The sequence below is a fragment of the Serratia sp. UGAL515B_01 genome, from assembly GCF_033095805.1.
Lineage (GTDB): Bacteria > Pseudomonadota > Gammaproteobacteria > Enterobacterales > Enterobacteriaceae > Chania.
The window spans coordinates 1,207,201-1,264,871 of the sequence record NZ_CP109901.1 but is presented as its reverse complement, the minus strand read 5'-3'; the positions used below and the strand labels follow the sequence as shown (position 1 = coordinate 1,264,871).

Here is a 57,671-nt window from a genome sequence, read left to right as displayed (position 1 = left end):
TGGCCGTCGTGCCGGTGCGCCATTTGGCCCAGGTGCCAACCCAATGCATGGTCGTGACCAGAAGGGTGCGGTAGCATCACTGACCTCCGTCGCCAAACTCCCCTTTGCCTATGCAAAAGACGGTATCTCTTACACCTTCTCCATCGTACCTAACGCGTTAGGTAAAGATGACGATGTACGTAAAGCTAACTTGGCTGGTCTGATGGATGGTTACTTCCATCATGAAGCATCGATCGAAGGCGGTCAGCACCTGAACGTTAACGTGATGAACCGTGAAATGCTGCTGGATGCGATGGATCATCCTGAGAAATATCCTCAGTTGACTATTCGTGTATCCGGTTATGCAGTGCGTTTTAATGCGTTGACTAAAGAGCAGCAACAAGACGTGATTACTCGTACTTTCACTCAGTCGATCTAATCTTCTAATGCACTGAGAGTATTAATGCCAAGGCCGGATATTCCGGCCTTTTTATTAACCAGACCTGGCTTTTACCCTGAGTCTGTTTTGCCAGGTATCACTGCTCACCGCATGTGAGCGTAAAGGTAACAATGATGCTTGCAAGTTGAAAGGTATATACTGCAGTGATATCCGTCAAAACAGTTTTCCGGCGTCATATCCAGCCAACAGGAATCGTTCAACCCGGTGCTGAGCCTGCCAGCTGCTGCATCGCTGATTTCTGTCTGTCGGTTATAAGCCTATTTTAGACTGCGTTGACAGTCAGTATTGGAGAATACCCCGCAATGTCTGTAAAAGGTCGCATTCATTCTTTCGAATCCTGTGGCACCGTTGATGGCCCTGGTATTCGCTTTATTGTTTTCTTCCAGGGCTGCCTGATGCGTTGCCTGTATTGCCATAATCGAGATACCTGGGATACACATGGTGGTAAAGAAGTCACTGTCGAAGAACTGATGACTGACGCCGTTGCTTACCGCCACTTTATGAATGCTTCCGGTGGCGGTGTAACCGCGTCAGGGGGGGAAGCGATCCTTCAGGCAGAGTTCGTGCGCGACTGGTTCCGCGCCTGTCACGCAGAAGGTATCCACACCTGTCTCGATACCAATGGTTTTGTGCGCCGTTACGATCCCGTTATCGACGAACTGTTGGATACCACCGATTTGGTCATGCTAGACCTGAAACAGATGAATGATGGCATTCACCAGAATCTGGTCGGTGTTTCCAACCACCGGACGCTAGAATTTGCACGCTATCTGGCAAAGCGCAATCAACGCACTTGGATCCGCTATGTTGTGGTTCCGGGTTGGTCAGATGATGATCAATCAGCACATATGCTCGGTGAATTCACCAAAGACATGACAAATATCGAGAAGATCGAGCTACTGCCTTATCATGAGTTGGGTAAGCATAAATGGGTAGCAATGGGAGAAGAGTACAAACTGGATGGCGTGCATCCTCCCAAAACCGACACGATGGATCGCGTTAAAGGGATCCTTGAGAGTTACGGTCACAAAGTTATCTATTAAGATACTCAGCAAACCCGGCGAAACACCACTGCCGGGTTTATATAACTCAGGCAGCGGCCAAAGGCGTGTGATAGCGATCGGAGTTTCTTAATAACATCACCAGATAGACCAGCGCCACCCCCGCAATCACCACAAACAGAAGACGATCGGAATAGTTTTGCATCAACAGCGACGTCATCGACGGCCCCAACAGACTACCGATAGTGTAACTCATCAATAATGTCTGATTCATGGCAACCAACTCATGCGGTAACACCTTTTCACAAGCCCAAGACATCGCTACCGGATATAGAGTAAAACCCGCACAGCCAAGAATGAACAACGCAGAAGCCATCGCGTAGTTACCCATCATGGCAATGCTGGCAAGGATAAGCACAGAAACCTGGATACGCAGCACCAACAAGCGACCATAGCGATCTGCCACACGCCCTACCGGCCACTGGCCAGCAATGCCCGAACTGACCAATAATGCCATCCAATATCCGATTTTAGCATCGCTCATCCCTTGGTGGGCTAGATAAAGCGGCATCAGCCCATACAGCGAACCAAGTATAATACCCGATATGATACAACCGTTGATCCCCAACCTTGCACAACGGCGTTTGAGCATCAACCAAACCGTGGCTTTCTGAGATTCATCTTCTTGATGGTTCACTCGCACAAACAGCATCGGCAACATGGCGGCCATCACAATAGCCGCAACCCAGGGCAACACATGCAACAATTCGGTGGAAACCATGCCTAACAGCAGTTGGCCTGCGACGGTCCCCAGATAGTAGACCATCATATACGCCGCCAACAGTTGACCACGGTTGTTCCGATTGCCGCTGCGCAGCAGGGCACTTTCGACGATCACCCAAATCCAAGCACACCCGACCCCAGCAAAGAAGCGCCAGCCTATCCAACTCCAGAAATCCAAGGAAAGCCCCATGCCAATAGTGGCCAGAGCAAAAAGCAAACACGCCAGGTGGTAGCTGCGGGTAAAACCAATACGGTTGATCAACTTACCCGCTACGACTGTACCCACCAGATTCCCGCTAAAGTAGGAAGAGCTGACGACTCCCACTTGCCAGGTAAGTAATTGAGCATGGGTTAACCATAAAGGGACTAACGTGTTCAGTACGGCAATGGAAACCGTAAGAAACAACAAACCGCAGAGCAATAAAAGCACTGGGCGCGAATATGGGGACATAATGAAATGGAACCGAACGTACGAAGAAAGTGCGCGCATCATGCCACTGGCGATAAAAAAGTCAATTGCTGGTCGATGAACGATCGCACAATATGTATAACAATCTGCGTTAGATAAGAAAGAGCATTGCATATGCTATAAATATCCATCTGCCGGACATCTGCATATACTTAACATATACACAAAAGGCCGTTCGGCAAGGAGAAATGCATGAGAACCGTATCGATTTTTAAAAACGGTAATAACCGCACCATACGTCTGCCCCGCGATCTGGATTTTGAGGGAGTGAGCTGGAGATCTTCCGGGAAGGGGACAGCATCATCCTGCGTCCCGTCCGCCCGACCTGGGGCTCATTCACGCAGCTTGAAAAGGCCGTTCAGGACTTTATGGCGGAGCGTGAGGACGTTGTCAGCAACGAAGGACGATTTGACCTGTGAACAATACCTATATGCTGGACACTAACAGGGGGGAGGGTTCTTTGAGCTAATAAGGGCAGTCCATTTTTTGCACTGCCCTTATTAGCTCAAAGCCCTGACCGTAAGGCCAGGACTTTGTCAGCAGTATGAAGCGCACGTAGGCGCTTTCAATAAAGCTTTTGTTGCGAGCTAACCAATGTACTCTAGACCACCCATATAAGCACGCAACACTTCCGGTACCTGAACGCGGCCATCGGCCTGCTGGTAGTTCTCCAACACTGCAACCAGTGTACGGCCAACGGCCAAACCAGAACCATTCAACGTATGAACCAAACGTGGCTTTTTCTCGGTCTTGCTGCGGCAACGCGCCTGCATGCGACGAGCCTGGAAATCCCACATGTTGGAGCATGAAGAAATTTCACGGTAGGTATTCTGCGCTGGCAACCAAACTTCCAAATCGTAGGTTTTGCATGCACCAAACCCCATATCACCGGTGCACAACAGCACTTTACGATAAGGTAGATTGAGCAACTGCAATACCTTCTCAGCGTGACCGGTCAGTTCTTCCAAAGCATTCATAGAGTCTTCCGGACGAACAATCTGCACCATCTCAACTTTATCAAACTGGTGCATCCGGATAAGGCCACGAGTGTCCCGCCCATAAGAACCAGCTTCAGAACGGAAGCATGGTGTATGCGCAGTCATGCGCAACGGCAAATCGTCTTCATCCAGGATCTCATCCCGCACCAGGTTGGTGACAGGCACTTCAGCAGTTGGGATCAGCGCATAGTTGCTGCTTTCCGATTCCTCTTCCAACGGTTTGGTGTGGAACAAATCTTCACCAAACTTCGGCAACTGGCCAGTACCATACAGTGTTGCATGGTTTACCAGGTACGGGACATAGGTTTCCAGATAACCATGTTTCTCGGTGTGCAGATCCAGCATAAATTGGGACAATGCGCGATGCATACGAGCGATCTGCCCTTTCATAACGACAAAACGCGCACCAGTCAGCTTCACTGCAGCAGCAAAATCGAGACCACCGGCCATTTCACCCAGTTCAACATGGTCACGCACCGGGAAGTCGTAGTGACGCGGTTCACCCCAACGGCTAACTTCCAGATTTTCACTGTCATCTTTACCATCAGGAACCGCATCATCCGGTAGGTTTGGCAGGGCCAAGGCATAATCGCGGATTTCGTTCTGCAGATGTTCCAGCGCAGCTTTGGCAACATCCAGCTTTTCACCCAGTTCGTTCACTTCGCGACGCAGTGGCTCGATATCTTCGCCGCGCGCTTTCGCTGCGCCGATGGATTTTGATCGGGAGTTACGCTCTGCCTGCAATGTCTCAGTTTCTACCTGCAGAACCTTGCGACGTTCTTCTTGTGAACGCAGCAGTTCCAGATCGAGTTTAAAGCCTCTGCGAGCCAGTTTTACGGCGACTGCGTCTAGCTCATTACGCAGCAGATTGGGATCGAGCATGCTAATCCTGTGCTTGTTGTTATTGAAAGAGAAATTATTGTTCTACACGGCAAAATTTAAAACCGCATAAAAGAAGTGTAATACTCGGTAACCTTACCGCAACGGCAACGCTAGCGGTAGCGTTTTGTCTGGCTATTTTGATCCTGCTCAGCGAGCCATGCCAACTTTTCACCGATTTTACCTTCCAGCCCACGCGAGGTTGGATGATAGTAGCGTGTCGCGGCCATTTCAGGCGGGAAATAACTTTCTCCGGCCGCGTAGCCATTGGGTTCATCATGGGCATAACGGTATTCGTCCCCCAACCCCATTTCTTTCATCAGTTTAGTTGGAGCATTGCGCAAGTGCTCAGGTACGTCGTAATCCGCCATTTCTTTAGCATCCCGCATTGCAGCTTTAAAAGCGGTATAAACGGCATTACTCTTTGGCGCACAAGCCAAATAGACGATCGCCTGGGCAATAGCACGTTCTCCTTCAGCAGGCCCGACCCGGGTGAAGCAATCCCAGGCGGCGATAGCAACTTGCATAGCCCGTGGATCGGCATTACCGACATCTTCGGATGCAATAGCCAACAAACGGCGTGCGACGTACAAGGGATCGCCACCCGCAGTAATGATACGCGCATACCAATAAAGCGCAGCATCTGGGGCCGAACCACGCACCGATTTATGCAGTGCGGAAATCAAGTCGTAATAGCGATCCCCTTTGTTGTCAAAACGCGCGCTACGCTCACCGGAGACCTCTTTCAGCAATTCTGTAGTAAGTACACGCATTCCCTTACTATCGATTTCAGCCATATCGGCCATCATCTCAAGGCTGTTCAACGCCCGGCGCGCATCGCCGCCCACCAGCTCAGCCAACATACGTCGGGTTTCTGGCGGCAAGGCTATATTCTGACTACCAAAGCCACGCTCAACGTCTTGCATTGCCTGGTCAACTACCAGAGCAATATCTTCTGCCGTGAGTGCTTTTAACAGATAAACTCTGGCCCGCGAAAGCAATGCCGAGTTCAACTCAAAGGAAGGGTTTTCTGTCGTTGCGCCAATAAAGGTAATAGTGCCATCTTCAATGTGCGGCAGAAAGGCATCCTGTTGACTTTTGTTGAAACGGTGTACTTCATCAACAAACAGAATGGTGCGGCGGCCAGCATCACGGTTTTGCCGTGCGCGCTCAATCGCTTCGCGGATCTCCTTGATGCCTGAAGTTACCGCTGAGATCCTTTCAACATCAGCCTGACCATAACGGCCAATCAGCTCCGCCAGCGTCGTTTTCCCCGTTCCCGGTGGCCCCCACAAGATCATCGAATGCAATTGTCCGGCTTCGATGGCACGTGGCAGAGGCTTACCGGGTGCCAGCAAGTGCTGCTGGCCGACATATTGTGCCAGCGTTGTTGGCCGCATACGCGCGGCTAACGGCTGGAATTCATTACGGGAAAAATCGAGCGACATGTTACTCACAAAAACCTCACTGGCGCTGGTCGTCCAGCGTTACCCCCTTCGGCGGGGTGAATTTGAATTTAGCCGCGTCGATACTGGCATTTTGCTGGCTTTTCAACTGATAGTCACTACGTTGGCCGTCCTGTTCAACCGCAGTAAAACTCTTTATTGTGCCGCTATTGGTGACAGTTATCGCGAACTGTTTGAGATTACCGCTGCTTGCTTTTGGCGTCAGTTCAAAGTCATCGCCTTTCTGCTTGACGTGGTACTGTTTCCAGTCATTGGAATTATTACGCGTGATCAGCATGAAAGGCGTATTACCGGTGGCATTCTTCAGCCAAGTTGCTGTAACCTGTTCAACAAACGGATTAAAGAACCATAGGGTTTCACCATCGGAAACCAGCACACTCTCATCTGGAGAAGTCATGTGCCAGTTGAACAGGTTAGGTCTTTTTACCCACAATTCGCCTTCCCCTTGCTGCACCGCTGCGCCATCACTGCCGGTAACAGATTGGGAGAAACTGGCATGGAAACTGTTTACTTTCGCCAAGCGACTTTGCAAATCTTGAGCGGCATCCGCCAGCACTGCGGTAGACGCGAATCCCGAAAGCAGACAACAGGCAACTAACAGTTTTTTCATTATTCCAGGCACCTTATGAAATACATTTGCCGCAAAGCGATACCTTACGGCCTCATTTTACCTTTAACTTACGGCACTTTACATGAAGCAATAAGCCAACAGCTAGAGCAATATTCTGATAAAAGCAAGGGTTTACGCTTCTTTGCATAAGGGCCGCAAAGCGGCCCTTATTTCTATAAATGCTCAATAATGGGTCAATCGGTGCGTGGTGGCGCAAGTACTTCACGGTTGCCGTTATGCCCCTGTTCACTGACAATACCTTGCGCTTCCATCTGCTCGATAATACGGGCCGCACGGTTATAACCGATACGGAACTGGCGCTGTACGCCGGAGATCGAGGCTCGGCGTTTATCCACCACAAACTCGACTGCTTGATCGAACAACGGATCCAGCTCTTCATCGCCATCAAAGCCACCACTACCGCCTTCCCCCTCTTCAGTTGCACTGAGGATGCCGTCTTTATATTGTGGCCGCTCACGCGCTTTCCAATCTTTAACTACCGCATGAACTTCCTGATCGCGAACAAAAGCGCCGTGCACCCGCACAGGAATAGAGGAATTCGGTGCCAAATACAGCATATCCCCCATACCCAACAGCGACTCGGCACCACCTTGATCGAGAATAGTTCGAGAGTCAATTTTACTGGATACGGTAAAAGCTATCCGCGTTGGTATATTCGCCTTGATCAAACCGGTAATGACATCCACTGATGGACGCTGGGTGGCCAATACCAGATGGATCCCTGCGGCACGCGCCTTCTGTGCCAGACGAGCGATCAGCTCTTCAACCTTTTTGCCCACCGTCATGATCAAATCGGCAAACTCATCGACCATCACCACGATGTAGGGTTCTTTCTCCAACACGGGAGGCGTGATGTTCATGCTGTCAGTCGGCTTCCAGAACGGATCTGGGATCGGCCGCCCCATCGCATCAGCCTGGTCAACTCGTTCGTTATAGCCTGCCAGATTACGTACCCCTAACGCAGACATCAGCTTATAACGGCGCTCCATCTCGGCCACACACCACCGCAAAGCGTTAGCTGCGTCTTTCATGTCGGTAACCACATCAGTCAACAGATGCGGGATACCTTCATAAACCGACAGCTCCAGCATTTTCGGGTCGATCATGATAAAGCGCACTTCTTTCGGCGTAGCTTTATACAAAATACTCAGGATCATCGCGTTGACACCAACCGACTTACCCGACCCCGTAGTACCAGCGACCAACAGATGCGGCATTTTAGCCAGATCGGCGACAACAGGTTGGCCAGAAATATCTTTGCCCAACACAATTGCCAGCGGCGAAGTATTATCACGGAACGCCGGACAATCCAGGACTTCGCGTAAATACACCGTTTGGCGTTTGGTATTCGGCAATTCCAACCCTACGTAAGGCTTTCCGGGGATAACTTCCACTACGCGAACAGCTGATGTTGATAATGAACGAGCCAGATCGCGCGACAGGTTGGAAATGCGCGCAGCCTTAACGCCAGGCGCCAAGTCAAGTTCAAAACGGGTAATTACTGGGCCAGGCAGAATATCAATCACATCAGCCTTAACTCGATAGTCTGCCAGACTGGCTTCTACCAATCGTGCTTTTTGCTCCAGCGCAAACATATCGACAGGTTCAATTTCTTTTGGAGCCTCACTCAACAGGTCCAATGTAGGCAACGGTGTAGTCGGTTTCTGCAAAGGCAAATCGTTACGCATCAGAAATGGATGGATCAAACTGTCCATCACTGGTGCGGTGGGTTTATCTTGCACCAGCTGCTGATAAGGTTGCTGTTGCGGTGTGTAAACAGACGCTTGCTGAACTTGGGGACGAGGTGCCTGGTAAGCGGACACTTCAGGTTCCAAATGGCCGAACGGTACATCATCCTCCCGCTCGCTTTCCTGCTCAATACTATCTTCAAGCTGCTGGGAGAGCGTGAACAAAGGTTCTTTGGGACCATCGTCAACCAAATCTGCCATTGGTGATAAACTGAAGACCTTTTCCGTATCGACAGAATGGGAAGGCGATGTCTTCTCAAGTTTAGCATCTTCCCCATACCGAGCTTGCTGTTGTTCGGCAAACTCCCGTTCAAGCGCAGCTACCTGGAGACTATCTTCATCATCCTGAAGATAATCTTCACCATAGCGCTCGCTTTGTTGCTCAGCAAAGGCATGGGACAATGCTGCTTCCTGGAGAGCTTTATCATCCAATGAATGGTCAACAGCCTCTGGATGAAACCCATCACAGCGATTACGTAGTTTTTGTTCGACATTACGCTGAGAAGGTAACTTGATGCCATAGGATGCTAGCTCACGGCGAGTAGGAATACGCACAGGATTTGGGCGTGGCAATTCCGGGCCAATGCCTTGTTTGATCTGAGAATGACTATCGCTGATCGCTGTAAACGCAGGCATGAAGGCATTGCTCACCGTACCAGCAGCAGAAGAAGCTGAGGGGGGCTTTACAGCCTCAAAGGTAGAAACCGTATCGCTGGCAGTTAAGCCCTTGAAAGGGCTTGCATCGTCGTTATCACGCTCGGCAGAAGAAAAATCAAACGATGCACGTTCTCGTGGCAAAGCAGGTGTATCTTGCCAATCCCCCAAACCTGGTTCAGCTTCATTGACGTAAGTATCCACCTGACGAGGTGTGTTTGATACTGGCGTTTCTTCAGGGATTTCAAAAGAGTACAGCGGTAGCGAACGATGCTCTGAAACAGAGGGCAATGGGTGCTGGTTGACAGAAGCGGGTGTAACAGACTCAACGTTTACTGACTCCGGAGCAGATACCTTGTTGAACACCTTTGTGCTATCAGCGGAAGCTGGTGCGTATTTAACAATAGGAGACTCATCGTTACTGGCACGTAAACCGCTTAGCTGTGGGTCTGCTGTATCTTGCACAGCTTCGCTTGCCGTTTCAGAGACGGAAGGTGCAGAAAACAGGACGTCATCATCAGCGACATCAACCGCAGATAGATCAAAAACTGCCTCTTTGCCCTTTATTTCGGGTTCATCAATCAGCGTGTCGTCGTCATCACGATAACGTTCATCGTGACGTGAGCGATTAGTCATAAAGGTAACTACACCCAGCACGACACCACCGATTTTTTCCGCAATCACTAGCCATGACCAACCGGTAAACAACGTAACTCCGGCACCCCAAACGCAAAGCAATGCCAAAGTAGCCCCTGTACCATTGAACCATGGCAGCATAGCGTTACTGAGTAAGCTGCCGATCACTCCACCAGAAGCAAAATAATACAGATCATCAACGTTCAATGCCGCAAGTCCGCAGGAAGTGAGAACCAGTGCAAATGTCCCTATCAGGCGCAATGCAAGCGCAAAATAATCAATATAATCGCTCTTTTCACGCTGACGATAACTCGTCCAGCAAAGAATCAGTATGATCGGAGGTATAGCGTACGCCAGAACACCAAAGGTGAAAAACAGTGTGTCGGCCAGCCAGGCTCCCAGCGTACCTCCCCAGTTATGGATAGGCTCATGCCAGGCAGTTTGCGACCAACCAGGGTCAGAGGGATCAAAACTGACGAGTGCAATGATCAGGTAAATAGCAAAAATGGAGATCACGATCAACACAGCTTCGAGCAAACGGCGCCCACTACTGAGTTTCTTCAGGGTTACTTCTTTATCTTCTGTATATTCCTGGCTCAAAAAAGGCACTCCAGGTTTCAGTTAGCTGATATGGTGACAGCGCCGAGGTTCTGCCCCGGCGCTGAGACTGTATGAATGAACAGGAGTGTAACGGATTTATTCGGGTTTTGCACCATACCTTACCGTGTTTTAATTACCAAACGGTTACTCTGTTTCACTTCTTCCATTACGACGTAAGTCCGTGTGTCGTTAACCCCCGGCAAACGCAGCAAAGTCTCACCTAACAATTTACGGTAGGCAGACATATCAGGTACGCGGGTTTTCAACAAGTAGTCGAAATCGCCGGAAACCAGATGACATTCTTGAATCTCTTCAAGTTTCTGCACTGCCGAGTTGAATTGCTCAAATACATCTGGTGCACCACGGTTGAGCGTAATTTCCACGAAAACCAGTAAAGAAGCATCAAGATAATGTGGGTTGAGCAATGCGGTATAACCATGAATAAAGCCTTGGCGCTCCAGACGGCGAACACGCTCTAAGCATGGAGTTGGAGATAAACCTACTCGCTTTGAAAGCTCGACGTTCGATATTCGTCCATCCTTTTGCAACTCATTGAGGATGTTACGATCAATACGATCGAGGTCTTTACCCGGGCGTTTTTTAGTGTCTATCATTATATTGCCTCTCTTATGTTCTTCCCTGCACTTGCACACCCCAGCCAAAGTCAATGTGCAAAGGATTGTTCCAAGCGAAGACGCGATATCAATATTATTAGGCGACCATCTACGCGGTGTGATGTCAGCCGCCCTAGTCCTTGTTCACTACCATTATCCACCGTTGTCTCGTCTGTCTCATACCCGTGGTCTTTCAAGATTCAGCAATGTTCAAACCTGCTCCAAGCAGATTTTTGAATTACGTGACGCCGATAAGCTCATCGTAATCCCTTTCATTCGCCGCCTGTCTGCTTCTTGAAATAGCTTGGGTATATCCTCCTTGTCCAACGAATTCAAGTGATGTTTTTGTTAAGAAATAAATTAACCGCTGCCAATCACTAACCACGTATTCACCTTATAGTTTGAGACTATCTTCAACCTCGTCGTTGTAAATACATTCAATTGGCTTGTTACTGACATAGGTATAATTTCTTCTTCACATGATGTTTTCGCAAATGCACAGCGGATTGTCAAAGTAAAAGAAGTAAAATCAGTAGAACGTACCGTCAAAAAATATTAGTGCCTGTTTTTTATCCAGAAATCTGCATAATAAAAAATATCCATTAGCTGCATAATCTACGTTAATCTATGTCAATTAAGTGCCTATGATGGTGAAGTAGATCCAAAAATCCATCATTAAACTGGCGGGTATTTCCACCGGGCGGTTGAAATCATTGAGTATTGCTGCGTTATTCGCCGTTTACTGGTGCCACTCAATCTCACGCTTTGCCTTGCACTCAAATGGCCATCAGTAGCGTTCGTGTGCTGCGAGAAAGGCACTGACTAAACAACTCTCTAGTCTAAGCCCACTTGTTTCTCGCATTTGTTATTGCCAAAGAGTAAGAAATTAATAGGCGGCAATTATCAAACAAATCGTTTACAACGCTCTCAGATACTTTTTTTACTACTGCATTTTCCCTACAATCGTCGACATTGTCCGCCATTCTGGAAAAAGAGGCTATTCATGGGCACGGTTAAACATAGCAAGTTATTGATTCTGGGTTCTGGCCCAGCGGGCTACACTGCGGCAGTTTACGCAGCACGCGCCAACCTCAATCCGGTGTTGATCACCGGTATGGAACAAGGTGGTCAGTTGACCACAACTACCGACGTCGAAAATTGGCCGGGGGACGCTGAAGGTTTGACAGGCCCGGCATTGATGGAACGTATGCGTGAGCACGCAGAAAAATTTAACACCGAGATCGTTTTTGATCATATCAACAGTGCCGACTTGCAAAATCGTCCATTTCGCCTGTTTGGTGATAGCGGCGAATACAGCTGTGATGCACTGATTATTGCAACCGGTGCGTCAGCACGTTATTTAGGTTTGCCATCTGAAGAGGCGTTCAAAGGCAAAGGAGTTTCAGCCTGCGCAACCTGTGACGGTTTCTTCTATCGCAACCAGAAGGTCGCTGTGGTCGGTGGCGGTAATACTGCTGTGGAAGAAGCACTCTACCTGTCCAACATTGCCTCTGAAGTCCACCTAATCCACCGCCGTGATAGTTTCCGTTCGGAAAAAATTCTCATCAATCGTCTCATGGAAAAAGTGAAGAACGGTAACATTGTTCTACACACCGACAACACGTTGGATGAAGTTTTGGGTGACCAGATGGGTGTAACAGGTGTTCGTGTGCGCAGCACCAAAGATGAGAACAAAACTGAAGAGTTGGCTGTTGCTGGTGTATTCATTGCTATCGGGCACAGTCCAAACACATCCATCTTCGGCAATCAGCTTGAACTGGAAAACGGCTATATTAGGGTTAATTCCGGCATCCAAGGTAACGCGACACAAACCAGCATCCCGGGAGTGTTCGCTGCTGGCGATGTTATGGACCACATTTATCGTCAGGCCATTACCTCTGCCGGCTCAGGTTGTATGGCTGCACTGGATGCTGAGCGCTATCTTGACGGCATCGCACAAACAACGGCTCAATAAACCCTTAGTAAAATCTCAACAAGGCGGCTCTATTCAGCCGCCTTGTTGTCGCTTTATTGCTCGCAGATAGAGGCCACTAACGACCAATTGAGAACATTCGCACGGTCAATACCTGAGCGATAACGAACTAGCCCACTGAATTATCTACGGTAAATTGGCCGCAAACAGTGCATGATTGCACCGGTCGTACAGGATATTTATTTTAAGTCTATAGAGTGTCGGGGTAACATTAGCGTTCACTTGTCTTGCTTCGGGATGAAGCAAACGTTATTTAACAGTACGTTAACCTAGCTTGTTTTGACAAGCATCGGCGACGCAGACTACCTGATGAAAAAAACCAGACAGCACCAGTTAACCCGTTGGCTCAAAACACAGAGCACGTTAGCGCACCGTTGGCTGCGCTTATCCATGCTGTTAGGCCTGGCAAGCGGTATTTCAATCATCGTACAAGCATGGCTGCTAGCCTTCTTACTCCATGCACTGATTATTGAACATCAACCTCGTGATGCGCTTATCCCATCGTTTATTTGGCTCGCAGCCACCTTTGCATTACGCGCATTGCTAAGCTGGTTACGCGAACACGTTGGCTTCATTTGCGGACAAGTCATACGCCAACGCATGCGAGAACAGATATTGGATAAACTACAGCAGTTAGGTCCTGCATGGGTTCGAGGAAAACCCGCGGGCAGTTGGGCAAGTATCATTATTGAACAGATTGAAGATATGCAGGATTATTATTCGCGCTATCTTCCACAAATGTACTTGGCCGTTTTTATTCCAGTGCTGATACTGATCACTCTATTCCCAATTAACTGGGCCGCCGGGTTTATTCTACTGGCTACCGCGCCATTGATCCCTCTGTTCATGGCTTTGGTTGGTATGGGCGCAGCGGACGCCAATCGACGTAATTTTGTTGCACTGGCGCGCCTCAGTGGCAATTTTCTTGATCGTTTACGCGGGCTGGAAACATTGCGCCTGTTCAACCGAGGGGAAACAGAAACCCAACACATTGCCAAATCTTCAGAGGACTTCCGTCAGCGCACTATGGAAGTCCTGCGTATGGCTTTTCTCTCCTCCGCTGTACTGGAATTCTTCGCTTCCATTTCCATTGCCGTTGTCGCGGTCTATTTTGGTTTCTCCTATCTTGGTGAACTGAATTTTGGTAGTTACGGTACCGGCATAACGCTGTTCTCTGGTTTTCTGGTACTGATCCTGGCGCCGGAATTCTTCCAACCATTACGCGATTTGGGTGCTTTTTATCACGCTAAAGCGCAGGCCATTGGGGCTGCCGAAGCGCTGGAAACATTTTTAACGGCTGAAGGAGAATGCGTTGGGAATGGCACGCAATCACTGGATATCGAAGCGCCGCTAACCATACGGGCACAAGGCTTAGAAATCCTCTCACCCAACGGGGCCGTACTTGCAGGGCCGCTTGATTTTACTTTACCAGCCAATCAGCGGATTGCTCTGGTCGGGCTTAGCGGAGCTGGAAAAAGTTCACTGTTGAACCTGTTGCTCGGTTTTCTGCCCTACCGTGGTTCGTTGCAGATTAATGGAACGGAACTACGTGACCTAGCCGCTCCTGGCTGGCGTGAGCAACTGGGTTGGGTAGGACAAAACCCGCATCTGCCTGCACAAACATTGCGGGACAATATCCTGCTCGGCTACCCAAATGCTAGTGAGGTTCAATTAAAACAAGCGCTTGAACAGGCTTACGTCACGGAATTTCTGCCATATTTGCCAGACGGGTTGGATACCGATTTGGGTGACGGTGCCGCACGGCTTTCCGTAGGGCAGGCACAGCGGGTGGCGGTAGCACGAGCTTTGCTCAGCCCTCGCCGATTACTGTTATTGGATGAACCCGCTGCAAGTCTAGATGCACACAGTGAACAACTGGTGATGCAGGCGTTAAATGCAGCATCTCATCAGCAGACCACATTGTTGGTTACGCACCAGTTGGAAGATACGGAAGACTATGACCAGATTTGGGTGATGAATAGAGGAAAGCTCGTCCAGCAAGGCAATTATGCCACGCTTAGCACACAACCCGGTCTGTTTGCCAATCTGCTAGCACACCGCAGAGAGGAGCTATAATCATGCACGTTTTGCTACCATTTCTGGCGTTATACCGCCGCCACTCTTTTTTGATCCTGTTGGGTATCACCCTGGCGATCATCACATTGCTGGCCAGTATCGGTTTGCTGGCCTTATCGGGTTGGTTTCTTGCCGCTTCCTCATTGGCAGGGCTAGCAGGCTTAGCAACCTTTAACTACATGCTGCCAGCTGCAGGCGTTCGTGGCGCAGCAATTTTCCGTACTGCCGGTCGTTACGCCGAGCGTGTCGTCAGCCATGATGCTACGTTCCGTATACTGTCGCATCTGCGCGTTTTTACCTTCCAGAAGATTCTGCCATTAACGCCGGGCGGTATTGCGCGTTTTCGTCAAGCTGAATTACTGAACCGCCTGGTTGCCGATGTCGATACGCTCGATCATCTCTATTTACGCGTTATCTCGCCAATGGCCAGCGCTGCTGTGGTGATTATGGTTGTCACCTTTGGTTTGAGCTTTCTGGATGGTCCGCTGGCGCTAACGCTGGGCGGTATTCTATTGCTGTTGCTGTTAGTGATACCCCCTGCTTTTTATCGCGCAGGTAAGCCGATAGGGGAAGAACTCACCCTGCTACGTAGTCGATACCGCACGGAACTCACTTCCTGGCTGCAAGGACAAGCAGAATTGGTTGTTTTTGGTGCACTGGGTGATTTCCGCCAGAAACTCAACGCTGCCGAACGATACTGGCAACGCCGTCAATGGCAGCAAGCGTCATTGAGTGGGATCGCCTTAGCATTGATGATCACTGCTAGCGGTCTCACCGTAACGCTACTGCTATGGCTTGCTGCAGCAGCTATTGGGGGCAATACTCAACCCGGTGCGCTTATCGCCTTGTTCGCATTTGCTGCCCTTGCTTCTTTTGAAGCCATGATGCCTGTTGCAGGGGCTTTTCAACATCTAGGTCAGGTGATCGCTTCCGCAAAGAGAGTCAAACAGATCATTGAGCAGCAACCAGAGGTGGCTTTCCCAACTACCGGGCCAGCGGCACAACAAAGTGCATCATTGCAGATAAGTGAAGTCACCTTTACCTATCCAGAGCAAGCACTGCCAGTATTACAAAAGGTTGTGCTGGATATCGCCGCTGGTGAGCATATCGCCCTCTTGGGCCGTACGGGATGTGGTAAGTCGACCCTGTTGCAGCTATTAACCCGTGCATGGGATCCAGACAGTGGCGAAATTCGGCTTAATGGCAAAGCATTGAACGCTTATGATGAATCAACGTTGCGAGCCATGACTACCGTAGTCAGCCAGCGAGTGCATATCTTCAGCACTACGCTACGTGAGAATCTGCGTATCGCCAGCCCCAAAGCTACCGATGAAAAACTAAACAGTGTCCTACAGCAGGTAGGGCTGGATAAGCTATTGGAAAACGAGGGATTGAACGCTTGGTTAGGTGAAGGTGGCCGTCAACTGTCCGGCGGTGAACAACGCCGTTTGGGCATCGCTCGAGCTTTATTGCACTCAGCTCCGTTAGTATTACTCGATGAACCCACAGAAGGGCTTGATGCCGAAACAGAACAGCAGATCCTGACGCTATTGCGTAGTCATTGCCGTGACAAAACATTGATTCTGATCACCCACCGCTTATATGGGCTGGAGAATTTTGACCGCATCTGCGTTATGGACGGTGGTAATGTCGTCGAACAAGGAAGCCACGCCAAACTGATGGTTCAGCAAGGCCGCTATGCGCATTTCCGCCAGCGTGTTGGCCATGTCAAACCAGCATCGCTCAGATAACCCGCAACATTAGAAGATCACAGCCTGTATCGTGAAATAACGTGTGTATGGGTGCAAAACAGCTTGTAAGCTACGTTAAGGGGTTTTATGCACATTGTTAGGCTGTCTCCAACATCTGTCACCTTTCCCTCACCAGAAGCCGCCCTGAGCGATCCTAATGGCTTACTAGCGATAGGGGGAGATCTGACACCTTCACGTTTGTTGACCGCATATGCCTGCGGGATCTTCCCATGGTACTCCCCTGGGGAAGAAATTTTGTGGTGGTCACCGGATCCGCGTGCGGTGCTTGTTCCACACGAATATCATGCTAGCCGCAGCCTTAAGCGTTTCCTGCGTGGAGCCCCTTTTCGGATCACTCTCAATCATGATTTTGCAGCAGTGATAAACGCTTGCGCACAGCGTCCCGATGAAGGCACCTGGATCGGTGAAGACATACAGCATGCCTATTTACAGCTGCATCGTATGGGGTACGCACATTCCGTTGAAGTATGGCGAGGGGAAGAACTTGTTGGCGGTTTATATGGGATTATTCAGGGTGCGCTGTTCTGTGGCGAGTCTATGTTCAGCCGCACCACCAATGCATCAAAATGTGCCTTGATGGCCTTTTGTCACCATTTTGCTAGTTATGGCGGGGAATTGATTGACTGTCAGGTGCTTAACGCTCACACTGCCCGGCTTGGAGCAAGGGAAATTCCCCGTAGCCAATTTTTGCAGCGACTGAGCAACCTTCAGCGCAAAACTTTAGCGCAGGAGTGCTGGTTGCCGCAAGTTATACCCCCACAGCAGGTTGAACCACCCTCCCCAACAAACTAATTTTGTGGAAACGGTGCATTGTTCACCGACACTTCTTTACATAATGTGGGTTTTTCGGCATTATCTTGCCGGTTAAAAACTAAGGTAGTTACACCTAGAGGATTCGATGGCCAAAGAAGACAATATTGAAATGCAGGGCACCGTTCTTGATACGTTGCCAAACACCATGTTCCGCGTTGAATTGGAAAACGGGCACGTGGTAACCGCTCATATCTCCGGTAAAATGCGTAAAAACTATATCCGCATCCTGACGGGTGACAAAGTCACTGTAGAGCTGACCCCGTACGACCTGAGCAAAGGCCGCATTGTCTTCCGTAGTCGCTAATAGGCTCACCCGTTGCCAACTATTGGCAACATCGAGGATGTGATCCCTCAAGAGCCCTTTCCGTTTACCGCCGCCGCAGCGTTCAACATTGAGTTTTTTGGCGCGGGTAAACCGAGAGGGCTCGAATATTTGCTCTCTACAATACAATTTACCCCATAAAAAAAGCGATGCTTCTGCATCGCTTTTTTGTCAGTGGGTTACCACTTAGTGAACGGCTCCCTCATCAGCTTTACGCTTCTGAGCGCTAAGGAAGTGGTAAGTCAACTGTTTGGTTTCTTTATCAAGCTCGACTTTCACCGAACCGCCATCAACCAAGGAACCGAATAGCAATTCGTTGGCTAGTGGTTTTTTCAAACTCTCTTGCATGACACGAGCCATTGGGCGTGCCCCCATCGCACGGTCATAGCCTTTAACGGACAGCCAATCACGCGCTTCATGGCTAACTTCCAGAGATACCCCTTTCGCATCCAACTGAGCCTGCAGTTCAACGATAAATTTATCGACAACTTGCTGGATCACCGCAGTAGAGAGTGGTTTAAACCAGATAATGTTGTCCAGACGGTTACGGAATTCTGGCGTAAACACTTTCTTGATCTCTTCCATCGCATCAATACTGTTGTCCTGTTCAATCAGGCCAATCGATTTACGTTCAGTTTCACGAACCCCTGCGTTAGTCGTCATCACCAGGATAATGTTACGGAAATCTGCTTTACGGCCATTATTGTCAGTCAGTGTCCCATTGTCCATAACCTGCAACAGCAGGTTGAACACATCAGGATGCGCTTTCTCAATCTCATCCAACAGTACCACGGCATGGGGATGTTTAATCACCGCATCAGTCAGCAATCCCCCTTGATCGTAACCAACGTAACCCGGAGGGGCACCTATCAAACGGCTAACAGTATGGCGCTCCATATATTCAGACATATCAAACCGCAACAGCTGGATATCCAGCGCCTTCGCCAATTGAACCGTTACTTCAGTTTTCCCAACCCCTGTTGGTCCAGCAAACAGGAAAGACCCTACAGGCTTGCGATCTTGGCCAAGGCCTGCACGACTCATTTTGATCGCTTCCGTCAGCGCTTCTATCGCCGGATCTTGGCCGAATACCAGCATTTTCAGACGATCGCCCAGACTTCTTAACACATCGCGATCGCTGGCAGAGACTGTTTTTTCCGGGATACGTGCAATACGTGCAACCACAGATTCGATGTCTGACACATTGACCGTCTTCTTGCGCTTGTTCAGTGGCAACAAACGGCTGCGGGCACCAGCTTCATCGATCACATCTATCGCCTTGTCCGGCAGATGGCGGTCATTGATATATTTTACCGAAAGCTCCACCGCAGCACGGATTGCTTTCGCAGTATAGCGAACATCGTGATGCGCCTCGTATTTAGTTTTCAGACCATTAATGATCTGGATGGTCTCTTCCGGCGTTGGTTCGATAATGTCTATTTTCTGGAAACGGCGTGCTAATGCACGATCCTTTTCGAAAATACTGCTGAACTCCTGATAGGTGGTAGAACCGATCACACGGATCTTGCCGCTGGACAACAACGGCTTAATCAGGTTAGCAGCATCGACTTGACCACCAGAAGCCGCTCCAGCACCGATAATAGTGTGGATTTCGTCAATAAACAGAATGCTGTTGTGATCCTGCTCCAGCTGTTTCAGCAATGCCTTGAAACGCTTCTCAAAATCGCCGCGATATTTAGTACCGGCCAGCAGAGAACCTATATCCAGAGAGTAGATTGTACAATCTGACATTACCTCTGGCACATCGCCTTGCACAATACGCCAAGCTAACCCTTCGGCAATCGCGGTTTTACCTACGCCAGACTCACCTACCAATAACGGGTTGTTTTTACGGCGACGGCATAGCACTTGAATAGTACGCTCAAGTTCACGGTCACGGCCAATCAGTGGGTCGATACCCCCCACGCGAGCAAGTTGATTCAGGTTGGTGGTGAAGTTTTCCATACGGTCTTCCCCTCCAGATTGCTCTTCGTTTACCGGGTTTTCCGTATTTTGCGCCTGTCCCGGCTCATCTTTACGTGTACCATGTGAAATGAAGTTCACCACATCAAGGCGGCTTACGTCGTGTTTGCGTAACAAATAAGCCGCTTGCGACTCCTGTTCGCTGAAGATCGCGACCAACACATTGGCACCGCTGACTTCGTTACGGCCCGATGATTGCACATGGAACACCGCACGCTGCAATACACGCTGGAAGCTAAGCGTAGGCTGAGTGTCACGCTCATCCTCACTCGCAGGCAGCATAGGCGTAGTCTGTTCAATAAAGGCTTCCAGTTCCTGACGTAACGCCGCCAGATCCACCGTACATGCCTCAAGCGCTTCTCGCGCGGCAGGGTTGCTGAGTAATGCCAGCAACAGGTGCTCCACGGTCATAAACTCATGTCTGTGCTCACGCGCCCTGGCGAAAGCCATGTTGAGACTGAGTTCCAGTTCTTGATTGAGCATAGGCACCTCCCCAATAGATTACCTTTTTCAGGCTTTTTCTAGCGTACAGAGCAACGGATGCTCATTCTCCCTTGCGTAGCGATTCACGTAGACTACCTTGGTTTCTGCCACCTCGGCAGTGAAAACACCACAGATAGCTTTGCCTTTATAGTGGACCGTGAGCATCAGTTGCGTTGCACGTTCAACATCATAAGAAAAGAACTTTTGTAGGACGTCAATCACAAATTCCATCGGTGTATAATCGTCGTTATTAAGTATAACTTTATACATTGATGGCGGTTTTACCTCATCGATTTGCTTTTCTTTAACCAAGTGCTCAACATTTAGCCAATCATTAGTCTTGCCCATCGCTGCTCATCTTCTCTGCAATGCCCCGTACATGGGGTCACATTCAGGTTATACAATGCGGATTACCACGATCATTTTATCATCTTCTCATCCAGTTAGCCGCAGTGTAAATCGAATATCCATCATTCAATCTGCCATAATTTGTTACCAAATAATCTCAATAGCGTTAACTGCTTCAAACTTTAGTTAACTGATCGGTACTGTGAAAAGCAGATCCCTTGACGTGATGATCAATTGCTCTACAGTGTAATTTTGTAGGCTGCTGGTCTTTTAACCAGCCTACTCTTCAGAATCAGTTATTCATCTCATCTAAAAATGGCGCTGCGAGGGATCTAGAAGCATGGAGACGGGTACTGTTAAATGGTTTAATAACGCAAAAGGTTTCGGTTTTATTTGCCCTGAAGCTGGCGGCGAAGATATCTTCGCCCATTATTCGACAATCAAGATGGATGGTTACAGAACGTTGAAAGCGGGTCAACAAGTCAGGTTTGACGTGCATCAAGGACCGAAAGGCAACCATGCAAGTCTTATTCTGCCGCTGGAAAGCGAGGTGTTAGCCTAGACGCTGCGAAAGGCCATTATCTATATCCGGGTCACGTCAAGTGTGTAGGTGGAGGACTGAACGAGCAGCAATAGCTTGAAGGACAACGGGTATCAATCCATGTTAAAAATGCCTGCCGTATAACGGCCGGCATTTTATTTGTCTGTGCGCCATTATCAGTATCCCATTTTACTTTGAGTTACGTTAGGAACGTATCGTTTTACTCACGAGCCAAAGCGTCGATAGGATTCAACCGTGCGGCATTTCGCGCTGGTAGATAACCAAATACCACACCAATACCTGTTGAACATAAGAACGCACTCAACAATGCGGCAGGCGGAAATTTGATTTGCCAACCGGGCAACACAAGCTCTGCCAGTAAGCCAATAACAAACGACAGGGTAATTCCAACCGCTCCCCCAACCAGGCAAACCAGTATTGCCTCTATCAGGAACTGCTGTAGAACATCGCTAGAACGGGCTCCTACCGCCATCCGAATGCCAATTTCACGTGTTCGTTCCGTTACCGAGACCAGCATGATATTCATCACCCCAATCCCTCCTACCACCAGCGAAATCACAGCGACCAAGGTCAGGAAAAGTTGCAAAGTGCGAGTAGTTTTCTCCGCGGTCTGTACTAGGCTATCCATGTTATAGGTGAAGAAATCTTTCTTACCGTGAAGCAACGTCAGTAAACGCGTTAATTGTTGTTCCGCTTCCTGACTGCTGTATCCATCACGAATACGCACGGTAATAGAATCAAAATAGTCGTGCCCCACCAACCGGTTGGCCATGGTAGTATAGGGCACCCACACGTTAAGCGTATTGCTACTGCCAAACATCGACGGCTTGATTTGCGCTACACCAACCACTGTCGCGGGCATGTTGCCAACCAAGATCACTTTACCAACCACATCTCTCTGATGCGGGAATAACCGGCGTTGCGTATTGGCATCAATCACCGCAATCTGCGCTTGCGATTGCACTTGCCTGGTATCAATACCTCTTCCTTGGGAAAATGTCATGCCATAAACCCGGAAATACTCTGCGTTGACACCAGATACATTAGCCGCCACATCAATGCTGCCAAAACGTAGGCGCATGCTGCTACCAATGTTTGGTGAAAGCGCGTTGACATAAGGCTGTTCACTCAGCGCACTCAGATCGCCGTATTTCAACGACTGACGAAGGGTAGGATCATCGTCACCAAAATCTTTACCAGGAAAAACATCCACGGTATTGGTACCAATAGACTTAATATCGGCAAGAACCATCTGTTTGGCCGCATCACCAATAACCAGAATAGAGACTACAGAAGCAATACCAATAACGATCCCCAACATGGTCAATGCAGTACGCATTTTGTTGGCTGCCATTGCTCGCCACGCCATAATCAACGACTCGCGAAAACGCCCAGAAACCTGTCGCCAAGATGGCGATGGAACTGTCAGTATCAATTTTTTTGACTGGGGATTTGTTTGTATAGGCGGACGTGAATCGGCAACAATTTCCCCATCACGAATTTCGATAATTCTTTCAGCCTGACGTGCTACTGCAGCATCATGGGTCACAATAATAACGGTATGCCCTTGCTCTCGCAGTTGCTTGAGGATATTCATCACCTCCCCACCAGAATGGCTGTCGAGTGCGCCTGTGGGTTCATCTGCCAGGATCACTTGACCACCGTTCATCAACGCTCGTGCAATGCTTACACGCTGCTGTTGCCCACCGGAAAGCTGATTTGGTCGATACGCGGTTCGTTCCCCTAACCCGAGACGCTGTAGCAGTGCAACTGCCCTTTCACGCCGAGCCACCTTACTTAGCCCCGCGTAAACAGCAGGCACCTCAACATTATGGGCCGCACTAAGATGTGGGAGCAGATGATAACGCTGAAAAATAAAACCAAAATGCTCACGTCTGAGCTGAGCTAACGCATTACTATCAAGCGCCGCAACATCCTGCCCAGCAACGCGATATATCCCAGTACTGGGTTTATCCAGACAACCGAGAATATTCATCAACGTGGATTTACCCGACCCCGAAGCCCCCATGATTGCCACCATTTCACCGGCATCAATGCGCAAACTGACATTTTTCAACACATCCACTGTCTGTTCGCCAGAGAGATAACAGCGTCCTATCCCACTCAATTCCAGCAAGGCCGCCATCAGTTGTTCTCCACGCCGCCACGGCTGATAATCACTTCTTCTCCATCAGACAATCCGCTGAGAATCTGTACATCAATATTGTTACGAATGCCAATATTGACTTCTCGTTTCTCTTCTTTGCCCTGCTTCAACACTGAAACATGATAGCGAGCGTCGGCAATCTGATCGCCTAAGGCAACCAACGGGATGACTAAGGCATCTCTGACAGCGGAAAGTTGAATATGCACTTGAGCAGTCATTTGCAAGCGAAGTAAACCTTCAGGATTAGGCACCTCAAAACGCGCGTAGTAAAAAATGGCATTGTTGATTTTCACTGGCGTTGGTTGGATGTCTTTCAGCACACCATCAAAACGTTTATCCGGGTCCCCCAGTACGGTAAACCAGGCTTTCTGACCTGGTTTAAGATTGATAACATCAGCTTCAGAAACCTCGGCTTTCACCAGCATCGTATGCATATCTGCTAATGTCAGAATGTTAGGCGCTTGCTGCGCGGCGATCACAGTCTGGCCTTGCAAAGTGGTGATCTGAACGACATCACCATCCATGGGTGCTTCTATTCGGGTATAGGTGAGATTGAGCCTGGCAGTATCCAGGCTGGCCTGGTTTTTGGCGATTTGAGCCTTGATGGTATCCACTTGGGCTTGTTTCACCGTCAGTTCTGTCGCGTATTTATCCAGATCCTGACGCGCTAGCGCCTGTAAATGGGCCAGCTCACGATTGCGTTGTAACGTTACTGCTGCCAACTGCCGTTCCGCATTGGCCTGCTGCAACCGTGCCTGCAATTCCTGCAATGTCGCTTCGCTTTCACGAATGCTGTTTAGCGCCTGTTGAGGATCGATAACGCCAAGCAGTTGGCCTTTTTTCACTTTATCGCCAATTTCAACGTTCAAGCTCTCCAGTTGCCCACTAACCTGAGCCCCAACGTCTACTTTGCGCAATGCATCCAACTGGCCTGTCGCCAACACGCTTTGTTGCAACTCACGCTTTGTGACCTTGATCGTCTTGAATTCAACCGGTGCGGGATGACTAAAGTGCCAATAAAACAGAATGAAGAGCGTGAGCAGAACCACTCCTCCTATCACCCAGCGTTTTTTCCGTCCCTTTAACCACATCAAAATACTCCTACCTCTTTATTTATGCCTTCCCTGACTACTAAATGTAGTAAGGCGGACAGATTACTACTCTGAGTTATCAATAACTAAACCTAAGCTCAACGTACCATAGGAGGAGGGTTTTAAAAAATCCACATTGAACTCCTGTTTAGCGAAACCTTGTTGAAATAGCATAATTAAACACAGACAAGGGTTTATCATGTCTCAGCTCAGCTATCCGCTCGCAACTGCCAAACTAGCCAGCTCCGGGCAATTGATGAGCGCACTGCTCAACGGCGAAAAGCTCCCCAGTAAATGTTGGGAGAAAACCTCGTTCCGTCTTAAATTTCTCTGCCGTTCACTGCTTTGCTGGCCGACGACTCGTGCTCTGCTCAACACGTTGGTTGCAAATCCTTTACTGGATGAAATTTTAAGCGCACAGCCCGACCTGCCATGCAAACTGCATCGCCCCTATCTGGCCGCAAATATGAATCGTATGGAGAGTCTGTTTGCGCTGCGCGACCATTACGATCTTATTGCTCAGCGTATGCCGATAAAAGTGTGCTTGGGTTATCTCAGCAATTCGTTCACTTTAGGCTGCGCTGAAGACAAAAATGGCGGACAGATTCACCTCCAATTAACCTCTATAGGAAAGTTGAGCAAAGAAGGGGAAGCAACCCTGTTAATGAGAAATGCGCAGGGGGTCATGCTGGCGGAAATTACCTTCACGCTGATGAACTATCACCAGCAGCCAACATTGTTTATTGGTGGTCTCCAAGGCGCGGAGCAAGGAGTTCCACACTCGGAGATCCAGAATACCACCAAAGCCTGTCACGGCTTGTTCCCAAAACGCCTTGCTCTTGAAGGGGTTACATATCTTGCACATCATTTGGGGATACAGCAAATAATTGCAGTAGGGAATACAACCCACGTCTATCAAAACTGGCGCTATAGCCATAAAAAGAAGGACGTGCTGCATGCAGACTACGATCAGTTCTGGCTTTCAATGGGAGGCAAACAGCTCGATCACGGCTATTTTTTATTGCCTGCGCGTATTGCCCGTAAATCACTTGAAGACATCGCCAGCAAGAAACGTGCGGAATATCGTCGCCGATACCAATTACTGGATGAACTGCAACAGGGATTTGCGGTGCACTTCAACGCAGCACCCAATCCTTTAACTTAGTCTGCCCGGCCTCGAGCTAGCCAAATCACACGCGAAAACATTTTCTTCAACAAGGGGGGCACCGAATCGATGCCCCACTCATTAGCCTGTGTAACAACCTCAATAGCCAGATCGGGTTTTGATGAGTGATGCACAGCCTTGAGGATCACTTTGCGTACTGGCATTTGTACTTTGGGGGGAACAGATGCGACCCGGTGGTAGACCGAGCTGAACCCCTCTTTGTACATAAAATGCTCAATATCTAATGCCGGTAACGCGGTCAAACGGTCACGTTCGTTATCATCATGATTAACCAACATGCTGCGAACGGCGTTGGCATATTTCTTCCCGGCCTCATCACCATCGACTAAGGCATGCCACTCAATTCCCATTTGCCTGGCGAACTTCAGCAACGGTTTAAGCCCACACTGGGCAAATTCGATAACTCTGACACCTTCCGCTTCAAAATGGTAACCACACTGGCGTGCCAGTTCGTTTAGCAGCCAAACCTCAGTTTCCCCCTCGACCAAGAGCCAACAGCGTGCAAACAGCGACGAAGGCCGGTTAAAACGGATATGAAAAGCGATACGTCGCCCATCTTCCAGGCTGAGCCCCCTCTCCCCAAGACGATAAGTTGCTACACGCGAAGATTCTCGTACCAATCGACAAATATGTTCCACTGGCACTAACGATGCCAGTTGACTGGAATTGGTTGTAGTGAGGCGTTGTAACGGCAGTTGGTTGAGTAAATTCCAGGCAACAGACAGCATGATCGGGTGTAAGCGCGTTTCAGGATCTTCTATCAGCAACAATGGTCGTGCATGTGTGTCAAGTCTCAGATTCCCCTTGGCCTGCAACAAGGTAGAAAATACGCCTAACAGGAGCAACCGCATACTGCGGCTATTGGGTTCAGCAATCATACGGTTAATGCTATCCAGTGAACGCCACACTTGCTGTTGAGGTGGTTGGCGACTGCGACGCGGCTCTGGGACCTGCGCCCCCTGTTCACCAAAGTAGTGCTCAAGCAACTGCCGCATAGCTGCCAATCCTTGCCTCAGCTCGGTATTGGTCAGCTTTTGCGGGTTTCGCACCAATTCTCGCGTGAGTTGCTCCAACTGATATGTTAATGCTTGGTTATCTACAGAGAGATTTTCATCGCGCGAGTTGGGACGCAGGCGACGGATAAAGCGTGCATCCCGGAGGCGCAACACAGGATGAATGCGGATTAATGCATAGACCAGTTGGTCGATATGGTGCAGATGCAGTGCATTCCCCTGAGCATCCAGAAAACGGCGCCAGGTGCACACCGTGCCATCATCAGCCAATTCTCCTTCACAACAATAATGGATGCGCCCCAAATTATCGTTCCCCCTAGACCAAAGAGGCGAAAGGTGGCGATAACGTGGCAAATGAGCATGACCGATATCTTTTTCACAGAACGTGAAAATGATCTGCAAATGGCGCTCTTTGGCTGCTTCGTCACCAGGCGGGAAATGAAAATCGCGAGATTCAAAACGGTAAAGTGTCTGTTCCGGTGACAACAGAAGTGTTATTGCATCCAGCAAACTGGACTTACCCCAGGCATTTTCACCAAGCAGAACCGTGTTGTCATCCAACATCAGTGAAAGCCGCTTTATGCCGCGGAATCCTGCAATCTCGATACGCTCTAAGAACATCTACCCACTCCTGTGTGCACTTATTAGGATAATCTAGGCTGTGGCTCAGAATTGCTCGTGAGCGCCGCTGGCGATGACTGGGTGCACAACCTCCCTTTGAGAATGGTCAGAAAGCCCCTTGCAGGTCAAGCAAACATTACCGCTTACCACATTGAAACCGGGTACTTTACTCTGACGACCATTTTAGTTAGCGTATCATCCCTACCGGCTCCTCGGTACATTCCCAAACTAAAGGACATTCGTCTCATCATGTATTCAGGCCTGCTGATAATTTTATTACCTCTGATCGCTGGTTATTTTGTTCACCTACGCAGCATGCCCCTGATTAAGCTAATAAACCGTCTGTTAAGCTGGATGGTGTACGTTATTCTGTTCTTTATGGGGATCAGTCTGGCATTTCTGGAAAACCTCAGTAGTAATCTGGTGCTGATCCTTCAATACACCTTGATATTCTTTCTGTGTATTTTCTGCGCCAACGTCCTGTTGCTCTATCTTCTGGAGCGTCGTCGTCCCTGGCAAAATACTCATAGGCAGGAAACACTTCCTTCACGCCTACACATGGCATTGGAATCCCTGAAGCTTTGCGGAGTGGTTCTAGGCGGATTTATCATGGGCCTCACCCAGTGGCCTTGGCTACAATTTGCCAACCAAGGGGGAGAGTATGCCCTGATATTTCTTCTGTTGCTGGTGGGGATCCAGTTACGTAACAGCGGCATGACACTGCGCCAGATCGTACTAAACCGCCGTGGCATGATGGTTGCCGTGGTCGTGACAGCAAGTTCTCTGGCCGGTGGCGCGTTGGCTGCACTACTGTTGCAGTTACCACTGAAAACAGGCCTGGCAATGGCATCAGGTTTCGGCTGGTATTCGCTTTCTGGTATTCTTATCACCGATGCTTACGGGCCCGTCATGGGCAGCGCGGCATTTTTTAACGATCTGGCTCGCGAACTGGTAGCCATTATGCTGATACCTACACTGATACGCCGCAGTCGTTCCTCGGCACTCGGCTTATGTGGAGCAACCTCAATGGACTTTACGTTACCCATCCTACAACGCAGCGGTGGGTTGGAAATGGTGCCCCCAGCTATCGTACACGGATTCTTACTCAGCTTACTGGCACCAATACTTATCGCCCTGTTTTCGTGAATCTCACTGGCGTAGTTCGCTGCGCCAGTGAGATTCAAATCGTAATAATTCCCATCTGCAAATCAAATTGTTCTAGATCAAGCTTTATTAACATTACATAACAAAGTCCTTCCTAAAGCGATATTGCACATTTACCCTTAAAACAGGCATTTAAAATACAATTTTAAGAAGGAAGTGATCATGTTCTGTGTGCAATGCGAACAAACTATCCGGACACCCACAGGCAACGGTTGCACTTATACTCAAGGAATGTGCGGAAAAACAGCAGAAACGTCAGACCTGCAGGATCTATTAGTTGCCACGCTACAAAGTCTTTCTGCCTGGGCGCTGCAAGCAAGGGCGCTAGGCATCATCGATCATGAAGTCGATAGCTTTTCTCCACGCGCTTTCTTCTCTACATTGACCAACGTCAACTTCGACTCCAAGCGTATTATCACCTATATCCGCGACGCCATCGCACTACGCGAGTCGCTGGCCGCACGCTGCCGCCTGCTCGATACCCGTGTGCATGTTGACCATCCTCTGGCCACGCTAAAACTGGCCGGTAACGATATGCAAACCCTTCTGCAGCAGGCCACAACATTCGCCCTTAACACCGATAAAACAGAAGTGGGGGACGATATTCACGGCCTGCGCATGCTGTGCCTATACGGTTTGAAAGGGGCAGCCGCCTACATGGAACACGCGAACGTGCTTGAGCAGTTTGATAACCAGATCTATGCCGAGTATCACGAATACATGGCCTGGCTGGGTACTGAGCCGCGCGATGTCGATACCTTATTAGGTAATGCCATGGGTATTGGTAAAATGAACTTCAATGTCATGGCCATGTTGGATCGTGGCGAAACCCAGACTTACGGCGATCCTCAGCCTTCATCGGTCAACGTACGCCCGGTAAAGGGCAAAGCAATTCTGATTTCGGGTCATGACCTGAAAGATTTGCGTCTGCTACTAGAGCAAACCGAGGGCACCGGCGTTAACGTCTATACCCACGGCGAAATGTTGCCTGCACATAGCTATCCAGAGCTGAAAAAATTCTCCCATCTAGTAGGTAACTACGGTAGCGGTTGGCAGAATCAACAAACTGAGTTTGCAAAATTCCCTGGCCCGATCGTCATGACCTCCAACTGTATTATCGATCCAAACGTGGGGAGTTACAGTGATCGTATTTGGACGCGCAGCATGGTTGGCTGGCCAGGCGTTAACCATTTGGATAAAGATGATTTCAGCGCCGTAATTAACCAGGCTCAGAAGCTTTCAGGCTTCCCATACAGCGAGATTGAACAACTTATTACCATCGGATTTGGCCGCCAGGTACTGCTGAACGCTGCCGATACGGTAATTGATCTTGTGACCCAGCAAAAACTGCGTCATGTATTTCTCGTGGGGGGATGCGACGGCAGTCGCGGCGAGCGCAGCTACTTTACCGATTTTGCCCGCAGCGTTCCGCAGGATTGCCTGATCATGACGCTGGGTTGTGGTAAATACCGTTTCAATAAGCTGGACTTTGGTACGTTGGCAGGCTTACCGCGGCTGCTGGACGTTGGTCAGTGCAACGACGCTTACTCTGCCGTGATGTTAGCAGTAAAACTCTCCGAAAAGCTTGGCTGCACAGTGAACGAGCTACCAGTCAGCCTGGTGCTTTCTTGGTTCGAGCAGAAGGCGATTGTCATTTTGCTAACGCTGCTGTCGCTAGGAGTGAAAAACATCATCACGGGTCCAAGCTCTCCCGCGTTTCTGACGGACAACCTGCTGACACTACTGAATGATAAATTCGGTCTGAGCCCAATAACCACTGTAGAACAGGATCTGCAAACACTTCTCGGCTAATGCCGTTTACCGGGGCTGCTTGCTGCAGTAACTCTTTTAGTTCCGAGGTTCAAGTGGCACGACCCAGCCCCCATTGCTCCAATCCAATGCAAGTACACTCAGCGCAACAAGAAACCGATGATGCCTGGACGGTCAATCTAATCAGTCATGATTTTTATCCTTACCAACCCGGCCAGTTTGCACTCGTTAGCATCCGTAACAGTAAAGACACGTTGCGCGCCTATCCCCTTTCATCCTCGTCCGGTTTGAGCCCATTAGTCAGTCTCAGCGTCCGTCGCCTACCCAATGGTATCGGTTCACGCTGGCTTACAAAAGAAGTCAAACCAGGCCAAATATTATGATTAGGCACGTAACGGTAAGCGCTTCGCTCAAATCCTTTTACACTTGCAGCTCGCTTCTCGCCGGCGAACACTCTCATTTTGGATAGTGATTGGAGGAAGCATGAAACAAACAGTAGCCACACTGATCGCAAAAATACTAGAACGAGCGGGTGTAAAACGCATCTGGGGCGTAACGGGCGATTCGCTGAATGGTCTTAGCGACAGCCTCCACCGGATGCGAACCATCGAATGGTTAGGAACTCGGCACGAAGAAGTTGCCGCTTTTGCGGCAGGTGCCGAGGCACAGCTCACCGGGCAATTAGCCGTGTGCGCCGGCTCCTGTGGCCCCGGAAACTTACACCTGATCAACGGCCTGTTCGATTGTCACCGCAATCGCGTTCCGGTACTGGCCATCGCCGCTCATATCCCCACCAGTGAAATCGGCAGCAATTATTTCCAGGAAACCCATCCGCAAGAACTGTTTCGCGAATGCAGTCATTATTGCGAATTGGTTTCCAACCCAGAACAGCTACCACGAGTGCTTGAAATCGCCATGCGCAAAGCGATCCTTGAGCGCGGTGTTTCCGTTATCGTGCTACCTGGGGACGTTGCATTACAAATGGCGCCGGAAAATGCCAACATGGTATGGCATACGCCTGCACTGCCTTTGATCCATCCTCCGGTGAGTGAACTGGTAAAACTGGCTGAAACGCTGAATACCGCAAAAAATATTACGCTAATGTGCGGCAGCGGTTGCGCTGAAGCCCATGATGAAGTCGTGAAATTAGCTGAACTATTGCAGGCCCCTGTAGTGCACGCCCTACGTGGTAAAGAACACATCGAATGGGATAACCCTTACAGTGTCGGCATGACTGGCCTTATCGGCTTCTCTTCAGGCTATCATGCCATGATGAACGCCGATACGTTGCTCCTGCTCGGCACCCAGTTCCCCTACCGGGCATTTTATCCTACTCATGCCAACATCATTCAGATTGATATCAATGCGGGTAGTCTCGGAGCCCATTGTCAGGTGAACATGGCATTAATGGGAGATATCAAAACAACGCTCACCGCGCTGTTACCGCAACTGTATCCCAAAAGCGACCGGACGTTTTTGGATACAGCACTGGAACATTACCGAAATGCGCGTAAAGACCTCGATGAATTGGCAATAGCCAACGACAAGCAACCGATCCATCCGCAATATCTGACACAACAGATCAGCCACTATGCTACAGAAGATGCCATCTTTACCTGTGATGTGGGTACTCCTACGGTATGGGCGGCACGTTATCTAAAAATGAACGGCAGGCGCCGTCTGTTAGGGTCGTTCAATCATGGTTCAATGGCTAATGCCATGCCGCAAGCGATTGGTGCTCAAGCCACCAAAGCGGATAAACAGGTTATCGCCCTGTGTGGTGATGGCGGTTTTACCATGCTGATGGGGGATTTTCTGTCACTGGCGCAGTTAAAATTGCCGGTCAAAGTGGTGGTGTTCAACAACAGCGTACTGGGTTTTGTGGCGATGGAGATGAAAGCTGGCGGTTTCCTTACCGATGGTACCGACCTTCACAACCCGGATTTTGCTGCAATTGCCAACGCTGCGGGTATCAAAGGGATCCGGGTAGAAAAAGCCTCCGAACTGGATGGCGCATTGCAGGAGATATTGGTACATCCTGGCCCGGCTCTGCTGGATGTGGTAACAGCCAAACAAGAGTTGGTCATGCCACCGCAGATTAAATTCGAACAGGCTAAAGGATTCAGCCTTTACATGCTACGCGCAATCATCAATGGTCGCGGCGATGAAATCGTCGAGTTGGCCAAAACCAACTGGCTACGCTGATTTTCTGCAGGATGCGGTGAAGTTTATCGCAACCTGCATTTTCCTCTTTTTAGACGCGGCAATCCGGTTATGATGAGAGTCTCTTCTCTCATCGGCAACGCAAGGATCCGTATGTTCATCGATTTACGTAGTGATACCGTAACCCAACCCAGCGCAGAGATGCGCACAGCTATGGCGCAAGCCGACGTCGGTGACGACGTTTATGGCGACGATCCCACGGTCAACGCGCTGCAAGCCGAAGCCGCCAGACTTTCCGGGAAAGACGCCGCCTTGTTTCTACCCACAGGAACACAGGCCAATCTGGTGGCTTTATTGAGCCATTGCCAGCGAGGTGAAGAGTATATCGTTGGCCAGCAGGCTCATAACTATAAGTATGAAGCCGGTGGCGCTGCCGTACTGGGCAGTATTCAGCCGCAGCCTATAGACGCCGATCCGGATGGAACTCTGCCGTTAAACAAGGTAGCCGCCGCCATCAAGCCTGATGATATTCACTTCGCCAAAACCCGCCTGCTGAGTCTGGAAAACACTATCGGTGGCAAAGTATTGCCTCTCGAATATTTACAGCGTGCCTGGCAGTTCACCCGTGAGCACAATCTGGCATTGCATGTTGATGGTGCACGTATTTTCAACGCTGCCGTAGCGCTGAATGTGCCGTTGAAAACCCTAACGCAGTATTGCGATACCTTTACTATCTGCCTGTCTAAAGGACTAGGTGCACCAGTGGGATCATTGCTATGCGGCAGCGAAGAATTTATCCAACGGGCAAATCGCTGGCGCAAAATGACCGGCGGTGGTATGCGTCAAGCCGGTATTTTGGCTGCGGCTGGGTTGTACGCGCTGGAGCACAATGTCGAGCGGCTGAAAGAAGATCACGATAACGCAAAATGGCTGGAACAACAGCTAAGCCATATCGGGTTGGAGATTGTTGAACCCGGTGCGCAGACAAACGTACTCTATGTGCGCCAATCCCCCGAGTTGGGCGCCAAACTCGGCCCCTGGATGCGTGAGCAAGGGGTATTGATCAGTTCTGGTCCGGTGACACGGCTCCTGACGCACCTCAACGTCAGCCGCCAGGATCTGCAAAAAGTCGTTACTTTATGGCAGACATTTCTTCAACAACACACATAAGCGGATTTCGTTGTAACCACACCGGTCAAAGCCGCGATAACCCATCTGTTCTCACTGCTTTCATCACGTTTGTTTTTCTCACTGTAAAGGAATATTTATGAGTCATAAATTTCGTTGGACGTTAGTGGCTATCGCGCTTGCTAGCACTGTGATGGCGTTTACTTCCTCTGCGAGTGCAGAATCAACCCCAGTTCAACAGCAAACTCAAGTTCCTGGTTATTACCGCATGATGCTAGGTACTCTGGAGATAACAGCACTTTACGATGGTTACGCTACCCTGGACACCAAACTGTTCCATGGCATCAGTGAAGCAGATATGCAGAAGCTGTTCACTCGCATGTTTACCGACACCCAATCGGGGATACAAACCGCCGTTAACGCTTTTCTGGTAAACACTGGAACACATCTGGTGTTGGTGGATGCTGGCACCGCACAGTGTTTTGGCCCAACGTTGGGAGCTCTCAAGAAAAACCTTCTCGCCGCAGGTTACCAGCCAGAACAGGTTGATATGGTGTTGTTAACTCATCTACACCCCGATCATACTTGCGGCATCAGCGAACAGGGTAAGGTCGTATTCCCTAACGCAACCGTTTATGCCGCTAAAGCCGAAGGTGATTACTGGCTTAATAAAGAGATAGCCCTAAAAGCACCAAAAGATGCACAGCCAATGTTTAAGTTGGCACAAGATGCTGTCGCCCCTTATGTTGAGCAAGGGAAACTGAAACTATATAGCCAAGGAGAAATATTGCTGCCTGGACTGGAAATCATTGCTACGCCAGGCCATACACCTGGGCATACCTCTTATCTATTCAGCTCAGAGGGGCAAAAACTGCTACTGTGGGGTGATATCGTTCACAGCCACTCCTTGCAGTTTTCCCAACCTGAAGTGGCACTGGACTTTGACACTGATTCCAAACAGGCAATAGCCACCCGGCAGAAAGTGTTTGCCGATGCGGCTGAAAACAAACTTTGGATTGGTGGTGCTCATTTACCCTTCCCTGGCCTTGGACACGTCCGTGTTGAAGGTAAAGGTTACGCATGGGTGCCGATTGAGTATGCGCCGGTAGCCAGCCAGAAAAAACCGTAATTATTGTCAACGCTTTACCAGCAACAAGCTCATTGTTAGCAAAAGTTGTTCTAAATAATTCAAATTGCATGACAAAAACGCAGTGCGTTTTTGAACAGTGCTTGCGCTGGCTCTGAAAGGACGAGACCCATACCTGAGCCAAGTAACGCACCAATACACATGCGGTTCAAAGTATGACGAGTATAAGGCTCCTTGCCAGTTAGCAAGGAGCCTTCACACCACCATACGGCCGTAGAACCAATAGCCAGCGGCCAGTATCGCCAACATGTTTAACACTACGCTGAAAATAAACTGGGTTGCAAAGGGTTGTTTCTGCGTTTTATGCCGGAAAAGCTGCTGAGCTAATACGCCGCCCATCCAGCCGCCCAAAACGCCAAACAGTAACAGAGTGATTTCCGGCACCCGAAGCCAGCCTTTACAGGCAGCTAACTTGTCAACGCCGTAGATCAAAAACGTCAGCAGGTTAACCGATAAAAACCACATCAATAACGAGTGGGGAAACATCAGACTGCCAATTAAAACCAATAGCAGTAGTAAATAACAGAGGTGGTTGATTTTCATTAGGCATAAACTCATCACATTATCGCGCGTATAGTGAACTGCCCTTTATCTGGATGCAACTCTTGATACTCATAAGGAAAGTGCAATTAATCGGCGAATTTGGCATGCTGTGAAAACAGCTCACAAAGACATAAACAATTTAAGGCAGCGATCATGATCCCCCAACGTATTCTGGTTCTTGGCGCCAGCGGTTATATTGGCCAGCATCTGATCCCAAAATTGGCTGAACAGGGGCATACGATCACTGCCGCTGCACGCCGCCTGGAATGGTTGAAAGAACAGAATTGGCCAAACGTAAACTGCCGTTACGTCGATGTCTATCGCCCGGAAACATTGGCCGATGCGTTGTGGCAAATTGATACCGTTTACTACCTGATCCACGGAATGGGTGATGGTGATGATTTTATCGAAAAGGAACGTCAGGCGGCAGAGAACCTACGTAATGCTCTGCGCGACTCCAACGTAAAACAGGTGATCTTTCTCGGCGCACTGCAACCGCCCGGTGCAAGCTCCCCTCATCTTGTAGCACGTAAATTGACAGGTGAGATCCTACGCCAGAGCGGGATACCCGTTACTGAGTTGCGCGCCAGCATCATCGTTGGTCCAGGTTCTGCTGCGTTCGAAATCATGCGCGATATGGTCTATAACCTACCAATCCTCACCCCTCCACGCTGGGTACGTTCAAAATCCTCCCCTGTGGCGCTGAAAAACCTGCTGACATATCTGACAGAGTTGCTACAGCACCCTGCGCCAGAAAATCGTATTTTCGATGTTGCCGGGCCGGAGTACATCAGTTATCAAACCATGTTTGAGCGTTTTATCACGATTAGTGGCAAAAAACGCTGGCTAATCCCGGTCCCGTTGCCAACACGCTTCATCTCGGTATGGTTTATCAACATGATTACTTCGGTGCCTTCATCTATCGCCAACGCCTTGATACAGGGTCTGAATCACGATCTACCGGCCGACGGTAAGGCGTTGCAAACGTTGATTTCGCAACCGCTGCAAACTTTCGATGAAGCCGTTAAAGAGACGCTACGCCACGAAGATGATGTCATCGACTCAGCAGACTGGGGCTACGATCCAGAAGCCAGAGCGCGTTGGCGTCCAGGTTATGGGTTCTACCCCAAACAGGCAGGTTGCATGCTGGAAACGCAGGCCTCAAATGAGGCATTGTGGCACGTCGTCCAGCAGTTGGGGGGTAAAGAGGGCTATTTTTACGCCAATATCCTGTGGCAAATTCGTGCACGCATGGACGACATGGTAGGTAATGGCATCGTTTATGGTCGTCCACAACGGGAAAACTTGGAAGTAGGCGATCTCGTCGACGGCTGGAAGGTGATTACCATGAAGCCATTGCGTCAATTGGCATTGATGTTTGGTATGAAAGCCCCCGGACTTGGCCGCTTAACCTTCAGCATCAAGGATCTGGGCGATCGTCGCCAATTAGATGTCCGCGCCTGGTGGCATCCTGCCGGTTTCAGTGGATTGCTTTACTGGTTTGTCATGATGCCAGCCCACCTGTTTATTTTCCGTGGTATGGCAAAACGGATCGCACAACTGGCGGAAGAGCATGACTGCAAACCGCCCAGATAGATTATTTGTCATTCAACCATACTGTTTGCTACTGCAGTTAGTGTCTTTCCGATTGCATGCCACACGAAATCACGAAAGAATGGTGCCTTAATTGACTGTAGCAGGCTCAAACCGCTCAGTATTCTGATTTTGGTGAGAACAGAGTTCGTTATGAAGATATTGATCACTGGAGCAACCAGTGGATTAGGCCGTAGTGCCGTTGAATATCTCCGCCGCCAGGGCATAAAAGTGCGTGCGACCGGCAGTAATCAGGCAATGGGCCATTTACTGCAAAAGATGGGGGCGGAATTCATTCATGCCGATCTCACCAACCTAGTCTCTTCGCAAGCAAAAGCCCTGTTAGTGGACGTAGACGTACTATGGCACTGTTCCAGCTTTACCTCCCCCTGGGGGTCACAAGAGGCTTTCGAGCTGGCGAATGTTCGCGCCACACGGCGCTTGGGGGAATGGGCGACAGCGTACGGCGTCGCACAATTTATTCATATTTCTTCACCCGCGATTTACTTTGACTACCACCATCGGCGTAATGTGGATGAGGACTTCCGCCCGGTGCGCTATGCCAATGAGTTCGCGCGCAGTAAAGCGGCAGGGGAACAAGTCATTCAGCAACTGGCACTATCAAACCCACAAACTCATTTCACTATTTTACGCCCTCAGGGGCTATTTGGACCACACGATAAAATACTGTTACCGCGGCTGCTACAGATGATCAAACAGAATGGCAGTTTATTACTACCTCGCGGAGGCGCAGCCTTGGTAGACATGACCTATCTGGAAAATGCAGTACATGCAATGTGGTTGGCGACCTTGAAGAAAGAGACTCCATCAGGCCAAGCTTACAATATCACCAACCAACAGGCTTGCCCGCTTCGCAACATCGTCCAACAATTGCTAGACGAACTGGGAATAAAGTGCCGGATCCGTTCAGTACCTTATCCGATGCTCGATATGATCGCTCGCGGTATGGAAAAATTGAGCAGCAAAAGTGGTAAAGAGCCCATGCTTACCCACTATGGCGTTGCTAAACTCAATTTCGACCTCACGCTTGACATTACGCGCGCACAACAGGCCTTGGATTACAAACCGTTGGTCTCATTGGAAGAAGGTATCAGCCGTACCGCCCATTGGCTGAAAGAACACGGTAAATTGAACGGATTATAATCAACGCATCGCACCATACTTGCTCAATAGTGCATCAATAATAGCTTCACTCTCAGCATCCGGCTCACCGCGGTAATCGCGGGGCCGGAAATGCATTTGAAACGCAATCAGCAAATTCCTTTGCTGTTTCGAATCCCATGAGGGATCGACAGCGTAGCCATAACGCGCCAGTTTTGACAATATACGAGCTATTGGAACCGGAGCATGTTTATCTCGCCCAGCCAGATAATGCTGGACCTCATCTTGGCCTGGCCAGGCACCAATCCCCTCCTGAGCCAGTTTTTGCCACGGAAATAGCGGTCCCGGGTCTTGTTTTCGCTGTGGAGCAATATCACTGTGTCCAACCACATCCACAGGTTGAATATCGTAACGCTTTACGATGTCGCGACTCAGTTGGATCAGTAACGCGATTTGCTCAGGGGAATAAGGCTGCCAATGTGTGTTAAGCAGTGTGTTGCTAAACCCTTGGTTAACGATTTCAATACCGATCGACGTATCGTTAAGATGAGTACGCCCACGCCAGCTGCTGCCCCCTGCATGCCAGGCGCGCATTGCCTCTGGCACCAATTGATAAACCAGTGGTTTACCGTCTTGTGATACCGGCTGAACAGGTAGTAAATAGTGGGCGCTGACGTGTTCTTCGGTCAGCGTTCTCAGCGAAGTCTGAAAGTCTACCGCTGTATAATGTATTACTAGAAACCGAATGCGCTGGTCGACTCCTTGAGCCTGGTGCAAGGTTTCTAATCGATAGCTTCCCCGATCAACAGTGGTGCTATGTTGAAGGCTTTGACAACCCGTGAGCAGTACAATTGCGGCGAGCCATATCCTCTTAGTCACAAGGTTATCCCCACTAATTTGCGAGCCCTTTTAAGGCTGAATGAAAAATAAAATCAATACATTGGTGAGATTCAGCAACCAACTTTACCAACGAATCTTTAGTACAATAACTGCCAGTGGGCCAGATACATTGATTGCCAACAAATTACCTTTACTCCGTTCAAAAAACAGTCTGTATGAGAAAATTATCTACCAATATCGTACGATGCATGACAAATCATCAACCAAGCTGTGATTAACAGAGTTTTACCCTATTTTTACCCCATTATGTCGTACAGTAATAAATTTCAACTCACAAAGATTGCATAAGTATTCTGTGGAAGTTACCATTTGCGGCATCAATGTCTATTCAATTCCAGCGCATGAGTATTCAACTAAAAGATATCAATTGCTTCTACGGCGCGCACCAAGCGCTTTTTAACATCACACTGGATTGTCCTGCTGGGGAAACTCTCGTGCTGCTTGGCCCAAGCGGTGCAGGTAAAAGCTCACTGCTGCGAGTGCTCAATCTGCTCGAAATGCCACGTTCAGGAAACCTTCACATCGCTGGCAATCGGTTCGACTTCAAGCATATACCAGGGGAAAAAGCCATCCGCGAGCTACGTCAGAATGTGGGTATGGTTTTCCAACAGTACAATCTTTGGCCACATCTCACCGTGGTACAGAACCTGATTGAAGCTCCCTGCCGCGTACTTGGCTTAAGCAAGGGACAAGCTATGGAACGTGCTGACAAGTTACTCAAGCGTCTGCGTTTGACCGACTTCGCCGATCGCTTCCCATTACACCTTTCTGGTGGCCAACAGCAACGCGTCGCTATCGCACGCGCGCTGATGATGGAACCCCAAGTATTGCTGTTTGATGAGCCTACGGCGGCGCTCGATCCGGAAATCACCGCCCAGATTGTCAGCATCATCCGAGAATTGGCGGGTACCGGGATCACTCAGGTGATCGTCACACATGAAGTTGAGGTTGCACGCAAAACCGCAAGCCGTGTGGTATACATGGAAAACGGTCATGTTGTGGAACAGGGCGATGCCAGCCACTTTGTTCAACCGCAAACGACAGAGTTTGCTAATTATCTGTCTCATTAATATTTTTTGTTGTCTTTAGGGGAGTTTGCGATGAAAAAACTAATAATCGCCGCCATTCTGTCTGGCATCAGCGTTTCCACCTCCGCTGCCGAAACCATTCGTTTCGCAACCGAAGCCTCTTATCCTCCGTTTGAGTTTATTGGCGCGGATAACAAAATACAGGGCTTTGATATCGATCTGGCCAAAGCCCTCTGTAAAGAGATACAGGCTGACTGTACATTTACCAATCAGGCCTTCGATAGTCTGATCCCGAGCCTGAAGTTCAAACGCTTCGACGCAGTGATATCCGGTATGGATATCACCCCAGAACGTGAAAAGCAGGTGTTGTTTACCAAGCCTTACTATGACAACTCGGCACTGTTCATTGCAGGAAAAGGCAAAGTAGCCAATATTGACGCGCTAAAAGGAAAAAAAGTCGGTGTGCAAAACGGTACGACACACCAAAAATTCCTTACTGACAAACACCCGGAAATCACTACTGCCCCCTACGACAGCTACCAGAACGCAATTCTGGACCTTAAAAATGGTCGTATCGATGCCGTCTTCGGTGATACCGCCGTGGTCAATGAATGGCTAAAGCAAAACAACACGTTGGCGGCTGTCGGCGACAAAGTGACAGATAAAGGCTATTTCGGTTCAGGTCTGGGCATTGCCGTACGCCAGCAAAATACTCAACTGCAGAGCAAGTTCAATGTCGCTCTGGAGCAAATCAAACAGGATGGGACATACGAAACCATCTACAAAAAATGGTTTCAGCAGTAATCATCATCCATGAATGAAATCCAATCTTTAACAAGTGCCGCCGGGATGACCGTCGGCCTTGCCGTTTGTTCCCTGGTCCTTGGGCTGATCCTGGCAATGCTGTTTGCTGTCTGGGAGTCATCTCGCTGGAAGATAGTCAGTTGGCTCGGAACCGCTTGGGTAACCCTGCTACGCGGTTTACCAGAAATTCTGGTGGTGCTGTTTATCTATTTCGGGTCTTCACAGCTGTTATTGGTGCTATCCGATGGTTTTACCGTGAATTTGGGCTTGTTCCAACTTCCAGTAAAGTTGGCTATCGATAATTTCGAGGTCAGCCCATTCCTGTGTGGCGTTATCGCTCTAGCATTGCTCTACTCAGCATATGCTTCGCAAACGCTGCGCGGAGCACTGAAGGCAGTACCACAAGGCCAATGGGAGTCAGGCCAGGCTCTAGGCCTGACTAAAGCAGCTATCTTCTTCCGTTTGATCATGCCGCAAATGTGGCGCCACGCCTTACCCGGCCTGGGTAACCAGTGGCTCGTATTGCTGAAAGACACAGCTCTGGTTTCATTAATCAGCGTTAACGATGTGATGTTACAAACCAAAAGTATCGCCACGCGTACTCAGGAACCTTTTACTTGGTATGTGATTGCCGCAGTGATTTACCTACTTGTCACATTGTTAAGCCAGTACATTCTCAAACGGATCGAACTCCATACGACGCGTTTTGAACGGGGGCCATCCTGATGCTTGAGTTCCTGCCTGAAATCATCAAGGGACTGCACACCAGCTTAACACTCACGATAGCTGCGCTAATTGTTGCGTTGTTCTTGTCATTATTGCTGACGGTTATCCTGACGCTAAAAACGCCCATACTGACACCACTGGTGAAGATCTACATTACGCTGTTTACTGGCACGCCATTGCTGGTACAGATCTTCTTGATTTACTACGGTCCCGGCCAGTTCCCAGCGATCCGTGAGTATCCGTGGTTGTGGGAACTGCTTTCACAGCCATGGCTATGCGCCATGATTGCTTTGGCACTCAATAGTACCGCTTACACCACGCTGTTGTTTCATGGTGCGGTACGTGCGATCCCGGCTGGCCAGTGGCAATCTTGTGAAGCATTGGGTATGTCACGAAAGCAAACGCTACGTATTCTACTGCCATTCGCCTTCAAGCGTGCCTTGTCTTCTTATTCTAACGAGGTGGTACTGGTATTCAAAAGTACCTCTCTGGCGTACACCATTACACTGATCGAAGTGATGGGTTACAGCCAGTTGATGTATGGCCGTACCTATGACGTAATGGTATTCGGTGCAGCGGGTATCGTTTATCTATGCGTTAATGGCCTACTAACGTTACTGATGCGCCTGGTTGAACACCGCGCACTGGCCTTTGAACGTCGGAACTAGGCTCTGTGTCCCTTGAATTGTATGCGGCGTTCATCTACGCCCAGAGCGAGACGTAAGCAGTTTAGTGGGGTCCAATAAGCAGCGAGCGACGCAGCACAATGCACACACATGGCTCAGGCCTAAGCCATACCCTCAAGACTCAGCCCTGCCTAGTGCAGGGCTTTTTAATTGCCAAAATAAATTTATAATCATTTTTATTGAATATTAATGCACTAAATGGCATGGTTAGTACCACTGCCACTCACGATGCCTTTGGGTTATTATCAGTAAAATCAAACAGTGGTGAGACTAAAAATATAAATTTTCCAACAGGAGCAGTACGCATGAAAAAACTCTTATTGGCCGCCACCATTATGGCCGGGGTGACCTTTAACGTAGCAGCAGCAGACAGTATCCGTTTCGCTTCATCAGCCACTTACCCCCCGTTCGAATCTCTTGATGCCAACAACCAGATCGTTGGCTTCGATATCGACCTGGCCAAAGCCTTGTGTAAGCAGATGCAAGCAGACTGTACCTTCACCAATCAGGCGTTTGACAGCCTGATCGCCGCATTGAAATTCAAAAAATATGACGCGGTGATTTCAGGTATGGACATCACCCCTGAGCGCAGTAAGCAGGTTACCTTTACCCAACCCTATTATGCCAACTCTGCAATTGTGATTGCGCAGAAAGGAAAATTCACTTCGTTAGCTGACTTGAAAGGCAAAAAGCTCGGTATGGAAAATGGCACCACCCACCAGAAATACATGCAGGACAAGCATCCTGAAATCAACACGGTATCCTATGACAGCTACCAGAATGCCATTCTTGAACTGAAAAATGGCCGCATTGAGGGTGTATTCGGCGATACCGCAGTGGTCAATGAATGGTTGAAAAGCAATCCTGATCTGGCTCCAGTTGGTGAGCACGTTACTGATGCCCAATATTTTGGTACTGGTTTAGGTATTGCAGTGCGTCAGGATAATCAGGCCTTGCTGACCAAGCTGAATGCCGCATTGGAGGCTATCAAAGCCGATGGGACTTACCAAGCCATCAACGATAAATGGTTCCCTCAGTAAGTCAGCTTGTCGCCTCTTCATCAAAGAGAGGCGACACGTGCGGAATTATTTGCGTACCAGCAGCGTCAATACTTCGTAATGTGCTGTATGTGGGAACATATCGAACAACTGAACCCGTTCAATACGGTAACCGGGCAGCATGGTAATATCTTTCGCCATGCTGTCTGCACTACAACTTGAGTAAAGGATATAGCCAGGCGCCATACGATTAAGATAATCACACAAATCGCGGCCAATTCCCCGACGCGGTGGATTAACCAGAATCAGGTCGGGCACCTTTCCTTCTGCGATGGCAAAACGCGTGGAATCCAACGCGTGAAAATCAACGTGTTGCAAGCCCAAACGTTGAGCTGACTGCCTGGCGCAGGCGATTGCTTCGGCGCTAATTTCAATACCCGTGAGTAAGGTTTGTGGCTGGGCACAATGAAGACCAAATCCTCCTACGCCACAGAAAAGATCCCACATACTGGCAATACCCAATGCCTGTACCCAATCTTGGGCTGTAGCGTACAGCTGGCTTGCTACCTTTGGGTTGGTCTGAAAGAAACTCTGTGGGCGGATATAGAGCGGTATCTGATTGAATTGTTCTTCCAACGCCTGCAATTCAGTGAGTGGAATTTCACGCTCACCTTCCATAATCGCCATATGCACAGGCTGAATATTGGCCGAAATGACTCTCAATTGAGGCAACTGTTCTTGTAGCCATGGCAAAGCAGTACGTAACTGTGCCAGTTTACTCTCGGAACGAAGCACAAAACGCAGCATGATGCCGCCGCTAAAGGTGCTTTCCGTTAAAAGGAGATACTTCAGTTCCCCTCGCTTGCGTGCCACGTTATAGGGGGTTAGCCCGGCACGGGGAATAAAGCGTTTTAATACGTCAAATACGTTTTCAAAGCTAGTGGGATATAGCGGGCAAGCACACAAGTCCACCGGGGTGCCATCACGGTGCAACATGCCGAGTAGCGGGCGTTCTACACTACCGCTGACCACCATTTTTGCTTTGTTGCGGAATGCGCTTTCCTCACCCGTAACAGGTGCCAGCCATTGCACATCGTGGTGTGCTAGCAGCAGTGATTGCAAGTTGTGCTGTTTTTCTGCCAGTTGCTGTGAATAGGTTTTTTTCAGCCACTGACAAGAACGACAACATCCTGCCGAGTACAAAGCGCAATGCATGAATATTAACCGTTGGGGTATAATGATAAGTGTGGGCGCAAATTCTACCATCTTGCGCCCACAAAAGCTTACTTATGACCCAGTAAAAAAGTCGATTACTGCAGGATAAATAAAGCCGGTCCGGTCTAACGCTATTTAACTACGAGCAGCCCGTTGCAGCTCACGCAACCGTTGTTTTTCCGCTCGCGCCATAAACCACCAGGCAATAAAACCAATGATGCCTACCACCAGCAAAATCAGTGTTGCCAAAGCATTAATTTCTGGATTTACCCCCATCCGCACGCTGGAGAAAACTAACATCGGCAATGTTGTTGCTCCAGGGCCGGCGACAAAGCTAGCGATCACCAGATCGTCCAACGAAAGCGTAAACGCCAGCATCCAGCCAGAAATCAATGCCGGCGCAATCATTGGCAACGTGATCACAAAAAACACTTTCAGCGGCGTTGCCCCCAGATCCATTGCGGCTTCTTCGATAGAACGGTCTAACTCACGCAGACGTGAACTTATCACCACTGAAACATAGGCCGTACAAAAAGTGACATGTGCCAGCCAGATGGTGAACATTCCGCGTTCTGATGGCCAACCGAAAGCATGCCCCATCGCCACAAAAAGCAGCAATAGCGACAGGCCGGTAATGACGTCCGGCATCACCAAAGGGGCGGTCAGCATAAAAGCAAATCCCGTCGAGCCTCGGAAGCGGCCAAAGCGCACCATCACCACGGCGGCAATAGTACCCAAGATCACCGCCGCCGTGGCGGATGCCGCAGCGATGGTCAAACTCAGGCCAACGGCACTGATCATGGCTGAATCGTTAAACAACTCGATATACCAGCGTATTGACCAACCTGCCCAGACGGTAACCAGCTTGGAACTGTTAAACGAGTAAATAACCAGCATCAGCATGGGGGCATAAAGGAAGGTGAAACCTACCACAAGAATCGCTATACGCCATGGTGAGCGCACTACCGGCAAGTTGTTCATCCCTGCCCTCCCATTTCTTTGTTCTGGTGTTTGTGGAACCAGATGATCGGTATTATCAATAGCAACAGCATCACAGTCGCAACCGCCGAGGCAACCGGCCAGTCTCGGTTATTAAAGAACTCTTGCCAAAGTACGCGGCCAATCATGATGCTGTCTGGCCCACCAAGCAATTCTGGGATCACAAACTCTCCTACGGCCGGGATGAATACCAACATCGAACCGGCAATTATGCCGCCACGCGTCAGGGGGACGATCACGCTGAAGAAAGTTTTAATCGGTTTAGCACCCAGATCGAGAGCGGCCTCAACCAGTGAATAATCTAGCCGAGTCAGCGCGGTATAAATCGGTAACACCATAAATGGCAGGTAGGAATAGACGATGCCGATATAAACCGCCAGATCGGTCCGCAAGATCACCAACGGGTGATCGATCACACCTAACCACATCAGAACGTTATTGAGTACGCCGTTATTACTCAATATGCCCATCCAGGCATAAACGCGGATCAGAAAAGAGGTCCACGATGGCAAGATCACGAGTAACAGCAGAATATTACGTGTCGACGATTTGCTATGCGCTACAGCCCACGCTAACGGATAACCAATGACAAGACAGCACAGTGTCGACACCGCCGCAATCTGTAAGGATTTCAGGTATGCATCAATATAGAGGGGATCTTCAGTCAACAACAGATAGTTGGCAAAGTTCAGTGCAATATCGAGCTTACCATCAGCCCAACTGATCAGATCGGTATACGGCGGCACTGCCAGCGCCAATTCAGACAGACTGATCCTGAATACAATCAGGAAAGGCAGCATAAACAGCAGCACCAGCCACAAATAGGGAAGTGCAATCACCAGTTTACGGCCATGCGCCATCTGCAAACGCTGGATAAACGCCTTAAGTGAGCCTATTGATCTAACCGGAGGTGCCGGCACGCGTTCAGAAAGCAATTTCATCATTGTTACCCCTTACTTTCTCAACTACACCGTCAAGACGACACAGCTGTCAGTTTCCCAACACAGGCGGACTTCATCACCCCAGGTTGGCATCCCTTTACGGAAACGATGGCCGTTTTGCAACTGAGCACTGATCATTTGCCCGCTAAGCAGCTTTACATGGTAAATAGACAGATCGCCCAGATAAGCAATGTTGACGACTTCACCAATGGCAAAGTTACAACCGTCTTCCGGCAATTCTTCGCACAACATGATCTTTTCCGGCCTCAATGCAACCTGGATAGGAACACCATCCACAACGGAAGCATCGGGGTCCACCTTAAGCGCATGGCGCAAACCGGGGCTTTGCAAGATTAAGGCATCATCTCGTCGTTCTTGCAGTACACAGTCGAACACATTGACTGAACCGATAAATTCAGCACTGAAACGGCTGTTAGGGTGCTCGTAAATCTCTTCGGGTTCACCAATTTGCACAAACTTACCACGATTCATGATGGCAATACGCCCCGCCATGGTCATGGCTTCTTCCTGATCGTGGGTGACCATTACGCAAGTCACACCAACACGTTCTAAAATATCGACCACTTCCAGTTGCATACGGTCACGCAGCTTCTTATCCAGTGCGCCCATCGGTTCATCCAGCAACAACAGTTTTGGCCGTTTAGCCAGACTGCGAGCCAAAGCGACACGCTGGCGCTGACCACCTGAAAGTTGATGCGGTTTACGTTTGGCGTATTCCTCCATATGCACTAGAGAGAGCATCTCTGTGACACGCTCGTTGATTTCTGTACGCGGCATTTTGTCCTGCTTCAAGCCAAACGCGATATTCTGCTCCACTGTCATGTGGGGGAATAACGCATAGGACTGAAACATCATGTTGACTGGGCGTTGGTAAGGCGGCACATGAGACATATCTTGCCCATCAAGAACAATTTGCCCTTCTGTAGGCTGTTCAAAACCTGCCAGCATGCGTAACAGCGTTGATTTGCCACAACCTGAAGGCCCGAGCAGCGCAAAGATTTCACCTTTGTAAATAGTCAGGCTAACGTCTTCAACAGCGTTCTGACCATCAAAGGTTTTAGTAAGGTTACGAATTTCCAACAGAGGGGTGAAAACCTTCTGCGACTTGGCTTGAGAATTCAATCGGGGTGCTCTCCGGCTAAAGCAGTAAAACAACCATAGCAACTGCCATGGTCCCAAACGGCAAACACAGGGGGAAAAACCGCCTGATGATTATTATTATAGTAGGCTGTGCTCTTTAATTGCACGCCAGTGCTGCTGGCCACTAAAAGCCTGTCTTTCTATGCTGTCGCGCTTAAACAGAGGGCCTGACGGGCTTTTGGGTCAGCGAAGGTAGCACGGCAATTAAGTGGCACACCCCATTACCCGAAACCATTAAATGGCTCCGAAAAATCCAATGATGCTTTAAGTTGTATATACGTTAGCTTTGTTATTCGGCCCCATCACTTAAACTTAGTAAATGCTTGGAACTCTGTGGCATCGCCACGTTGTTGCAGCTTGATTTATTCGTGGCATAACACGGCTGTATCCCTTAATTGCACCGCAACGCGTGAGCGTACAATTAAGAGACACAGCCTGATAACTTTAATACACCGATGGGCAGCACACGCATGTAGCCGACCCAACTACAACCTGAAAAGGGTTGGACAAATCACTTCCCACTTCTGACCTTAGTCCAGGCGCGGGTAATGACACGATCCATTTTCGGCGATTGTACATTTAACGAATACAGCTTGGCACGAACATCCGCAGGAGGATAAACATTCGGGTTATCACGCACCTCAGGTTTTACCAGTGGCGTTGCGTCTTTAACCGCATTCGCATAAAAGACGTGGCTACTAATGTCTGCAATAACGTCCGGCTTCAACAGGAAATTCAAAAACTGATAGGCAGCATCTTTGTTCTTGGCATCTGCTGGCATCGCAAACATATCAAAATAGGCAAGCGCGCCTTCTTTTGGAATGGAATAAGCCACATTTACGCCGTTCTTCGCCTCTTTGGCACGGGTAGCAGCTTGCATCACATCGCCCGACCAGCCGATAGCCACGCAGATATCGCCATTGGCCAGATCGTTAATGTACTGGGAAGAGTGAAAGTAACGGATATTCGGACGCAGCTTCATTAATAGCTCATTGGCAGCACCAGTGTAATCTTCAGCATTGCTACTGTTTGGATCTTTACCCAGATAGTGCAAAACGGTGGCATAAACTTCACTAGGCGCATCCAGGAAGGAAACACCACAGCTTTTGAGTTTTTCCAGATTCTCTGGTTTGAGGATCAGATCCCAGCTGTCAACAGGTGCATCTTTACCAAGCACCGCTTTGACTTTATCGACGTTATAGCCGATACCGGTCGTCACCATCATGTAGGGGATACCGAATTTATTGTCCTTGTCGTTATGAGCTACCAGCTGCAACATTTCAGGATCAAGGTTTTTGTAGTTAGGTATCTTGCTCTTGTCTAAAGGTTCAAAAATACCGGCTTTAGACTGACGCTCAAGGAAGTTAGATGAAGGCACAACCAAGTCGTAACCGGTACTACTCGCCATCAATTTGCCTTCCAATACTTCATTGGAGTCAAAGACGTCATACACCACTTTAATTCCCGTTTCTTTCTGGAATCTGGCAAGTGTATCCGGCGCAATATAATCGGACCAATTGTAGATATGCAGCGTATTGTCTGCTGCAGACGCGGTGACAGATGCAGCCATCAGCACACCGGCAACAACACCCGATAACCACTTTTTACCTTGGGTGACCATCCGTAACTTCCTCCAAAAACAAAGGGTATCCATAAGTGATACAAAATCGTAAACCAGAGCAGCACAGGGTGGCCGCGTGACTAAAGGATTATTTCATTGATTATGTTCACTTTTCCCAGTTACCTGACTCAAATTGCAACAAACAGATGCGTGAGCCTTTGGCAGCATCAGCAGCATAACCGGAGTTGCCAGGGTGTACCAGCCTCTAGGGTAAAAAACGCCTTTATATCGATTATTTATGTATGAGTTCTTTATGTGGCACGCCAGCAACGCCACAAATACAGAATAATATATGGCAAAAAAAGCAAATATTCAGCACATCTTATTATCCGTTAAAATAAGTACAGCATGCGACTGAAACTCTCGCACCAACAAAGTAAAACGGGGATTAATGCAACATCGTTTGGCTTGCCGATGGTGTAGCGGGGTTATCCTCTTCGTCGCCGATAAACAGCAGATCGTTCGCTCTGGCTTCCAGTATGACCATCGATATCTGCTCTTCGCTTTGCTGCATGAAGTGGACAAACTGTTCATAAGCAACCCCAACTGCCGTACTCAGTGACTGACAAACGATCAGCTTAGGCAGGTTATCATCTTGAATATCTACGAATGCTTTAATGGTCAGTGAACTGGCGTTAATTTGGCTAAGATCTGCCACCAAGGGGATCAATGCTGTGGGTTTCACCTCAGCCAGCGCAGAAAACAGGAGCACGTTATCAACCAAATCGATCTTGGCATCGAATACACCCTCGAAGTTTTGCATATGGGGCAGATGCAATGCCTGGCAAGAATCACATTCAAAAAATGAGATCCCCAATTGGTCCAGCCAACGTCGTAATAACGCCAAATCAGGGACGGTAAGCGAACCCATAAATTACCAGCCTCACAGGATTTAATCCGTAAAAAGGCCCATAGCTTACGGAATATTCAACCGATATGCCATGACCAAAGCTATCAGGTAAACTGATTAGACATTTTTGATGCATCATCTGGCGATAAAGAATAGCGCAAACCGAAGACGGGCCGCTGCCAGAATATACTCAGATAACCGCATTGCTATCCCCCCGATTTAAGACGAAAACCAGGTCGGCCTCGTTGTTCAATATATTCAATCATCATTCCTGCAATATCCAACCCGGTCGTCGTTTCTACACCTTCCAAGCCAGGAGAAGCATTGACTTCCATCACAAGCGGACCGCGATCGGCGCGCAGAATATCGACACCAGCCACATCCAATCCAAGAGCTGCAACCGCCTTGATAGCCATAGCACGCTCCTTGCCAGTAATATGTACTTTACACGCCGTACCACCACGATGCAGATTCGAACGAAATTCGCCGGGCTTTGCCTGCCGCTCGATGGCGGCCACAACCCGTTCACCGATCACCAGACAACGAATATCACTTCCCTGAGCTTCGCGGATATATTCCTGCACCAGAATATGGGCATTCAGGCCACGGAATGCATCTATCACACTCTCCGCCGCCTGGCGAGTTTCTGCCAGGACTACTCCGATCCCCTGAGTTCCTTCGACCAGTTTAACGACTAATGGCGCGCCACCTACCAGCTCAATCAAATCGCCGGTATCATCCGGTGAATGGGCAAAACCAGTAATTGGTAACGCGATCCCCTGACGTGCGAGCAGTTGCAGTGAGCGCAATTTATCACGAGCACGAGTAATGGCGACAGATTCATTCAGCGGATAGCTGCCAACAAGTTCAAACTGGCGCAGTACGGCATTACCGTAAAAAGTCATAGCTGTACCGATTCGCGGGATCACCGCATCATAACGTTCCAGCTTGCGGCCACGGTAATGAATGGTCGGTTCTGCTGGATTAATGTTCATGTAACAAGAGAGCGGATCGATAATATCAATACGATGCCCACGCTGTTCCGCAGCCTCCCGCAATCTTTTACAGGAGTACAATGACGCGTCGCGCGAAAGAATGGCAATTTTCACTCATTATCCCTAAAAGCATTAATCACCTGCAATCGCAGGCATTCATCCAAGGCTATATAGACGCTAGGATTTAGTTGGCTTCAATCATCCCTGCCACTTGATTTACCAAGCTTCTGGGAATTCGCTCCGTTGCAGCTTATCTGCAACAGAAAGTCATTTGGGGCTCATCAATCTCGAGGAGCCTTGTTGTTATTATCTGCTGGCGTCGGAGTGTGCCGAACGCTCTTGGTTGTTTTACCAATCCGCAACAGCGGGCTGAAGCCTTGCACAACTCGCCAAACAAGAAATGCGGCGGCAGGAACCATGAGCGCCACACCAAGAAAAATCATCCCGACTGCAACCGGTTGTGAACCCAGTACGCCGGGCAAACGTACGAAATTATGAATGCTCAAGTAAGAAAGCACCAGCAGCACCATACCCAGCCCCTCAAGCACCAGTACCGAGCGCGGTAAATCACCTAATGAACGCATATTTTTTCTCCAGACTTGCACTGCCTAGTGTAGTAAACTCACCAGCATAGCAACAGCCTAATAGGTTCTATGAATCAAACCAACAGGCAGGACCTGCTTTTTTTTGGACTTGGCAACGGGCATAGTAGGCGACATTTCGTGAGTCATACGCGGCCAAGGTCTGTATGATGGGTAAGAACGCCATTACATAAGACAGTGACCATAGGTAATAACCTCAGATTGCAGTTAGGCGCTAACCAAATAGCAAATCGGCCAAAATCGATTTTAACTGCAACCTGTATTAGAACGCAGGCAAAGACTCGCTTGAAGGGCGGCAGGTTATAAACTGGAGCATTGTTGGCAGTCACATAAACAACACCGCCTCACATGAAATTGTATACCCAATGAACTTAAAACGCGTTTATCAAAGGCCAACTCAATAGCGTTTAACGACGCAGATAGCCATAGCGAAACATGAAGAACAATGGGTAATTTGAATAACAGAATAGGAGTGTGACATGTTTGCTGTAATTTTCGGGCGCCCTGGATGCCCATATTGTGTGCGAGCTAAAGAGCTGGCTGAGAAATTGACTGGAGAGCGTGACGATTTCAACTTCCGCTATGTTGATATTCACGCTGAAGGCATCACCAAAGCAGATTTGGAGAAAACCGTTGGAAAACCGGTTGAAACCGTGCCACAGATCTTTATCGATCAAAATCATATCGGCGGTTGTACTGATTTCGAAGCCTATGCCAAAGAAAATCTGAGTCTGTTTCAGTAATTATTTATTGCAACCAGCAAAAGGCGCCTTAGCGCCTTTTGCCATTATTACGGCCTTCCTCTTTGATACAAATGCTGCAACGCTTGCAAAATAACTCGTATAAAGAGATACAGCATCGCACCGAAAACACACCAGAAGACTGCACTGACTGAATAAGCTAATTCTTGCCAAAGTGAGTTGCTCGGCGTTAGCCAAAAGTGACGAATGAGTAGACACAAAGGTACCGCATACAGTGCCCCCAATAATGGGCACAAGATACGCTTTCTGCTCGAAAGATAGCTAGCGATTAAACCAGGAATAACAAATAACAACAAACCGGGATCACCATGATGTCCAGATTTGGAATCGTTAAAAATTCCGTTCTTCTGACCGAGAAAAACCACTGTGAAAAGCAGGAAACAGCTGAATAATCCTACCCAGGGGCGATAGCTTGCCATGTACATCTCCCTTTTCTACCCTATAGGTTCCAAGGTGCAGCCATACAACCGATTCACATCATCAACAGCCTTACTGTCTGAAGGACTGATGGATATACCCTAAATAATCCGAGTTGCAAAAAAGCCAAAGCTCATGCGACTTGCGATATGATAGGTATAACGGTGTGACCACTGACTACACCGAGTAAAACAGCCTTGTCACGCATCTCGTGACACGCCACTAAAATTGGCAGTATTGGCTGAGCCCATTCCCTAGTCAAAACAGATCAGTGGCACAGATAGCTTTATGCTGGCTGTCATGCTTCTAAGAAGCTAGAATAAACACCACTGATCGTTTGATCGAGTTACCTTTCCATTGGTGAGCACTTCGATTGGCTTTATCCATATATTTTATGGCTAAATTTATATCTTATAGTGTTCTATATCAAGCATTTGCTGGTAAACAATAAGTTATACTCCGTGAATATAAACGTCGCTAGTTTGTTAAACGGTAACTACATTCTGTTACTGTTTGTGGTACTCGCTCTCGGGCTCTGCCTTGGAAAAATCCGCTTGGGTTCCGTTCAACTCGGTAATTCCATTGGCGTTTTGGTCGTATCCCTGTTACTTGGTCAACAGCACTTCTCCATTAACACTGAAGCCCTCAACCTCGGCTTTATGTTATTTATTTTTTGCGTTGGCGTTGAAGCAGGCCCTAACTTTTTTTCGATTTTTTTCCGCGACGGCAAAAACTACTTCATGTTGGCGCTGGTGATGGTCGGTTCCGGTATGATAATCGCCATCGGGCTAGGAAAACTGTTCCACTGGGATATTGGCCTAACCGCGGGTATGCTCGCAGGGTCAATGACCTCAACACCGGTATTGGTAGGCGCTGGAGATACGTTGCGTAATACCATACCGAGTAGCCCGACTTTACTCGCAACACAAGATAACTTGAGCTTGGGTTACGCGCTGACTTATCTGATTGGTTTGGTCAGCCTGATTTTTGGCGCTCGCTACTTGCCCAAGCTGCAACGTCAAGATCTCTCTACCTCAGCGCAACAAATTGCCCGTGAACGTGGCCTTGATACTGATAGCCAACGTAAAGTTTACCTGCCGGTGATCCGCGCTTACCGCGTCGGTCAGGAACTGGTGGGCTGGGCTGACGGCAAAAATCTGCGTGAACTTGGTATCTATCGCCAAACCGGCTGTTACATTGAACGCATCCGCCGCAATGGCATTTTGGCCAATCCTGATGGGGATGCCGTATTACAGGTCGGAGATGAGATTTCCCTAGTTGGCTATCCCGATGCTCATTCCAGGCTAGATCCGAGTTTCCGTAACGGTAAAGAAGTCTTTGATCGTGACCTACTGGATATGCGTATTATTACTGAAGAGATTGTTGTCAAAAACAGTAATGCGGTAGGTAAACGCCTGAGTCAATTGAAATTAACCGACCACGGTTGTTTCCTGAATCGCGTTATCCGCAGCCAGATAGAAATGCCGATTGATGATAGTATCGTGTTGAATAAAGGTGACGTCCTTCAGGTAAGTGGCGACGCACGCAGAGTTAAAAACGTAGCTGAGAAGATTGGCTTTATCTCGATTCATAGCCAGGTTACCGATCTCCTGGCATTCTGTTCTTTCTTTATTGTTGGCTTACTCATTGGCCAAATCACCATTCAGTTCAGTCATTTCTCATTCGGCATTGGCAACGCTGCAGGTTTGTTGATCTCCGGCATTATGCTTGGCTTTCTGCGTGCTAATCATCCAACGTTTGGCTATATCCCTCAGGGTGCGCTAAATATGGTGAAAGAGTTTGGTTTAATGGTATTTATGGCTGGCGTAGGGCTGAGTGCGGGTGATGGGATCGGCAACAGTCTTGGAACTATTGGCGGCCAGATGCTGATCGCCGGTTTGACCGTCAGCCTTGTGCCAGTCATTATCTGTTTCCTGTTTGGCGCTTATGTACTGCGGATGAACCGAGCACTGTTGTTCGGTGCCATTATGGGTGCTCGCACATGCGCACCAGCAATGGAAATCATCAGCGATACAGCAAGGAGTAACATCCCTGCATTGGGTTACGCAGGAACCTATGCCATAGCTAACGTTTTGTTAACATTGGCAGGTTCACTTATCGTTGTAATATGGCCAGGAATAGCAGGTTGACAGATAAAAAAGAAATAACTTTACAACAAAAAAATTTAAAAAATTTTCTTGCCAGGCAGAACTTTTCGATCGGCAGGTAGTCTGAGTTAGTGCCACTGCTTTTCTTTGATGTCCCAAATTTGTGGAGCCCGTTAGTCCCGCCTTTTCAGGTTCAAGATTAACGGGTTTTTTATTGCCTAAAATTTATAGTTAAAATAAAAAACAATTACCATAAACTTTTCGGGAGCAGTATAAAAAAAGACAGTACCTCCCCTTCCACTAATGCTGATTTCAAAAAACCATTTGTGTATCCTTCTTACCTCCAAGTTGCAGAAGCTAAGACTGCATTACTCAACCTGCCATAGTCGTGGCCAACTGTGTCATAGCATGGGAGATTTTTTGGGGCAACCGATCAAAGCTGTGACCATTAAAGAACACAGCTTGGGGATTTTTTAACACTAGGCTTTATTGAATACGGTTCTGGTAGTAACTATTTTACCACCGCACGCCCAATATCCGTGCTAGCTGACCACACACGGTAACGCACCTCGACATCCTTAGGCACATAAACCACGATTGGCAAACGGCTGTTGTAACGCTGCAAAGCGCTGTCACCTAAATGAGCAGCCACAAACTCATTGCGCTTAGTATTATCAGGGCAAGCCATCATGGTTGATGCTGGGGGGGAAAGTTTCTCAAGGACAAAATAAGTATATCCCCAACCTTCCAGCGTTTTACTCTCAAGATTGCCTCCCATCATATGACGATTGCAATCCACTTCCAGTGTTTTACCAATTAGCAATTCAACCTTGAAGTTATCTTCATTTTCTTGTGGCGGTAAATAAATCACCTGGCGACTCATCCCCTCCTCTGCTTTAGGAAATGGTGCCACCTTTTCCAAAGGCTGTGCGCTGATATCGCCATTTTCAGCGGTGTTTGCAGCAATAGTACTGGCCGAGGTTGCCATTAACAAACTAGCGAAGACGAAAGAAAACTTATTCATTGTTTATCCTTATAAATCACAATGCCATCGTGTTGAACATTAACAGAAATCATACCGTCAAATTATAGGCTAAATCTGGATCTCTCCATCCAAGAGAAATGGTGCAACTAAACATCCATTAAGATCTCCTTAAGATTATTTTATTACCATAGTCAACCACACTGTTAATGTGTTAGTCCAAGAGAAATACTGATTAAATCAATCCTAAACAAGGATATAGAATAATGCTTACTCCCTTTACTCCTTACTTACTTCCTTTTAACGTTAGCAACGTTTTGGTTTTTTTTAGTTGGTAGGTTAACCACTTTTTCCGCCGTAAGACGAGGTTATACATCATGGAGCAATTGAACTATTTTCTTTTCGCCTGGATCAATGCCTCCTCGGCAAGTCCGCAAGGGTTAATCAGTTTTGCCATCTTTGCCGCAAAAGATCTTATTGTCGTTATACCGCTACTGATCGTCGGTATGTGGTTCTGGGGAGCTAAAGATCAGTTAAAGGCACAACGCGAAGTCATCGCAAAAACAACAATTGCTTTACTGTTCGCTATGGTTGTAGCTGCAGTTATTGGCATGCTGCTACCACACGAACGTCCCTTTGCTGTCGGTATTGGCCACAATTTTTTGGCACACGCACCAGACAGTTCATTCCCTAGCAATCATGGTACTGCAATTTTCACTTTTGCCTTGGCTTTCCTGAGTTGGCATCGTGTCTGGTCGGGTATGTTGCTAATGATCATTGCCATCACAATTGCATGGTCACGGGTATATCTTGGCGTACACTGGCCGTTAGATATGGTAGGCGGTTTTTTGCTGGGTGCACTGGGTTGTCTGTTTGCACAACTGCTATGGGCACTGTGTGGCGAACTCGTCGCAGGTAAATTGATACGCCTGTACCATTTCCTGTTCGCCTTCCCGATCCGCAAAGGTTGGGTGCAAGAGTAATCGCTTCAGGCAGGGTTTATCCTTGCCACTGCCATATCGCTATAGATTTCACATCTAAAATTTTCAATTTAATGTTATTCAAATAACGGTTATACGGCCCCCCTTAACTCTCTGAGCTTTAGTAAAGCCCGACCCTATCATTTTGTTTATTAAAATTGGGTAAAAATGCTGTAACAGTAATATTTCAACATGCTTTAAATTCATAGAGATAACCATGGATAACGAACAAACTGATTATGCTCGCTATATTGACCACACCTTGCTGGCCATGGACGCGACTGAAAGCCAAATAGCTAAAGTGTGCGATGAGGCTTTGCAACACAATTTTTATGCTCTTTACGTCAATTCAAGCTATGTTCCCCTTGCTGCGCATTTGTTAAGGGAAAGCGACGTTAAAATATGCTCGGTAATTGGTTTCCCCTTAGGGGCTAGTTTGACGGTGGTAAAAGCCTTCGAAGCCAAAGCCGCTATCGCTGCAGGGGCACAGGAAATCGATATGGTGATAAATGTTGGTTGGCTGCAAAGCGGTCTGCTGGAGGAAGTAAAAGCCGACATAGCCGCCGTGCGTGAGGTTTGCTCAGTGATCCTACTGAAGGTCATCTTAGAAACTTGCCTGCTCAGCGATGCTCAGATCGTGCAAGTTTGTGAAATGTGTCGCGAGCTTGATGTCGCTTTTGTTAAAACCTCTACTGGGTTCAGTACCGGAGGCGCTCGTGAAGAGCATATCAAGCTGATGCGTGTGACCGTGGGTAATGAGTTAGCATACTATCGCTTTACGATTTTAAACCACACGCTGTAGGTTTAAAAAAATACAATAAAAACAAATAGCTCATTTGTAATTAATAGATGTAGTCTAAATATAGAGTAATAGTTCGCAACAACTTGCCAAATTTATTATTAAAAAACATGTCATTAA

47 protein-coding genes and 3 pseudogenes (1 of these 50 running past the window's edge) are annotated in these 57,671 nt (G+C 48.6%); 27 read left to right on the top strand and 23 right to left on the bottom strand.

Translation table 11 applies throughout. The annotated features are described in order from the left end of the window. Positions 1–418 carry the 3' portion of a formate C-acetyltransferase gene (pflB, locus tag OK023_RS05865; RefSeq protein WP_317695825.1) on the top strand. 1,865 nt of this gene lie to the left of the window's left edge, so 418 of the gene's 2,283 nt are visible here — the last part of the coding sequence; its start codon lies beyond the left edge, outside the window; its stop codon occupies positions 416–418. A gap of 323 nt (positions 419–741) precedes the next feature. Further along, positions 742–1,482: a pyruvate formate lyase 1-activating protein gene (gene pflA, locus OK023_RS05860; protein WP_317695823.1), complete on the top strand. Its 741-nt coding sequence runs from the start codon at positions 742–744 to the stop codon at positions 1,480–1,482. Positions 1,483–1,528: 46 nt separating this feature from the next. Here the strand turns inward: pflA and OK023_RS05855 are convergent, their stop codons facing one another. Continuing rightward, positions 1,529–2,674: an MFS transporter gene (locus tag OK023_RS05855; protein ID WP_317695821.1), complete on the bottom strand. Its 1,146-nt coding sequence runs from the start codon at positions 2,672–2,674 to the stop codon at positions 1,529–1,531. Between the two features lie 210 nt (positions 2,675–2,884). On the opposite strand from OK023_RS05855, the pseudogene vapB reads away from it, so the two are divergent. Next, a pseudogene (gene vapB / locus OK023_RS05850) lies at positions 2,885–3,111 on the top strand (type II toxin-antitoxin system VapB family antitoxin). 168 nt (positions 3,112–3,279) lie between these two features. On the opposite strand, the gene serS reads toward vapB, so the two are convergent. The 5 genes from serS to lrp form a co-directional block, all read right to left on the bottom strand. Further along, on the bottom strand, positions 3,280–4,572 hold the full coding sequence (gene serS / locus OK023_RS05845; protein ID WP_317695819.1) for a serine--tRNA ligase: 1,293 nt from the start codon (positions 4,570–4,572) through the stop codon (positions 3,280–3,282). 110 nt (positions 4,573–4,682) lie between these two features. Then, positions 4,683–6,026, bottom strand: a complete 1,344-nt coding sequence (locus OK023_RS05840) for a replication-associated recombination protein A (protein WP_317695817.1) — start codon at positions 6,024–6,026, stop codon at positions 4,683–4,685. Positions 6,027–6,033: 7 nt separating this feature from the next. Further along, complete coding sequence (lolA, locus tag OK023_RS05835; protein ID WP_317695815.1) at positions 6,034–6,645, bottom strand: outer membrane lipoprotein chaperone LolA; 612 nt, start codon at positions 6,643–6,645, stop codon at positions 6,034–6,036. A gap of 194 nt (positions 6,646–6,839) precedes the next feature. Continuing rightward, a complete protein-coding gene (locus OK023_RS05830; RefSeq protein ID WP_317695813.1) occupies positions 6,840–10,304 on the bottom strand; it encodes a DNA translocase FtsK 4TM domain-containing protein in 3,465 nt (1,154 codons plus the stop codon). Positions 10,305–10,423: 119 nt separating this feature from the next. Beyond that, a complete protein-coding gene (gene lrp, locus OK023_RS05825; RefSeq protein WP_317695811.1) occupies positions 10,424–10,918 on the bottom strand; it encodes a leucine-responsive transcriptional regulator Lrp in 495 nt (164 codons plus the stop codon). 1,003 nt (positions 10,919–11,921) lie between these two features. Between lrp and trxB the strand changes: the two genes are divergently transcribed. The 5 genes from trxB to infA all read left to right on the top strand — a co-directional run bounded on the left by trxB (position 11,922) and on the right by infA (position 17,876). Continuing rightward, on the top strand, positions 11,922–12,893 hold the full coding sequence (gene trxB, locus OK023_RS05820; RefSeq protein ID WP_317695809.1) for a thioredoxin-disulfide reductase: 972 nt from the start codon (positions 11,922–11,924) through the stop codon (positions 12,891–12,893). Between the two features lie 327 nt (positions 12,894–13,220). After that, positions 13,221–14,987 (top strand): heme ABC transporter permease/ATP-binding protein CydD, encoded by a 1,767-nt coding sequence (gene cydD / locus OK023_RS05815; RefSeq protein ID WP_317695807.1) that lies wholly within the window; start codon positions 13,221–13,223, stop codon positions 14,985–14,987. Between the two features lie 2 nt (positions 14,988–14,989). After that, a complete protein-coding gene (cydC, locus tag OK023_RS05810; RefSeq protein ID WP_317695805.1) occupies positions 14,990–16,738 on the top strand; it encodes a heme ABC transporter ATP-binding protein/permease CydC in 1,749 nt (582 codons plus the stop codon). Positions 16,739–16,825: 87 nt separating this feature from the next. Then, the gene (gene aat, locus OK023_RS05805; protein ID WP_317695803.1) at positions 16,826–17,551 is read left to right on the top strand and encodes a leucyl/phenylalanyl-tRNA--protein transferase; all 726 of its coding nucleotides are present in this window, start codon (positions 16,826–16,828) and stop codon (positions 17,549–17,551) included. Between the two features lie 106 nt (positions 17,552–17,657). Then, a complete protein-coding gene (infA, locus tag OK023_RS05800) occupies positions 17,658–17,876 on the top strand; it encodes a translation initiation factor IF-1 (protein WP_002211347.1) in 219 nt (72 codons plus the stop codon). A gap of 204 nt (positions 17,877–18,080) precedes the next feature. On the opposite strand, the gene clpA is transcribed toward infA, so the two are convergent. Both clpA and clpS read right to left on the bottom strand, forming a co-directional pair. Further along, a complete protein-coding gene (gene clpA / locus OK023_RS05795) occupies positions 18,081–20,360 on the bottom strand; it encodes an ATP-dependent Clp protease ATP-binding subunit ClpA (RefSeq protein ID WP_317695797.1) in 2,280 nt (759 codons plus the stop codon). Positions 20,361–20,387: 27 nt separating this feature from the next. Next, on the bottom strand, positions 20,388–20,708 hold the full coding sequence (gene clpS / locus OK023_RS05790; RefSeq protein WP_317695795.1) for an ATP-dependent Clp protease adapter ClpS: 321 nt from the start codon (positions 20,706–20,708) through the stop codon (positions 20,388–20,390). Between the two features lie 340 nt (positions 20,709–21,048). Between clpS and cspD the strand changes: the two genes are divergently transcribed. Continuing rightward, positions 21,049–21,270 (top strand): cold shock-like protein CspD, encoded by a 222-nt coding sequence (cspD, locus tag OK023_RS05785; RefSeq protein WP_317695793.1) that lies wholly within the window; start codon positions 21,049–21,051, stop codon positions 21,268–21,270. A 199-nt stretch (positions 21,271–21,469) separates the two neighbouring features. Here cspD and macB read toward each other — a convergent pair whose 3' ends face one another. Next, entirely contained in the window at positions 21,470–23,416 is a 1,947-nt protein-coding gene (gene macB, locus OK023_RS05780) for a macrolide ABC transporter ATP-binding protein/permease MacB (RefSeq protein ID WP_317695791.1), read from the bottom strand. Then, positions 23,416–24,528, bottom strand: coding sequence for a macrolide transporter subunit MacA (gene macA / locus OK023_RS05775; protein WP_317695789.1), 1,113 nt, complete (start codon positions 24,526–24,528; stop codon positions 23,416–23,418). Before macA ends, macB begins: the two co-directional genes overlap by 1 nt. Before the next feature lie 199 nt (positions 24,529–24,727). Between macA and OK023_RS05770 the strand changes: the two genes are divergently transcribed. After that, positions 24,728–25,693 carry a VirK/YbjX family protein gene (locus OK023_RS05770; protein ID WP_317695787.1) on the top strand — a complete coding sequence of 322 codons (966 nt, stop codon included), beginning with the start codon at positions 24,728–24,730 and terminating at the stop codon, positions 25,691–25,693. Here the strand turns inward: OK023_RS05770 and OK023_RS05765 are convergent. After that, positions 25,690–27,348 carry an ATP-dependent endonuclease gene (locus OK023_RS05765; protein ID WP_317695785.1) on the bottom strand — a complete coding sequence of 553 codons (1,659 nt, stop codon included), beginning with the start codon at positions 27,346–27,348 and terminating at the stop codon, positions 25,690–25,692. The genes OK023_RS05770 and OK023_RS05765 overlap by 4 nt on opposite strands. Positions 27,349–27,597: 249 nt before the next feature. On the opposite strand from OK023_RS05765, the gene OK023_RS05760 reads away from it, so the two are divergent. The 6 genes and pseudogenes from OK023_RS05760 (at position 27,598) to OK023_RS05735 (ending at position 34,702) form a co-directional block, all read left to right on the top strand. Further along, on the top strand, positions 27,598–28,494 hold the full coding sequence (locus OK023_RS05760; protein ID WP_317695783.1) for a lysine exporter LysO family protein: 897 nt from the start codon (positions 27,598–27,600) through the stop codon (positions 28,492–28,494). Positions 28,495–28,674: 180 nt separating this feature from the next. Further along, on the top strand, positions 28,675–30,324 hold the full coding sequence (gene hcp, locus OK023_RS05755; protein ID WP_317695781.1) for a hydroxylamine reductase: 1,650 nt from the start codon (positions 28,675–28,677) through the stop codon (positions 30,322–30,324). Between the two features lie 86 nt (positions 30,325–30,410). Then, positions 30,411–30,662: pseudogene (locus OK023_RS05750) on the top strand (FAD-binding oxidoreductase); the annotation flags it as partial. 103 nt (positions 30,663–30,765) lie between these two features. Further along, a complete protein-coding gene (gene poxB, locus OK023_RS05745) occupies positions 30,766–32,487 on the top strand; it encodes a ubiquinone-dependent pyruvate dehydrogenase (protein ID WP_317695779.1) in 1,722 nt (573 codons plus the stop codon). A 111-nt stretch (positions 32,488–32,598) separates the two neighbouring features. Continuing rightward, positions 32,599–33,615, top strand: coding sequence for a low-specificity L-threonine aldolase (gene ltaE / locus OK023_RS05740; RefSeq protein WP_317695777.1), 1,017 nt, complete (start codon positions 32,599–32,601; stop codon positions 33,613–33,615). Positions 33,616–33,712: 97 nt separating this feature from the next. Further along, entirely contained in the window at positions 33,713–34,702 is a 990-nt protein-coding gene (locus OK023_RS05735) for an MBL fold metallo-hydrolase (RefSeq protein ID WP_317695775.1), read from the top strand. Positions 34,703–34,915: 213 nt separating this feature from the next. Here the strand turns inward: OK023_RS05735 and OK023_RS05730 are convergent, their stop codons facing one another. Next, the gene (locus OK023_RS05730; RefSeq protein ID WP_317695772.1) at positions 34,916–35,263 is read right to left on the bottom strand and encodes a DUF1294 domain-containing protein; all 348 of its coding nucleotides are present in this window, start codon (positions 35,261–35,263) and stop codon (positions 34,916–34,918) included. 153 nt (positions 35,264–35,416) lie between these two features. On the opposite strand from OK023_RS05730, the gene OK023_RS05725 reads away from it, so the two are divergent. Beyond that, positions 35,417–36,859 carry a DUF2867 domain-containing protein gene (locus OK023_RS05725; protein WP_317695770.1) on the top strand — a complete coding sequence of 481 codons (1,443 nt, stop codon included), beginning with the start codon at positions 35,417–35,419 and terminating at the stop codon, positions 36,857–36,859. Positions 36,860–37,009: 150 nt separating this feature from the next. Next, entirely contained in the window at positions 37,010–38,020 is a 1,011-nt protein-coding gene (locus tag OK023_RS05720; RefSeq protein ID WP_317695767.1) for an NAD(P)-dependent oxidoreductase, read from the top strand. On the opposite strand, the gene OK023_RS05715 is transcribed toward OK023_RS05720, so the two are convergent. Then, a complete protein-coding gene (locus OK023_RS05715) occupies positions 38,021–38,857 on the bottom strand; it encodes an N-acetylmuramoyl-L-alanine amidase (protein WP_317695764.1) in 837 nt (278 codons plus the stop codon). A 362-nt stretch (positions 38,858–39,219) separates the two neighbouring features. Between OK023_RS05715 and artP the strand changes: the two genes are divergently transcribed. The 5 genes from artP (at position 39,220) to OK023_RS05690 (ending at position 43,162) form a co-directional block, all read left to right on the top strand. Beyond that, the gene (gene artP / locus OK023_RS05710) at positions 39,220–39,948 is read left to right on the top strand and encodes an arginine ABC transporter ATP-binding protein ArtP (RefSeq protein ID WP_317697513.1); all 729 of its coding nucleotides are present in this window, start codon (positions 39,220–39,222) and stop codon (positions 39,946–39,948) included. 30 nt (positions 39,949–39,978) lie between these two features. Beyond that, positions 39,979–40,710, top strand: coding sequence for an arginine ABC transporter substrate-binding protein (gene artJ, locus OK023_RS05705; RefSeq protein ID WP_317695761.1), 732 nt, complete (start codon positions 39,979–39,981; stop codon positions 40,708–40,710). A 9-nt stretch (positions 40,711–40,719) separates the two neighbouring features. Then, positions 40,720–41,436, top strand: a complete 717-nt coding sequence (gene artQ / locus OK023_RS05700; RefSeq protein ID WP_317695758.1) for an arginine ABC transporter permease ArtQ — start codon at positions 40,720–40,722, stop codon at positions 41,434–41,436. Continuing rightward, the gene (artM, locus tag OK023_RS05695) at positions 41,436–42,104 is read left to right on the top strand and encodes an arginine ABC transporter permease ArtM (protein WP_317695756.1); all 669 of its coding nucleotides are present in this window, start codon (positions 41,436–41,438) and stop codon (positions 42,102–42,104) included. The genes artQ and artM overlap by 1 nt, the downstream gene beginning before the upstream one ends. A gap of 323 nt (positions 42,105–42,427) precedes the next feature. Further along, positions 42,428–43,162: an arginine ABC transporter substrate-binding protein gene (locus tag OK023_RS05690; protein WP_317695753.1), complete on the top strand. Its 735-nt coding sequence runs from the start codon at positions 42,428–42,430 to the stop codon at positions 43,160–43,162. Between the two features lie 45 nt (positions 43,163–43,207). On the opposite strand, the gene rlmC is transcribed toward OK023_RS05690, so the two are convergent. The 8 genes from rlmC to OK023_RS05650 all read right to left on the bottom strand — a co-directional run bounded on the left by rlmC (position 43,208) and on the right by OK023_RS05650 (position 51,486). Then, positions 43,208–44,335: a 23S rRNA (uracil(747)-C(5))-methyltransferase RlmC gene (rlmC, locus tag OK023_RS05685; RefSeq protein WP_317695752.1), complete on the bottom strand. Its 1,128-nt coding sequence runs from the start codon at positions 44,333–44,335 to the stop codon at positions 43,208–43,210. Between the two features lie 135 nt (positions 44,336–44,470). Then, positions 44,471–45,316, bottom strand: a complete 846-nt coding sequence (gene potI, locus OK023_RS05680; protein WP_317695750.1) for a putrescine ABC transporter permease PotI — start codon at positions 45,314–45,316, stop codon at positions 44,471–44,473. Next, positions 45,313–46,275, bottom strand: a complete 963-nt coding sequence (potH, locus tag OK023_RS05675) for a putrescine ABC transporter permease PotH (RefSeq protein WP_317697510.1) — start codon at positions 46,273–46,275, stop codon at positions 45,313–45,315. Before potH ends, potI begins: the two co-directional genes overlap by 4 nt. A gap of 24 nt (positions 46,276–46,299) precedes the next feature. After that, positions 46,300–47,418 (bottom strand): putrescine ABC transporter ATP-binding subunit PotG, encoded by a 1,119-nt coding sequence (gene potG / locus OK023_RS05670; protein WP_317695748.1) that lies wholly within the window; start codon positions 47,416–47,418, stop codon positions 46,300–46,302. A 529-nt stretch (positions 47,419–47,947) separates the two neighbouring features. Next, positions 47,948–49,057 (bottom strand): spermidine/putrescine ABC transporter substrate-binding protein PotF, encoded by a 1,110-nt coding sequence (gene potF, locus OK023_RS05665; RefSeq protein WP_317695746.1) that lies wholly within the window; start codon positions 49,055–49,057, stop codon positions 47,948–47,950. A gap of 388 nt (positions 49,058–49,445) precedes the next feature. After that, entirely contained in the window at positions 49,446–49,928 is a 483-nt protein-coding gene (locus tag OK023_RS05660) for a YbjN domain-containing protein (protein WP_317695745.1), read from the bottom strand. 185 nt (positions 49,929–50,113) lie between these two features. Continuing rightward, positions 50,114–51,016 carry a 30S ribosomal protein S6--L-glutamate ligase gene (rimK, locus tag OK023_RS05655; RefSeq protein ID WP_317695743.1) on the bottom strand — a complete coding sequence of 301 codons (903 nt, stop codon included), beginning with the start codon at positions 51,014–51,016 and terminating at the stop codon, positions 50,114–50,116. A gap of 167 nt (positions 51,017–51,183) precedes the next feature. Continuing rightward, positions 51,184–51,486, bottom strand: coding sequence for a YbjC family protein (locus OK023_RS05650; protein WP_317695741.1), 303 nt, complete (start codon positions 51,484–51,486; stop codon positions 51,184–51,186). A 497-nt stretch (positions 51,487–51,983) separates the two neighbouring features. Here OK023_RS05650 and OK023_RS05645 point away from each other — a divergent pair, with 497 nt between their 5' ends. Next, positions 51,984–52,247 carry a GrxA family glutaredoxin gene (locus tag OK023_RS05645; RefSeq protein ID WP_317695739.1) on the top strand — a complete coding sequence of 88 codons (264 nt, stop codon included), beginning with the start codon at positions 51,984–51,986 and terminating at the stop codon, positions 52,245–52,247. 47 nt (positions 52,248–52,294) lie between these two features. Here OK023_RS05645 and OK023_RS05640 read toward each other — a convergent pair whose 3' ends face one another. Continuing rightward, positions 52,295–52,684, bottom strand: a complete 390-nt coding sequence (locus OK023_RS05640) for an inner membrane protein YbjM (RefSeq protein WP_317695737.1) — start codon at positions 52,682–52,684, stop codon at positions 52,295–52,297. A 459-nt stretch (positions 52,685–53,143) separates the two neighbouring features. Between OK023_RS05640 and OK023_RS05635 the strand changes: the two genes are divergently transcribed. After that, complete coding sequence (locus OK023_RS05635; protein WP_317695735.1) at positions 53,144–54,832, top strand: aspartate:alanine antiporter; 1,689 nt, start codon at positions 53,144–53,146, stop codon at positions 54,830–54,832. A 469-nt stretch (positions 54,833–55,301) separates the two neighbouring features. On the opposite strand, the gene eco is transcribed toward OK023_RS05635, so the two are convergent. Beyond that, a complete protein-coding gene (gene eco / locus OK023_RS05630; protein ID WP_317695732.1) occupies positions 55,302–55,814 on the bottom strand; it encodes a serine protease inhibitor ecotin in 513 nt (170 codons plus the stop codon). Positions 55,815–56,149: 335 nt separating this feature from the next. Between eco and ybjG the strand changes: the two genes are divergently transcribed. Together ybjG and deoC are read left to right on the top strand one after the other, a co-directional pair. Next, positions 56,150–56,755 carry an undecaprenyl-diphosphate phosphatase gene (ybjG, locus tag OK023_RS05625; protein WP_317695730.1) on the top strand — a complete coding sequence of 202 codons (606 nt, stop codon included), beginning with the start codon at positions 56,150–56,152 and terminating at the stop codon, positions 56,753–56,755. 214 nt (positions 56,756–56,969) lie between these two features. Then, positions 56,970–57,506: pseudogene (deoC, locus tag OK023_RS05620) on the top strand (deoxyribose-phosphate aldolase); the annotation flags it as partial. Positions 57,507–57,671: the final 165 nt, after the last annotated feature.

Bases quoted from the DNA above. Each gene is read 5' to 3' on its own strand.
- pflA (WP_317695823.1), top strand. From the start codon at position 742: ATGTCTGTAAAAGGTCGCATTCATTCTTTCGAATCCTGTGGCACCGTT.
- OK023_RS05855 (WP_317695821.1), bottom strand. From the start codon at position 2,674: ATGTCCCCATATTCGCGCCCAGTGCTTTTATTGCTCTGCGGTTTGTTG.
- serS (WP_317695819.1), bottom strand. From the start codon at position 4,572: ATGCTCGATCCCAATCTGCTGCGTAATGAGCTAGACGCAGTCGCCGTA.
- lolA (WP_317695815.1), bottom strand. From the start codon at position 6,645: ATGAAAAAACTGTTAGTTGCCTGTTGTCTGCTTTCGGGATTCGCGTCT.
- lrp (WP_317695811.1), bottom strand. From the start codon at position 10,918: ATGATAGACACTAAAAAACGCCCGGGTAAAGACCTCGATCGTATTGAT.
- trxB (WP_317695809.1), top strand. From the start codon at position 11,922: ATGGGCACGGTTAAACATAGCAAGTTATTGATTCTGGGTTCTGGCCCA.
- cydD (WP_317695807.1), top strand. From the start codon at position 13,221: ATGAAAAAAACCAGACAGCACCAGTTAACCCGTTGGCTCAAAACACAG.
- cydC (WP_317695805.1), top strand. From the start codon at position 14,990: ATGCACGTTTTGCTACCATTTCTGGCGTTATACCGCCGCCACTCTTTT.
- aat (WP_317695803.1), top strand. From the start codon at position 16,826: ATGCACATTGTTAGGCTGTCTCCAACATCTGTCACCTTTCCCTCACCA.
- infA (WP_002211347.1), top strand. From the start codon at position 17,658: ATGGCCAAAGAAGACAATATTGAAATGCAGGGCACCGTTCTTGATACG.
- clpA (WP_317695797.1), bottom strand. From the start codon at position 20,360: ATGCTCAATCAAGAACTGGAACTCAGTCTCAACATGGCTTTCGCCAGG.
- clpS (WP_317695795.1), bottom strand. From the start codon at position 20,708: ATGGGCAAGACTAATGATTGGCTAAATGTTGAGCACTTGGTTAAAGAA.
- cspD (WP_317695793.1), top strand. From the start codon at position 21,049: ATGGAGACGGGTACTGTTAAATGGTTTAATAACGCAAAAGGTTTCGGT.
- macB (WP_317695791.1), bottom strand. From the start codon at position 23,416: ATGGCGGCCTTGCTGGAATTGAGTGGGATAGGACGCTGTTATCTCTCT.
- macA (WP_317695789.1), bottom strand. From the start codon at position 24,528: ATGTGGTTAAAGGGACGGAAAAAACGCTGGGTGATAGGAGGAGTGGTT.
- OK023_RS05770 (WP_317695787.1), top strand. From the start codon at position 24,728: ATGTCTCAGCTCAGCTATCCGCTCGCAACTGCCAAACTAGCCAGCTCC.
- OK023_RS05765 (WP_317695785.1), bottom strand. From the start codon at position 27,348: ATGTTCTTAGAGCGTATCGAGATTGCAGGATTCCGCGGCATAAAGCGG.
- OK023_RS05760 (WP_317695783.1), top strand. From the start codon at position 27,598: ATGTATTCAGGCCTGCTGATAATTTTATTACCTCTGATCGCTGGTTAT.
- hcp (WP_317695781.1), top strand. From the start codon at position 28,675: ATGTTCTGTGTGCAATGCGAACAAACTATCCGGACACCCACAGGCAAC.
- poxB (WP_317695779.1), top strand. From the start codon at position 30,766: ATGAAACAAACAGTAGCCACACTGATCGCAAAAATACTAGAACGAGCG.
- ltaE (WP_317695777.1), top strand. From the start codon at position 32,599: ATGTTCATCGATTTACGTAGTGATACCGTAACCCAACCCAGCGCAGAG.
- OK023_RS05735 (WP_317695775.1), top strand. From the start codon at position 33,713: ATGAGTCATAAATTTCGTTGGACGTTAGTGGCTATCGCGCTTGCTAGC.
- OK023_RS05730 (WP_317695772.1), bottom strand. From the start codon at position 35,263: ATGAAAATCAACCACCTCTGTTATTTACTACTGCTATTGGTTTTAATT.
- OK023_RS05725 (WP_317695770.1), top strand. From the start codon at position 35,417: ATGATCCCCCAACGTATTCTGGTTCTTGGCGCCAGCGGTTATATTGGC.
- OK023_RS05720 (WP_317695767.1), top strand. From the start codon at position 37,010: ATGAAGATATTGATCACTGGAGCAACCAGTGGATTAGGCCGTAGTGCC.
- artP (WP_317697513.1), top strand. From the start codon at position 39,220: ATGAGTATTCAACTAAAAGATATCAATTGCTTCTACGGCGCGCACCAA.
- artJ (WP_317695761.1), top strand. From the start codon at position 39,979: ATGAAAAAACTAATAATCGCCGCCATTCTGTCTGGCATCAGCGTTTCC.
- artQ (WP_317695758.1), top strand. From the start codon at position 40,720: ATGAATGAAATCCAATCTTTAACAAGTGCCGCCGGGATGACCGTCGGC.
- artM (WP_317695756.1), top strand. From the start codon at position 41,436: ATGCTTGAGTTCCTGCCTGAAATCATCAAGGGACTGCACACCAGCTTA.
- OK023_RS05690 (WP_317695753.1), top strand. From the start codon at position 42,428: ATGAAAAAACTCTTATTGGCCGCCACCATTATGGCCGGGGTGACCTTT.
- rlmC (WP_317695752.1), bottom strand. From the start codon at position 44,335: ATGCATTGCGCTTTGTACTCGGCAGGATGTTGTCGTTCTTGTCAGTGG.
- potI (WP_317695750.1), bottom strand. From the start codon at position 45,316: ATGAACAACTTGCCGGTAGTGCGCTCACCATGGCGTATAGCGATTCTT.
- potH (WP_317697510.1), bottom strand. From the start codon at position 46,275: ATGAAATTGCTTTCTGAACGCGTGCCGGCACCTCCGGTTAGATCAATA.
- potF (WP_317695746.1), bottom strand. From the start codon at position 49,057: ATGGTCACCCAAGGTAAAAAGTGGTTATCGGGTGTTGTTGCCGGTGTG.
- OK023_RS05660 (WP_317695745.1), bottom strand. From the start codon at position 49,928: ATGGGTTCGCTTACCGTCCCTGATTTGGCGTTATTACGACGTTGGCTG.
- OK023_RS05650 (WP_317695741.1), bottom strand. From the start codon at position 51,486: ATGCGTTCATTAGGTGATTTACCGCGCTCGGTACTGGTGCTTGAGGGG.
- OK023_RS05645 (WP_317695739.1), top strand. From the start codon at position 51,984: ATGTTTGCTGTAATTTTCGGGCGCCCTGGATGCCCATATTGTGTGCGA.
- OK023_RS05640 (WP_317695737.1), bottom strand. From the start codon at position 52,684: ATGGCAAGCTATCGCCCCTGGGTAGGATTATTCAGCTGTTTCCTGCTT.
- eco (WP_317695732.1), bottom strand. From the start codon at position 55,814: ATGAATAAGTTTTCTTTCGTCTTCGCTAGTTTGTTAATGGCAACCTCG.
- ybjG (WP_317695730.1), top strand. From the start codon at position 56,150: ATGGAGCAATTGAACTATTTTCTTTTCGCCTGGATCAATGCCTCCTCG.